The sequence below is a fragment of the Bradyrhizobium sp. R2.2-H genome, from assembly GCF_004346455.1.
In the GTDB taxonomy this organism is placed as follows: domain Bacteria; phylum Pseudomonadota; class Alphaproteobacteria; order Rhizobiales; family Xanthobacteraceae; genus Bradyrhizobium; species Bradyrhizobium diversitatis.
In genome coordinates this window covers 284644-342314 of the sequence record NZ_SMBR01000006.1, presented here as the reverse complement: position 1 = coordinate 342314, position 57671 = coordinate 284644, and the positions used below count along the sequence as shown (strand labels likewise).

Genomic DNA, 57671 nt, shown 5'->3' with positions numbered 1-57671 from the left:
ATCGCGCCCGGTACAGTCGGCAGGCTCATCGCCGTGCTGCCGGTTGTTGCGACCTGGGCTTCGCCCGCGGAGCAGTCGAGCAGCAGGGCGGCGAGCGCTGCGCAAACAATCCGGATCATGTCTGGCTCCCCGCGCTCGCCTCATTCTTGCGAATGGTGACCTGGCTACCCTCCGCCAGATTGACCGCCGGATTGAGCACGACTTGCTCGCCAGGCTTCACGCCCTCGCGCACTTCGACCGACGTGCCGAAATCTCGCGCGATCGAGACCTTCTGCAAATGAACGGTGCCATTGCGCACGACTGCGACATGAAGGCCGTTCTGGTCGAAAACCAAAGCATCGGCGGGAATCGACATCGACGGCGTCTTGCGCGGGATCGACAGTTCGACCGTGCAGTAGATGCCGGGACTCAACGCGCCGTCGGGATTGGGCACGTCGATCTCGGTCAGCAGGGTCCGGCTTCCCGGCTGCAACGCGGTCGCGATGCGCGTGACCTTCCCTGGAAATACCCGGTCCGGGATCTCGGGAACGTGAATCTCGGCTTCGACCCCAGGCGCGACGCCGAAGGCCTCGTCCTGCGGCACGAACACTTGCGTTCGGATCACGTTCGAATGCATCAGCGTGAACATGAAGGTCGATCCCGCCTGAACGAGGCTGCCATTGTCCACGTTGCGTTGCGTGATCACACCGTCGAACGGTGCCACCACGCGCTGATAGGCCTTCTCCTGTTGAAGCACGCGAATCTGCGCTTCTTGCGCCGTGATGTTCGATTGGGCGACGCTCACGGCTGCCTGCTGGGCCCGCAAGGTAAGACGGTCGTTGTCGCCCTGCTGGGCCGTCAACCAGCCCTGCTTGACCAGATTGCTGTCCCGCGTATTGGTGACGTCGGCAAGCTCCCGGCTCGCCTGTGCCTGCTGCAACGCCGCCTGATTCTGCGCCAGCGTCGCTTGCGCCTGCGCGATCTGCTGGTCGAGTTCCGGCGCGGTGATCTCCGCCAGGAGATCGCCCTTCTTCACATGATCGCCGATATCGACGTAGCGCTTCTCGATGTAGCCGCTGGCCCGTGCGAAAATGTTCGCCGCCTCGAATGCCGTCGTCGTCGCCGGCAGGGTGACCTTCGTGATCTCGGGGCTGGCGCGGACCGTCGCCACCCGAACCTCCGGAACGGCGGTCCTGATCTGCTCTGCCGATACAGCCAGATCGCGTGCGGCCTGATAATGCCGCCAGCCGCCCACGCCGAGACCGCCGGCAAGGAGCAGGAACATGGCGCCGCCGAGCCATACGCCGCCGTAGCGGCGGCGTGGTCGCGCCTCCTTGCCGGGCAGTTCCACGATGCGGCCGCTTTCCGCATCGGGTCGATCATTCACGTCATGGCTGTTGGTCCGCACGCGAACATCGCTCATTCCGGTATCTCCTCGAACACGCCGTGGTGAGGCTTGCCGTCGTTGCGCTTGCGCAGCCAGGCGAAGAGATAGGGCACGATCAGCAATGTCGTCGGCGTTGCGAACAGCAGCCCCCCGATGACGGCACGGGCGAGCGCCGCGTTCTGCTCCTCGCCCGGGCCTCCGATCGCCATCGGGATCATGCCCACGATCATCGCGGCAGCCGTCATCAGCACGGGGCGGATTCGCGTGCGGCCCGCACTCAGCGCAGCCTCGAACGCGGTGTGGCCATTCAGTTGCGCGTCACGCGCGAAGGTCACGAGCAGGATGGAATTGGCCGATGCAACGCCGACGGCCATGATCGCGCCCATCAGCGAAGGCACGTTCAGGGTCGTCCCCGTGATGAACAGCATCGTCACGATACCGCATAAAGTCGCGGGCAGCGCCATGATGACGACAAAGGGGTCGCCGAAGTTCTGGTAGTTCACGACCATCAGCAGATAGACCAGGATGGCGGCAAACAGCAGTCCGATTCCGAGATCGCGGAACGATTGACGCATGCTCTGGATCTGCCCCAGAACCTCAATCGAATTTCCCGGCTGGAGCTGCTTCTGAAGCGTCGACGTGACCTTGTCGATATCGGCCGAGACGCTGCCGAGATCACGCCCCTGCACGCTCGCATAAACGTCATACACCGGCTGAACGTTCGCCTGGTTCAAATTGGTGGGTACAGTCCCGCGCTTGAAGGTCGCAACATTGCTGAGCAGCCCTGGCACCGTCTGTCCGCTTGCAGCCGACGAGGCCGACACCGGCGTGTTCTCCAGTGCGTTGAGCGAGTTTGCCCTGTACTCCGGCGTCTGGACGGCAAGATAATAAGGGATGCCCGACGTCGGGTCGGTCCAGAAATTCGGCGAGACCTGGGCAGACGAGCTGAGGCTGACATTGATGTTGGTTGCCACCGTGCTGGCATTGAGCCCCAGCTGTGCGGCCCTTGTGCGGTCGATGTCGGCGTAGAACGCGGGAGCGTCGACCTCCTGTTGAAGATGGGCGTCGACGACTCCCGGAATGGCCGCCAGGCTCTTTTGCAGCTCTTTTGCCACGGACAGGTTGTTGGCGCCGTAGCCGACGGTACGGACGTCGATTTGCGCCGGCAGGCCGAAATTCAGGATTTGGGTGACGATATCCGCCGCCTGGAAATAGAAGACGTCCTCGGGGAATGCCGCCGGCAAAACCTGGCGCAGCTTGCTGACGTAATCCGCAGTCGGCCTGTGGCCATCCTTGAGCGATATCAGGATCGTTCCGTCGTTCACTCCTATCGTCGATCCGTCGGTGAAGGCCAGATTGTAGGAACGCGCCGGCAAGCCGATATTGTCGACGATCAGCCCACGATCCCGGTCCGGAATGACTTCGCGGATCTTGTCCTCGACCGCCTGGAAAATGGCCTCGGTGCGCTCGATCCGGGTCCCGGCGGGCGCACGAACATGGAGCTGGATCTGACCGCCGTCGATCAGGGGATAGAAATCCCTGCCCACATAGACGAACATGACGGCCCCGAGCGCCAGCACCAGCACGGCAGCGATCGGCACGATGCTGCGGCTCCGGAGCAGGGTCGTCAGGAGTTCGGAATAGCCGTCGCGCAGACCCTCGAAGCCGCGCTCGAACGCGGCGGATGCGCGCGAAAACATGCCGGACGAGTTCGCGCCCTCGCCATGGCGCCGCTCCCCCTTCAGCAGCAGACCGATCGTGATCGGCGTGAGAGTCCGCGACAGCGCGTACGACGCCAGCATGGCAAACACCACCGCAAGGCCGAGTGGCGTGAAGAGGTATTGCGCCGGTCCTTCGAGGAATATGACCGAGGTAAAGACGCAGCTGATGGCGAGCGTAGAGACGAGCGTCGGTACGGCGATCTCGGCCGCACCGTGCAGCGTCGCTTCCGACAGCGGCATCCCCTCCTCGGTCCAGAGCCGATGCGTGTTCTCGATCGTCACCGTCGAATCGTCGACCAGAATGCCCACTGCGAGCGCCAGCCCACCCAGCGTCATCGTGTTGAGGGTCTCGCCGAGAAAATGGAGCACGATGAGCGAGGACAGCATCGCGAGCGGGATGGAGATCAGGACCACGAGCGTCGACCGCCACGATCCCAGAAATACCAGGATCATCAGCGCCGTGAGACCGGCCGCGATCGCTCCTTCGCGCAGCACACCATCGACGGAGTGGGTGACGAAGACCGATTGGTCGAACAATTCGCTGATCTTCAGCCCGGCCGGCGCCGACGCCCGAATCGACTTCAAGGCCTGCTTGACCCCGTTGACGACGGCAAGCGTCGAGGCGTTGCCATTCTTGATCACGCTGAGCAGAACCGAGCGGTGACCGTCCTCGCGCACGATATTCTGCTGGACCTGCGATCCGTCCCGAACCTGGGCGACATCCTTCAGCAGGATCGTCGCGCCGTTCGCGAACTTGACCGGGATCATGTTGAGATCCTTGATCGAGGCCGGCGTCGCGTTGGTTCGCACGGTGTACTGGGTATCGCCGATCTTCGCCGTTCCGGTCGGCAGCGTCAGGTTCTGGGTGTTCACCGCATTGACGATGTCGAGCGGCGTCAATCCGCGCGACGCGAGTTTGTTCGGGTCGATGTCGACCATGATCTGGCGATATTTTCCACCCGCAGGCGTCGGCAGCGTCACCCCCGGAACAGGCGCCAGTTGTTGCCGGATCCGATAGATGCCGAAGTCGTACAATTGCTGTTCGTTCAATTTGTTCGACTCGAGGCTGAGCTGCAGTACCGGCACGCTCGACGCATTGAACTGCACGATCACGGGCGGCTGAATGCCCGGCGGCATCAGGGCGCGGATGGCGTTCGTTGCCGATACGATCTGCGAGATCGCGAGATCGAGATTGACGTCCGGCTGGAAGTAGATCTTTTGAACCGACAGGCCATTGAGCGTCTGCGCTTCGATGTTCTTGATGCCGGTGACATTGGCGCTGATCGAATACTGGCTGTACGTGGAGACGCGCTGCTCCATCTCCGGCGTCGAGAGGCCGGTATAGCTCCAGATGACGGTGACGACGGGGATGCGGATCTCGGGAAAGATATCCGTCGGCATCGACCAGACCGAGATGCCTCCCAGGAACAGGATCAGGGCCGCGAGCACATAGAACGTGTGCGGAAACCGGAGCGCAAAGCGGACAATGCCCATGGAGACGACTACTTCGAGCAGGTTGCGGGAAATTTTCAGATGGCGACGATGCTTGACCGTTCAAATGAAATCGAGTTCAGCATCGCGACCTCTCGACCGCTCACGTCGATGCGAAAGCCTCGCGCTCGAGATAGTGACGGGACAGGTGGGTGGCGACAGAGACGACGCCGCGCACTGCCCCTGTCCCCGGGCGGTGGCCACGGGCTCCAGGGTGGCACGGATGGCGGCGCGCTTGACCTTTGCAAAGGCGCGAATCTCGATCTGCCGAACGCGCTCACTGGAGATCGAAAGCTCGCGGGCGAGCTGATCGAGCGTCGGCGGATGCTCCGCCAGCCGCCTTGCCTCCAGCACGCGCCGCTCGCGCCCTGTGAGGCCATCCAGCGCAATGCGCAGGGCATCGGTCCGATGTTCCATCTGATCCTGATCGGCAAGGACGGTCTCGGCGTCGCTCGCCTCGTCCACAAGCAAGGCCTCCCACTCGGTACCCTGCTCGTCGCCGCCAACCCGCGCATTCAGCGACAGGTCGCCGTGCAGGCGGCAATCCATCTCCATCACATCGCGCGCCGAAACTTCGAGCTTGGTGGCAATCGCCTCGGCGACATCAGGGGTAAGCCGTGCCATCCCGCTCTGGCCGACCTTTCTCATCTCGCCACGAAGCCGGAAGAACAGCTTCTTTTGCGCGGCCGTTGTTCCGATCTTGACCAGCGACCAGGAGCGCAGGATGTATTCGTGGATGGCGGCCTTGATCCACCACGTCGCATAGGTTGAAAATCGCGAGTTTCGGTCGGGCTCGAACCGCGACGCGGCAATCACCAGCCCGAGATTGGCCTCGGCCATGAGATCTGCGAACGGAAGGCCGTATCCCCTGTAGCTCCGCGCGACCTTGGCGGCGAGCCGGAGGTGGCTCGTGACGAGCGCGTTCGCGGCGTCGCCGTCCCTCGTCTCCTGCCAGCGACGCGCAAGCTGCTGCTCCTGCTCCCGTTCGAGCAGGTCGTACCGGCCGATGACTGAGGAATAAGCATTGAACACAGCAGCCGCCGTACGCCTGCCCGGCTCAGCCGTATCGATCCTGCTCAAACCCGCATGTCGCATTGGCATCTTTTGCTCCCACATTCGAACCGGCAAGTCGAACGTAAGAAGCCTCCGACTGACGGCGCCAGTAAACTGCACTTAACAAGCCTGAATTCGCTTTCAGATATCTCGCCGCTCTTTCCGCTTCGCACGGATCGCACGTGGCATCGGCGGTCACGTCGGCGCGAGGCTCGCGTGAAGCGAACGATCCGGCGCCGATGCCGCGGGTTCGCGTGATATCGCGCCCGTCGTGGCGAGGATCTCCACCCGTCCGCCGGGTGCCGGGCAAATGGTCAGGCAGAAGCCGTGCAGCTTCAGAATCGCAGCGACGAGGCTCAGTCCCAACCCCACTCCCGGCGTGTTACGCATCTTGTCGGAGCGATAGAACCGACGCAGCACCGCCTCGCGTTCCGACTCGCCGATGCCGGGGCCGGTATCGCTCACGCGCACGAGCACGGCCCTGTCGTCCGACACCAGCTCGAGCGTCACTCTTCCGCCCGCGGGGGTGAACTTGACGGCATTGTCCACGAGATTGGCAACCGCCTCGAACAGCAGGTCCCGATCACCCCGCACCTGCACTTTGCGGTCGATCTCGACGTCGATGTCGATATCCTTGTCTTCGGCAATGGGTTCGTAGACGTCGCACACCTGTCGCAGGATCTCGTCGAGCGCGACGTCGCCGAAGCCGGCCGTACGGCTGCTGCTCTCGATTTCGGCGAGGCGCAGCAGCGCGGTGACGATTGCGAGCGATTGGTCGATTCCGGCCATTGCCTTGTCCACGATGTCCTGAAGGTCCTCCAGCGTGGCCGCGTGTGTGCGCCCGCGCTCCAGCGCCAGGCGGGCTCGCGTGAGCGGCGTTCTGAGATCGTGAGCGATATCGTTGCCGACACCGGCCAGCGCGTTGATCGTGGTCTCCATCTCGTCGAGCATGCCATTGACGATCCTGGCCAGCCGCGCGAACGGATCGTCCGCATCGGCCTGTGGGAGCCGCTCGTGGAGATCACCGGCAACGATGCGTTGAACGTGCCGGTTCACCTGCTCCACGCGCCTCTGGGCGCGGACGCTCAACCAGGCCCCGGCCAGCAGGCAGAGGCAGAATGCCGGCAGCAGGCCGAGCAGCAGCGCCTGTCCGACGACGATGGATATCTCGCGCGTCTCATCGACATTCCGCCCGATCACGAGGATGTGGCCGTCGCCGAGCCGCCTGCCCGCGGCCTTGACGACGGCATCGTGGACCGCCGACGGCCCGTCCCGTGCGAGCCGCACGCTCCGGACCGGTCCGCCGACATCGAGCTTTGATGGCAATCGCGCGATGTTGCCGGCAAGCCGGGTCCCTGCGGCATCGAACAGACCGGCATATTGCACGCCTCGCGAATCCTGCTTGAGATGATCGGAGATCGCGTCGATGAGACGGCCGGGCGGCAATTCGGCCATGAAGTTGAGCTGCGTTGCAATCATGCGGTCGGATCGCATGATCAGGTAGTCGTCGATCTTCCAGTAGATGAAGGCGAACAGGGCGGCGACGAACAACGCCAGCGTGGCTGCTATCGCCGCGGCCCACAGGAACGTGTTCGAACGAATGAACTGAATCTGGCGCATCGATCCGCCGAACCTGTTAACGAGTGCGCAGCACGAAGCCGGAGCCGCGAACATTGTGAATGAGCTGCGTCTCGCCGGGGCCCTCGACCTTGTGACGAAGGCGGCCCATGTGCACGTCGATGAGATTGGTGGTTGCAGGAACGAATTTATAGTTCCAGACCTCCTCGAGCAGCATCGCGCGGGTCAGCAGCTGATCGCTCCGGCGCATCATGTACTCGAGCAGACGGAATTCGCGCGGCAGCAGATCGATCTCGCGCTCGCCTCGCCGCACGGTCCGCTCGATCAGGTCGAGCTCCAGCGGCCCGGCGTGCAACGTGGTCTCGCGGCTGTCGATCGGACGCCGCAGCAACGCCTCCACTCGGGCGACGAGCTCGATCAGCGCGAACGGCTTGGTGAGATAGTCGTCTCCGCCGACGCGCAACCCGCGCACCCTGTCGTCGACCGCGCCGAGCGCACTCAGCACCAGGACGGGCGTCCTGACCTGGTCCTTGCGCAAGGCCTCGATGACGGTCAGCCCGTCCATTCCGGGCAGCATGCGATCGACGATCAGGGCATCGGGAGACGATTCGCGCGCCCGATCGAGACCGTCGATTCCGTCGGGCGCCCATCTCACCTCGAACCCCCGCTCGGTGAGTTCGGCCACGATCGCGTCGGCGGTCTCGGCATCATCCTCGATTAGGAGAATCCGCGTCATTGTGCTGGGTCCACGTCCCGCGAGGCCTCGAGACCGGCGGCGAAGCATGGGCTCGGTGATCTGCGACGACATGTTCAATGCCCGCCCGGGCCGAACACGCGAGGCAGGACCGGCATGCGACGCACCGCTGTCTCGCAACAGAAGTAATCCTGCGCGGAATGAAGCACCATTAAATTGCATTTCAGAGCGTCCGGGAGCACGGCCACTGCTGGCGTCGGCGCGAAGGCAATCGAATGTGCTGTCGCAGTGATCATCTCTCATCTCCATGCAGCGGGACGTTCCAGCAGATATGGTCTCAGCGAGGCTGCCGTTACGCGCCAGGATCGAAAACGTTGCGAGTTTGCACGATCGTGCTTGCCGGCAAGGACGGGATCACGGTCCATTGAACGCGGGTGAGCAATTCGTGCGTTTTGTCGACGCGCGCTCGTCCGCACCTCCTTCGCAGGCCGGCTTGGACTGCCAGCTTTCATCAAAGGAGAAGCCAAATGACCACTCTCAAACTCTTGTCGACCGGACTGATCGCAGTCGCCATGCTCGGTGGACCCGCCATGGCGCGGGAGCGCCATACGGACGTCCGCCCATCCGCAATGCAAGCCGATCCGGTTGCATCGTACGGGTCGGTCTATCAGACCGGCCGCGGCTGCGTTCCAGCGCCGCGTGTCGGCGCGTTTGCGACGGCGCCGTGGACCGGCAACAACGTTCCCTGTGAGCCGGGCACCGGCAGCTTCTGATCCCGACCACGTCGCGGCCGGCCGGGCGGGTGTCCCGCTCGGCCGCCGCCTTTCGCGATGGGGTCGAGCCTGACGTTGACCCCGTCCACGCTCGGTAGTCGCGTCGGCGGATCACCTCGCCGATGCGCAGCGCCCCGCTCCTGAAATCGAATTCAGTGGGATTGCCGCACGACCTTCCTATCTTCCCTTCCAGACAGGATTTGCTGGCGGCACGACGCTGAGGCGACGGCATTGGCCGCCGGGCATCCGGACACGAAAGGAGTCCCTCATGAAACGAGCATTGATGATCATGGCGACAGCGGCGCTTGCCTCAGCACTGGCGGTCGGAACGGCTGAGGCACATGGCGGCGGTGGCGGTGGCCACGGCGGCGGTGGCTTCGGAGGCGGACATATGGGCTTTGGCGGCGGCCACATGGGCTTCGGTGGCGGCGCGCATTTCGGCGGCATGGGACACGCCGGCGGATTCGGCGGTGGAGCCCGATTCGGCGGCGAGCACCTCGGCTTCGGCAATCATGTCGCAACCCGCGGCTTCCGGCAGCACGCGTTTCACCGTTTTGACCGCTTCCGGTCCGGATATGGATTCTACGGCTATCCGGATTGCTATGACTGGTACGAGCTGCATCCGGCCCAACCCTTGCCGCTGAGCTGCAGCTAGGTCCGCGTGCACCGCGCCGATCGGTCCGGACCACGCAAGCTCGCGGCCCGGATCGCTCGAACTGCGCGCGCGAAGTCCACACAGCAGCCTACGGGTGGAACCACTCCTCGGCGTGCCTGCGCAGTGGTCGCAGATGCCGTACCCATCGCGGTCAAGCCGCTCCTGCGCCCCTCTTCAGGTGCATCGCGGCGAAGTCGAGATACCAATCCAGACAGCCGGGATTGGCCATCGCCTCCCTGTTGATGACCTTCTCCACGGACTGGCCGAGCAGCAGCTTCTTGATCGGCAGCTCCTGCTTCTTGCCGGATAGCGTCCGCGGAATCTCGGCGACGGCGAAAATCTCGTTCGGCAGAAAGCGCCGTGACAGGCCGGTCTCGATCGCCTTGTTGATCTTCGCCTGCATCGCCGCATCGAGCGCAATGCCGTCGCGCAACACAACGAACAGCGGCATGTAACTGTCGCGGCCGAGATATTCGAGATCCACGACGAGGGAGTCGAGCACCTCGGGCAGCGACTCGATTGCGGAATAGAGCTCGCTCGTACCCATGCGCAGGCCGTGCCGGTTGATGGTGGCATCACTGCGGCCATAGATGATACAGGAGCCATCCGGATTGACCTTGAGCCAGTCGCCGTGCCGCCACGCCGGACCGCGCCCGCTGCCGTCGAAATCGTCCGGATAGGTTTCGAAATAGCTCGCGCGATAGCGCGCCCCACCCTCGTCGTTCCAGAAATAGAGCGGCATCGACGGCATCGGCTCGGTACAGACGAGCTCGCCGACCTCGTCGATGACGGCGTGCCCCTGTTCGTTGAAAGCCTCCACGGCCGCGCCCAGCAGCCGGCACTGCATGGCGCCCGGCGTCTGCGGCAGCTCGCGGTTGCCGCCGATGAAGGCGCCGGCGAAGTCGGTCCCGCCGGAAATGTTCGCCCACCAGATGTCGGCCTGAGCTTTGCTGCCGTTCGTCCTCGACAACGCAGCGAAGCGCGCGTTGAACCAGGCCTGCGTGTCGGCGCTAAGGGGCGAGCCGGTCGAGCCGAGGCAACGCAGCTGCGAAAGATCGCCGGCGGCAGCAAGGTCGATCTCGGCCTTGGCGCAGTTCGCGAAGAACGCCGCGCCCGCCCCGAAGAAGGTCGACTTCGATTGCGCGACGAAGCGCCACAGCGTGGTCCAGTCCGGCTTGTCCTTCGCGCCGGCCGGGCTGCCGTCGAAGATGCAGCAGGTGGTCCCGCTGAGCAGGCCGCCGACCTGGCTGTTCCACATGATCCAGCCGGTCGAGCTGTACCAGTGATAACGCTCGCCGAAGGAATTCTGGTGATGGGAACAGCCGATGTCGTTGTGCAGCCCCAGAAGCGCGAGCACCACGATGATGATGCCGCCATGGCCGTGCACGATCGGCTTCGGCAGGCCGGTCGTGCCACTGGAATAGACGATCCAGAGCGGATGATCGAACGGCAGCCAGATCGGCTCGAAGGCATCGATGGCCGCGCCCGTTCTGGCGAGAATGTCGGAGAGCAGCGCGTCCGGTGCCGCAGCTGCGCCGGCTTCGCTGTGCAGGATGACGTGCTCGACGGTCGGCAGGGACCGCCTGAGCTCGCCGACGACGTCGCGACGGTCATGCCGCCGGCCGGCATAAGTGACGGCGTCGCAGGCGATCAGCACCTTCGGTTCGATCTGCTTGAAGCGGTCGATCACCGCAGGCGCCGCCATGTCGGGCGCACAGACGCTCCAGATTGCGCCGATGCTGGCTGTCGCCAGGAACGCAACGATGGTCTCGGGGATGTTCGGCAGATAGGCTGCGACGCGGTCGCCGGGGCACACGCCCTTGTCCTTCAGATCGAGCGCGAGCACCGCTGCCTTGCGCCGCAGCTCCGGCCAGCTCGTCTCCGTGAGACTGCCGTCCTCACCGCCGCTGACGATGGCGGGCAGCCCGGCTGCGTCTGCCGCCGCGACATGCCGGAACACCTGCCTGGCGTAATTCACCTGCGCGCCGGGAAACCATACCGCATTCGGCATTTTGCGCTCGGCAATCACGGCGGCAAACGGCGTCGGCGACTGCAGATCGTAATAGTCCCAAATGCTGCGCCAGAACCCGTCGAGATCGCGCACCGACCATTGCCGCATCTCTTCGTAGCTCGAGAAGACAAGGCCGCGCGTTTCCCCGAGCCATTGACGATACAGGGCCATTTGAGGAACGTAGGGAGCTGCCATCATCAAATTCCGAAGGTTCATGGATTGCGAGAGCTGCAGCCGAACTCGGGACGTGAGCGCGGTTGCACCCGTTGAACGGTCCGCCTCACGATAAGTTCAAACCTCGAGCCACTCCTGGCGAACCGTCGCGTTCGCCCGGAGTTGGTCTGGCGTGCCTTCAAAAACCACGCGACCGTGTCCCATGATGTAGACGCGCTTCGAGATGCGCATCGCGATCGATAGCTTTTGCTCGACGAGCAGGATCGCGACCCCGGCTTGCGCGATCCGGACGATGAGGTCTCCCACCTGTTGCACGATCAGCGGCGCGAGACCCTCCGTCGGCTCGTCGATCATGATGAGATCAGGATCGCCCATCAACGTGCGGCATGTCGTCAACATCTGCTTCTCGCCACCCGAGAGGACCCCAGCAGGCGCGTCGGCGCGCGCGGCGAGGTTGGGAAACATGTCGAGCATGTCCTGCAGCCGCCATTTGCCCGGTCGGCGCGTGTCCTTGATGCCGAGCAGAAGATTCTGTCGCACCGTCAAGCTCGGAAAGATATCGCGATGCTCGGGAACGTAGCCGAGCCCGAGGCGCGCGATCTTGTAGCTCGGCAGGCCCGCAATGTCCTTGCCCTTGAAGCGGATCGTGCCCTGCGGAACGACCTCGCCCATGATCGCCTTGACCGTGGTCGAACGCCCGACACCGTTGCGGCCGAGCAGGCTCACCACTTCGCCGGCGGCGACATCGAGGTCAACGCCCTGGAGAATGTGGCTCTTGCCGTAATAGGCATGGAGGTTCCTGACTTCGAGCATCAGTCTGCCTCCTCGCCAAGATAGGCTTCCCTGACCTTCGGATCGCGCCGGATCTCCTCGGGAGTGCCCGAGGCGATGATATGACCGTAAACCAGCACCGAGATGCGGTCGGCAAGTCCAAACACGACGCTCATGTCGTGTTCGACGATGACCAGCGTTCGCCCTTCGGTCAGGCGCCGGATCAGCGACACCGCGCGCTCAGTCTCGGCGTGGCTCATTCCAGCGGTCGGCTCATCGAGCATGACGACGGTAGCGCCCCCTGCGATCGTGATGCCGATCTCCAGCTCGCGCTGCTCGGCATATGTCAACAGGCCGGCCGGGACGTCGCGGCGGTGCGTGAGGTGAATGTCTTCGAGAATCCGGGCGGTCCGTTCGCGCACCTCGGGCAGGCTGTCCACGTTCTTCCAGAATGCGTAGCGATGCCCGGTGGCCCACAGCACCGCGCAGCGGACGTTTTCCCAGACCGTCATGCGGGCAAACACGTTGGTGACCTGGAACGAGCGCGACAGCCCCCGCCGGTTGATCTCGAACGGCTGCAGGCCGGAGATCACGTCGCCATTGAGCCGGACCTCGCCCGAAGTCGGCTTGATATGCCCACTGATCAGATTGAACGTCGTCGACTTCCCCGCGCCGTTCGGACCGATGATGGCGTGCCGTTCGCCCTGCGCGATGCTGAGGTTCAGGTCGCGAATGATGCCAACGTTGCCGAAGCGCTTCTCGACGGCGCGGACTTCGATGGCTGCAGTCATGCCAGATACCCCCGATCGCGCGCGACCGTGGCCGCCCGATCCCATGCTTCGCCAACCCGCCGCCACGTCAATCGCGCGATGACGAAGCCACCGGCCACCAGAACCGCTGCAGCAATCCAGGTGGCTGGCGACTTGGGATTGAAGGCAATCCCGAACAGGTTGATCGCACTGGCCTCCCCGCCGGAATGACGCGCGATCGTCTCGATCACCAGAATGATGCCGCAAGCGAGCGCCACGGTCGGCACGATCGCGACGAGATAGGACGGAATCACCGTCCATAACGATCCGGCGCGAAGGAGCGGCCGGTGCATCATCACGAGCCCGGCGATGCCGCCGGGCGAGAACATCACGATGCCGATGAAGATGATGCCGAAATAGAGCTGCCAGACGCTGGTGACGCTGGTCAGCCCGAGCTGCAGATAGGTCACCAGGATCGCGCCGAGAATGGGTCCGAAGAAATAGGCGGTACCGCCGATGAAGGTTGCGAACAGCACCAGGCCGGATTGGATCGCGCCGAGATAGGCCGAGTTCGCGATCTCGAAGCTGATCGCGGCAAGACCCCCGGCGATGCCGGCGAAGAATCCTGCAAAGCAATAGGCGAGATAACGGACCACGTGAGGATCGTAGCCGATGAACTGGACTCGCTCGGGATTGTCACGGACGGCATTGCTGATCCGCCCCAGCGGGGTTCGGGTCAGCGCGTACATCGCGATCGCCGAGACCACCAGCCAGAACGCGATCAGATAATAGACCTGGATCTGCGGCCCGAAGGTCCAGCCGAACATGCGCGGCAGCGCCGTGCGGTCCGTCGTGATGCCGGCTTCGCCGCCGAAGACCGACCGGAGGATCAGAGACGAAGACGCCACCAGCTCGCCGATGCCCAGCGAGATCATGGCGAACACGGTGCCGGCGCGCTTGGTCATGAGCCAGCCGACGAGGATAGCGAACCCGAGGCCGCCGAGGCCGCCGAACAATGGGATGAACGGAAGCGGGATCGGCCAGCCGTGGGAGACGATCGCGTTCATCACATGGCAGGCCGTGAAGCCGCCGAGACCGTAGTGCACGGCATGGCCGAACGACAACAATCCGGTCTGTCCAAGCAGGATGTTGTAGGAGAGCGCGAACACGATCGCGATCCCGATCAGGCTGAAGGACGTGAGCGAGCCGCCGGACGAGAACACCAGCGGCAGCACGATGAGGACGACCACGCCGGCCAGCCAGACGCTGTAGAAGCGCAGGTTCTCGCCGGCCGCGTTCGCTGCGGGTCCCGATACCGATGTCGTTGCCGTAGTCATGATTCGCGCGTCCCCATCAGGCCCATGGGGCGAACGATCAGGATGATGACCAGCAGAAGATAAGGAATGATCGGCGCGACCTGTGCGATTGTGACGTTCCAGATGTCGGAAAGAGCGGAAGGCCCTCCCGCTGAATCGAGCGGACCGAAGACGCTGGCCAGCGAGCCATTCAACGCCACTGCAAAAGTCTGCACCAGGCCGATGACGAGCGAGGCGACGAAGGCGCCGGGCAAGGAGCCGAGGCCGCCGAACACGATCACCACGAACAAGATTGGCCCGAGCGCGGCCGCCATGTCGGACTGCGTCACCAGCGCCGGTCCCGCAATGACACCGGCAAGGCCTGCCAGCGCGCTGCCCACACCAAACACCACCATGAACACGCGCCCCACATTGTGGCCGAGGTGTCCGACCATGTGAGGATGCGTCAGCGCCGCCTGCACGATCAGGCCGACCCTGGTACGCCGCAGCACCAGCAAGAGCGCGACGAAGATGACTACCGATACTGCGAGCATGAAGATCTTGTAGGCGGGATAATTGGTGGAGAAGATCGTGAAGGCTGGGAAGTCGAGCAGCGCCGGCACGCGATAGTCGACCGGGCTCCTGCCCCAGATCATTGCGACGATCTCCTCGATCGCGAATGCGAGGCCAAAGGTCAGCAGCAATTCCGCGACATGGCCATGCTTGTGGGTGTTGCGCAGTCCGTAGCGCTCGACCGCCATGCCGATCGCGCCGACCAGGAGCGGGGCGAGCACGAAAGCCGGCCAGAACCCGATCCATTTCGTCAATTGAAAGCCGAAGAAGGCGCCGAGCATGTAGAAGCTGGCATGGGCGAAGTTGAGCACGCCCATCATGCTGAAGATGACCGTCAGCCCGCTCGACAGCAGAAACAGCAGCATGCCGAACAGCACACCGTTCAGGGTCGAAATGACAATGAGTTCTAGCACAGCGTACTCGTGAACTATCCGAAGCAGGGCCCCGGTCTTCATCCAGGAAGCATTTCGGCCGCCACCTGCCCGCGACGAGAGTGCCGCGGGCCGGCGGCGTGTATGGCCCTTACGGCCGCGTCATCTTGCAGGTCGTGGAGACCATGGCCTGCGGGGTATCGACCTTGGTGACCAGGTGCCAGCCCCAGCCGGTGTTCTCCTCGTCGAACGGCTCGTTCGCGGCAAGCTTGCCGAAGGAGGAGATGTAGATCGGCTGGAAGAACTGATGGTCATCCTTGCGCATGAAGCCGGTACCGCCATCCAGGACCTCGAACTTCAGGTCCTCGAGCGCCGCCGCCACCTTCACGGGCTCAACCGAGTTGGCCTTCTCGGCCGCGGCCTTGAACATGCGCATCTCGTTGACCGCACGCGGATACCAAAGCGACATGTTGACCTTGGCACGGAAGGCCTTCTCGTAATCCATCGCGGGCTGGTGGCCCGAATTGGCAAAACCTTCCGTCAGCTGGAATACCTGATGGTCGAGACCCGTCTGCTTGATCGCGGTCGGCCCACCGGCGCCACCGGCATAGTAAGTGTACCAATTGACCTTCAGACCGGCATCGGCGGCGGCCTTGAGCAGCAGCGCGATGTCCTGCCCCCAGTTGCCGGTAATGACGCTGTCGGCACCGGAAGCCTTGATCTTGGCGATGTAGGGCGAGAAATCCGTGACCTTCAGCAGCGGATGCAGTTCGTCGCCGACAATCTGGACATCAGGCCGCTTCGCCGTCAACATCTTGCGCGCATCGCTGCGCACCGACTGACCAAACGAATAGTCCTGGTTGATCAGGTACACTTTCTTGATCGAAGCGACGTTCTTGATGTAGTTCGTGAGCGCCTCCATCTTGATGTCGGAGCTGGCATCCCAGCGGAAATGCCAGTAGCTGCACTTCTCGTTGGTCATGGCCGGATCGACGGCAGCATAGTTGAAGTAGAGCACTTCCTTGCCGGGATTACGCGTATTGTATTTCGTGACGAAATCCTCGAGCGCCAGGCCTACGGATGAACCGTTGCCTTGTGTAATGTAACGAACCCCAGCGTCGATCGCCTTCTGGGCCTGCACCAGGGACTCCTGCGGATTGGTCTTGTTGTCGAAGGGCACGATCTCGACCTTACGGCCAAGGATGCCGCCCTTGGCGTTGAGCTCGTCGGCCAGGTACTGGAATGTCTTCAGACCCCCCTCACCCACGCTGGCGCCGCCACCGGAGAGTGGATCGATGTAGCCGATCTTGACGGTATCCTCCGCCCGTGCCGCATGGCCGAGCATCGGGGCGATCACGGCGGCGGCCAAAATCAGTCTACGCATAATGTTTCCTCACTGATTGTCGACTTTAGTCGATGCATGCATGCGTGGATCGTATGCACGATTTGGACGGACACTGAGCAGAATAAACTCGAGCTGACAAGCTCGCTCCGACATAGCTGCAGCCGCAGGTACGGCAAAATGTAAAAGCACCGGGGTCGCCCATGACCAAATGTTCCCGGTCGTCGCGCGCCCGACCTGCCCCGCAGCCGGCAGGCCGAGCCGTCTTGTCCAAGGCTGGACACGGTTGATCCAACAGCTCAATAGAGGGTGACTGGCCGGTCCAAATCGACAAGAGTGTCATCCAGGGCCGCAACGGAGAGTTTCATGGCTGAGAACGCGCGTTCGACGATTCGGTCGCTCGACCCCCGTGGCAAATGGTCCGAGCTGTCGCAGGCAGAACGCAATGCCGCCTATGACAACAACGCGGCGGTCAAGAACAGCGCCGCCCTGATCGCCGAGCGCAACGACGCCTCCAGCCGGCTGCGGGGCACGCTGAAGTCCCACCTCGACCTGCCCTATGGCGAGCGCGCCAACAACAAGATCGACCTCTACCCCGCCGCCAAGCCGGATGCGCCCTGCCTGGTGTTCCTGCACGGCGGCTATTGGCAGCGCAATTCGCGCGAATTATTCGCCATGATGGTCGAAGGCGTCGCTGCGCATGGCTGGTCGGTTGCCATCCCCGGCTATTCGCTGGCGCCCGAAGTGTCCCTCAGCGACATCGTCGCCGAGATCCCGCGCGCGCTCGACTGGCTCGCGGCGCATGGCGCATCCTATGGCGTTGCCGGGCCGGTCGTGCTGTCGGGCTGGTCCGCCGGAGCCCATCTCGTCGCGATGGCGCTGGATCATCCGCGTGTCCATGCGGGGCTCGCGCTCTCGGGCGTGTACGAGCTCGCGCCGATCCGCGATACCGGCCTCAACGACGCACTGAAGCTGACGGATGCGGAGATCGCCACGCTATCGCCGCTGCGCCTGCCCGTCATCCAGAAGCGGCTCGACATCGCCTATGGCAGCAACGAGCTGCCGGCGCTCGTCTGCGATTCTATCAATCTCCACGACAAGCGCGTGGCGGCGGGAGCGCCGGGCAAGCTCATTCCGGTCGAAGGCGCTGACCACTTCACCATTCTTGAGGCTTTGCGCCGGCCGGACGGAGTGCTGGTGGAGGCCGCGCGGCGGCTGCTGGACTAAAAGCGCGAAAAACAACCCCATGCACAGTAGCGATGTCGTTGTTTGCAAAGGCGAATTGTTTGAGGGTCGATCGACACCGCCATCGCTTTGACTTGTCGGGCAAAACAGGGGCATGATGCCATCATCGCCCCGGCTGCCGCTCCTGCATCTCAATCCAGACTTGCCCGCCCGTGATCCGTACCGGATAGAGCCGCAGCGGCGGGCTCGGCCATCCCGCGGTGATTGCCCCATCGCGCAAATCGAACGATGCCGCGTGACGCGGGCAATACAGCCGCCCCGTGCTCACCTGCCCCAAGGCCAGATCCGCCTGTTCGTGCGGGCACGCACGTTCGCAGGCGACGACGTTGCCCTCGTTCCAGATCACGAGCAGGTCGCGCCCGGGGACGCGGACGATCGTCTCCGCCTTCAGCCGGTCGAGATCGCAGACGGCAATCCACCCGGCCCCATCACCCACCGAGATAGGCCTTGCGCACATGCTCGTTCGCGATCAGCTCGGAGCCGGCTCCGGACAGCACGATACGGCCGTTCTCGAGCAGATAGGCATGGTCGCACATTTCCAGCGCGGCGAAGGCGTTCTGCTCGACCAGCAGCACCGTAGTGCCGGCATCGCGGATGCCGCGGATGATGGCAAAGGTGCGCTCGACGATGTTGGGCGCGAGCCCGAGCGATGGCTCGTCGAACATGATCAGCCGCGGTCGCGACATCAGCGCGCGCCCGATCGCAAGCATCTGCTGCTCGCCACCGGACAATGTCCCCGCCGCCTGCCGGCGCCGCTCGGCGAGCCGCGGGAATTCCGCGTAGATGCGGTCGCGGTCGGCCGCGATCTCACCCGAACCACGACGGAGGTAAGCCCCCATGTCGAGATTCTCCTCGACGCTCATGTGCGGAAACACGCGCCGCCCTTCCGGACAATGCGCGATTCCGCTCGCCAGCACGCGCGGGGGCCTCGCCCCGGTGATGTCGATGCCCTCGAACCGCATCTGGCCCGAGCGTGGCGGCACGAGGCCGGAGATCGCGCGCAGCGTCGTGCTCTTGCCAGCGCCGTTGGCACCGATCAGCGCGACCAGCTGGCCGGCCTTCACGTCCAGCGAGATGCCGCGCAGCGCGGTGACGCCGCCATAGCCACAAACCATCTCGCGGATCTCAAGCACGGCCCGCTCCATGTCCGAGATAGGCCTCGATCACCGCCGGATCGTTGCGGATCACGTCGGGAGTCCCCTCCGCGATGATACGGCCGTAATTGAGCACCACGATGCGATCCGAGACGGTCATCACCATCGGCATGTCGTGCTCGACCAGGAGGATCGTGATGCCGCGATCGCGGATGCTGCGGATCAGCTCGACGAAGCGGTGGGTTTCCGAGGCATTCATGCCGGACACCGGCTCGTCGAGCAGCAGCATCGATGGTTCTGCCGCGAGCGCCAGCGCGACACCGACGAGACGCTGCTCGCCGTAGGACAGTGAGCCCGCTGCATCGTGCGCGCGGCGTTCGAGCCCAACCCATTCCAGCAGCTCACCCGCCCGCTGCCGCAGTCGGCGCTCCGAGGCGCGCGCGCCGGGCAGGCTGAGAATGGCGTCGATCAGCCGGACGCGGCCCTGTCGATGCAAGCCGATCAGGAGATTGTCGTGGACGGTGTCGTTGGGGAATACGCTGGTGCGCTGGAAGGTGCGGATCAGGCCGAGATCGGCGATCTGGTGCGGCTTCAAACCGGCGAGCGCAGTGTTGCGATAGGTCACGCGGCCGGCGCTCGGCGTCAGGAAGCCGGTCATGACGTTGAAGGCGGTGGTCTTGCCGGCGCCGTTCGGCCCGATCAGGCTGACGATCTCGCCCTCCCCAACCGTGAAACTCATGTCGGAGATTGCGACCAGGCCGCCAAAGCGGACCGCCACCTGATCGATCGTCATGGCAATGCTGCGCGCCGTCATCACGCCGGCTCCTTGGCAGCGGTCTCGGCCAGAGCGACGGGCGACAGCGCGGTACGTCCGTTCCGTCGCCGCCTAAATCGCTGCGCGAGCGACGGCACGATGCCACGCGGGAGCATGAACAGGATGGCGATCAGCACGCCGCCATAGGCGATCCACTGCGCTTCCGGCGCCATCACCGGACGGAGCGCGACCGGCAGCAGCCCGAAGATGAGCCCGCCGACGACGGGCCCGGCCAGCGAGCCTTTGCCGCCGGTGATGACCATGATCACCATGGTGACGGTGTTGATGAAGGCGAACACTTCGGGATCGATGATCCGGATGTAGTGCGCATAGAGGCTGCCGGCCGCACCCGCGATCGCCGCCGAGATCACGGCTGCGATCGTCAGCGTCCTGGTCACGTCGATGCCGACGGAGACCGCCAGCGTCTCGTTCTCCATCAGGCCACGCATGGAGCGGCCGAAATGGGAATGAACGAGTCGCGCGATCAGGAGATAGGCGATCAGCGCGACGACCAGGACGAGATAGTAGTTCTGCATCTTGGTGCGCAGCGTCAGCTCGCCAAACCCGGGCAACGGCAGCGCGATGGACGGAATGTTGGTCAGCGCCAGCGGGCCCTGCGTCAGCTCGACCCAGTTCAGCGCGACCAGCCGGACCACCTCGGCAAAGGAGATCGTCACGATGACGAAATAGGCGCCGCGGACCCGGAACGACAACAGGCCGACGAAATAGCCGCACAATCCTGCAATCAGGATCGCCAGCACGAAGCCTATGATCGGCGGCCAGGGCGTGTGAACCAACCGAAAGCCTCCGAGCAGGCCGACATCGAAGCCGAGCGACGTCAGCGCGCTGACATAGGCACCGATGCCGAAGAAGGCGATGTGGCCAAGGCTGAGCTGGCCGGTGAAGCCGAGCAGCAGATTGAGGCTCATCGCGCCGATGACGAAGATTCCGGTCGTGATCAGGGCGTTGAGCAGATAGGGATCGCGCAGCCAAAGCGGCACCGAGGCGAGAGCTGCGACCGCGACAATGGTGATGGCTGCCTTCATCCGACCCGCTCCGCGCGCGCGAACAGGCCGGTCGGCCGGAAGATCAGCACGGCGATGATGATGACAAAGCCCATGGCGTCGCGGTAGCCGGACGAGACGTAGCCGGCGCCCAGCTCTTCGGCCAGGGCGAGGATAAAACCACCGATCACGGCGCCGGTGATGTTGCCGAGGCCGCCCAGGATGACGATGGCGAAGGCCTTGACGGCGGCGAGGTCTCCCATCTGCGGGAAGATGACGTAGACCGGCCCGAGCAGCGCGCCCGCCGCGGCTGCAAGGCTGGAGCCGATCGCGAAAGTCGAAGTGTAGATCATGTCGACGTTGACCCCCATCAGCGAGGCCGTGTCGTGATCCTGGAACGTCGCCCGCATCGCGCGGCCGAGGCTGGTCTTGTTGATGAGCAGATACGTCACCAGGATCAGCATCGCCGCGGCAGCGAGCACGAACAGGCGCAGCCAGGACACCGACACCGGTCCTAGCACCAGCGGTGCCTCGGGAAACGGCGTCGTCACCGATTTGGCGACTCCACCCCAGATCCACAGCGTGCCCGACTGCATCGCGATCCAGGCGCCGATCATCACCAGCATCGTGGTGTCGATGTCGGAGCCGCGCAGCGGTCGCAGCAATGTCAGCTCGATGGCCGCCCCGAGCAGCCATCCGGCCAGCACGGCCACCGGCAGCGCGAGAAAGAAGTTCAGCCCGAGCTGCTGCACCACGATGAACATGATGTAGGCGCCGAACGTGTACAGCACGCCATGCGTGAAGTTCACGACGTTCATGATGCCGAAGATCAAGGTCAGCCCGATGCCCAGCAGCGCATAGGTGCCGCCGAGCACGAGCATGTTGATCAGATGCTGGAGGAATTCGTTCAAGGCTATTCCTGGATCTTCTGGATGCGGGCGAGGGCCGCAACGTGCCGCCCTCGCCTGGGATTGACTGATGCTAAAGCGGAATGGCTTTTCGTTGGATCGATTGCCACAGGCTCGGTGCAACCTCTCCCGCTTGCGGGAGAGGTCGCGCCGAAGGCGCGGGTGAGGGCTTTCTCCTCTTGGGGATTGTCCCGTTGCGGAGACACCCTCTCCCCAACCCTCTCCCGCAAGCGGGCGAGGGAGCGCACCTCCTTCGTTGCTGCATCGAACCCAACCTCGTCGCGCTTTAAAGCGTCTTCATCCCGACTTTGCCGTCGTTGATCTCGATGAGATAGACGTTCGGCTGGCTCTGCCCGCTCTCCTTGCCCTCGGGGCCGGACTTGCGGAACACGATGTCGCCGTTGAGGCCCTTGATGTTGATCTGCCAGAGCGCGGCCTTGATCGCGGCGGGCTCGGCCTTGCCGGCCTTCTCGATCGCGGCCGCCGCGGTGCGGATGCCGTCATAGCCACGGAAGCTCTCGGTGCAGCCGGCGAAGTCGAAGCCGCGCTTCTTCCATTCCGTGATGAAATAGTTGGTCGCTTCCGGATTCGGCGTCTTGTCCGGGAACCAGGGCAGGAAGGTCGTCAGATGCATGGTGCCGTTGGCGGCGGCACCAGCCTGGGCGATGATCTGGTCCGGATTCTGCGAGCCGCCAGTGGTGATGATCCGCTTCTTCAGGCCCAGCGCCGCGGCCTGCTTGAAGATCAGGGTGAGCTGATCGACCGCGGTCGTGACGATGACCGTCTCGGAATCCGAGCTCTTGATCTTGGAGAGCTGCGCGCTCATGTCCTGCGCGCCCTGGTCCATGGTCTCGACCAGGCCGATGCTGATGCCCTTCTCCTTCATCATCTTGCTGAAATCCTCGGCGGTGCCGCGGCCCCAGTCATTGTTGATGACGAGGAAATCGACCTTCTTCAGCGCGAGCTTGTCGACGATGCCCTTGAAGGCCGCGGCCTCGACCGCCGAGGGCGGCGAGATGCGGAAGATGAAGGGATTGCCCGTCGTCGTGATCTTGCCCGAGGACGAGGTCTCCACCACCATCGGGGTCTCGTATTCCATCAGCTTCGGCATCACCGCGAGCGTCAGGCTCGAGCCCCAGGCGCCCATCAGCACCGGCACCTTGTCGCTGGTGATCAGCTTTTCTGCGACCGCGGCAGCTTCGGTCGGGTTGCTCTTGTTGTCCTCGATCACGAGCTCGATCTTCTTGCCGAGGATGCCGCCCTTGGCGTTGATCTCGTCGGCGGCGATCTTGGCGCCGTTGACGACGTAAGTGCCTGACGCCGCGAACGCGCCGGTGAGCGGCTCGTTGACGCCGATCTTAATGGTCTGCGCCCCGGCCGTGCCGCCGAACAAGGCCGTCGCCAACGCGATCGTCTGAACCAATCCGAGTGCTCGTGTCATGTTGTCTCTCCAAATTCAACGCTGTTGATGTCTATGCAGTCCAGGCTTCGTCACTTCCGGTGTGCGAGCACACCGTCACCCCGCCTCGCTCCGGCGGCCAAAGATGCGGGCGATCCGTGCGCGCAAAACGTCCGACGCAATCGACCAGAAGCTCAGCTCCGCCGGCGTCCCCGGCCCTGACGGCACGCCGGACATGCGGCGATCGAGATTGGCGGCGAAGTCCGCGACCAGGCGTTTGGCGAGATCGCGCACCAGGCCGGGACGGCCGATTTGGGCCAGCATTCCCGTGAGCGTGTAGCCGATCGACAGTTCAACGGCCGTCGCAGCGCCGCCATCCAGCGGAAGCAGGCGGTAACGGATCTCGCCTTGCGTCGCCGAATGGCTGCGGTGGTCGGTGCCGATGCCGACGATGCGCCCGGAGAGCGTCGCGGGATCGCGCGCGACGCGCGCGGCACCCTCAAAGTTTGCTGCGATCGGGCCTAGCTTGACGCGGATCGCCCCCTGCACGCGCTCCGGCGTCGGCGCCGATGTCAGCGATACGCCTGGGAGGCAAGACGCAATGGCGGCGATATCGTCGAACATCGCGAACACCTTTGCCGGCGGATGCGGCAGCGTGAAGCGCTGGTCGAGCACGGTTGCCGGGGTGAAGTCGGGAATGCTGCCGGCCGCGACTCTCTCTGACGACGGCGACAGCGCTGGTTGCGCAGGCCGCGACTCGCTGCGACCGGGCGCGGCGCGTCCCGATCCGACGGGGCCGAGACCAGTCCTGCCGGCACCGGCCAACGGCGCGATGCTGCGCGCGCGCCTTGCCTCGATCACGGACTGCACGGCGCGCACGATGCCGACATAGCCGGTGCAGCGGCAGAGATTGCCGCTCATGCCGACGCGAATGCTGCGCTCGTCGGCGTCGGGAAGACGGAGCACGAGGTCCCGCGCGGAGACCAGCATGCCCGGCGTGCAGTAGCCGCATTGCAGCGCATGCTCGCGGGTGAAGGCAGCGCGCAGCTCGGTCGTGACCTCGTCCTCGTCGAGACCTTCGATCGTGGTGACTTCGGCGCCCTCGCAGGCCGCCGCATAGGTAATGCAGGAGCGCGCCGGCACACCGTCGAGCAGCACGGTGCAGGCACCGCAGACGCCGTGCTCGCAGCCGAGATGGGTGCCGGTCAGGTCGAGCTTGTCGCGAACGAAATCGGCAAGGCTGGTGCGCGGCTCGGCCGACAGCTCCACCGCGCGACGATTGACGTTGAGCGCGATCGTGCTCATGCCGCGGCCTCCTGGACGGCGCGCCTCAGCACGCTGACATGGATATGGCGCTGCGCGGCATCGTCGATGCCGGCCCTGGCCAGAAGGGCGTCGGCGACGCGGAGATCAAAACGCTGCTTGTAGTCGGCTGTGATACGGCCGCCGAACAGCTCGGCGGCGTCGGTGATGACAATGGGGGTCGTGTCGATCGCGCCGATCACGATGCGCGCAGAAGCCGCGGCGGGATCGATCAGGACCGCGCCGATGGCATGGGCGAACTCGCCGGACTTGCGGCAGCTCTTGGCATAGCCCCAATGCGCCGAAGCCGATCGCGCCGGCACATGGACCGCCTCGACGATCTCGCCCGTGTGCAGCGCAGATTCCAGCGCACCTACCACAAACGTCTCGACAGGCATCGTGCGCGCACCGGCAAGACTGCGCAGCGTCACCCGCGCGCCCAGGGCGGCGAGCGCCGAAATCCAATCCGCGGCGGGATCGGCATGGCTGAGCGAGCCGCCGATCGTGCCGCGGTTGCGCACGGCGCGATAGGCGATGTTGGCGGCGACGCCGCGCATGGCGCCGCGGGTCACGTCGGCCGCGCGCCCGTCTTCGATATCGGCATGGGTGACCAAGGCCCCGAGCACGAGCTCGCCGCCGGAAATCTCGGCACGCTTCAGCTCGGCAAGGCCGGAAATATCCACGATCAGCTCCGGCTGCACCAGCCGCAGATTGAGCATGGGCCCGAGCGACTGGCCGCCGGCGATGATTTTCGCCGAGCCGCTGCCGGCTGCCAGCGTCGAGAGTGCTGCCGTGAGATCGCGTGGGCGTTCATAGGCGAAAGGAGCGGGCTTCATGCCGCACTCCTTTCGGCCGCGCGCGCGGCCAGCACGGCCGCGACGATCCGGTGCGGCGTGATCGGCGACTGCATCAGCTCGACGCCGAGCGGGCGCAGCGCGTCGTTGACGGCGTTGGCGATCGCGGCCGGAGGCGCGATCGCCCCACCCTCGCCGATGCCCTTGACGCCGAACTGGGTATAGGGCGACGGCGTCTCCATGTGGTCGAGACGCGCGGCCGGGACCTCGGTCGGGCCCGGCAGCAGGTAATCGGCGAGCGTCGTCGCCAACGGCTGGCCGGAGGCGTCGAACGGCATCTCCTCATAGAGCGCGGTGCCGATACCTTGCGCGAGGCCGCCATAGATCTGGCCGTCAACGACGAGCGGATTGACCAGCACGCCGCCGTCCTCGACGATGACGTAGTCGAGGATCTCGACCTCGCCGAGATCGGGATCGACCGCGACGACGGCTGCATGCGCGGCGTAGCTGAAGGTGCCGCTGTCGCGCACCGGCTTGTAGCCTTGCGTCACCTCAAGCCCGCCTGGATCGACGTCGGCCGGCAAATCCTGCGGGCGGCGGTACCAGGTATGGGCGATCACCTTCAGGCTGACGCTGCCATTGACGCCGCGCACCTCGCCGTTCTGCAACACCACGGAGGCCGGATCGTGCTGCAACAGTTTGGCGCCGATGCGCCGGGCGCGTTCGCCGAGCTCGCGGCAGGCGGTCGCGACCGCGCCGCCCGCCATCACCATCGAGCGCGAGCCCCAGGTGCCGGTCGAATAGGGCGTCATCGCGGTGTCGCCGAGGATGATGCGAATCTTCGCAACGTCGATGCCCAGGATCTCATGCGCGACCTGCGCGAGCGTGGTCTCCATGCCCTGCCCGTGCGAATGCACGCCGACGCGCAATTCGAGGCCGCCATCGGGCGTCAGCCGGGCCGAGGCCTGCTCATGGCCCGGCACCATCGGGATGCCCCAGCCGGAATAGACGGACGTGCCGTGCGCGGCCTGCTCGCAATAGATGGAGACGCCGACGCCGAGACGGCGGCCGTCGGCCTCGCCCTTGCGCTGGCGGCCGCGAATGGCATCGATATCGATCTGTGCCAGCGCGCGGCGCATCGCCTCCGGATAGTCGCCGCTGTCGAAATGCTTCCTGGTGATGTTGTCGAACGGCATCTGGTCGGGGCGCACCAGATTGCGCAGCCGGACCTCGCCGGGCTCGAGCCCGGCCTCCGCCGCCACGAGGTCGAGCATCAATTCCAGCGCGAAGCAGACGCCGGTGCGCGCCACGCCGCGATAGGGCAGGATCGGGCATTTGTTGGTGGCGACCGAGAAGGTGCGGCAGCGATAGGCCGGCATCTTGTAAGGACCCGGCAGGATGCTCGCGACCTGCGCGGCTTCGAGGCAGGCCGAGAACGGATAGGACGAATAGGCGCCGGAATCCACGGTCGCCTCGCAATCGATGCCGCGCAGCGTGCCGTCGCGATCGGCATAGACCGTGATCCTGTAATGGTGCTCGCGGCAATTGGAGCTGGCGACGAGATGCTCGCGGCGATCCTCGATCCAGCGCACCGGGTGGCCACGCTGCATCGTCAGCCAGGACAGGCAGACCTCTTCGGGCAGCAAAATTCCCTTGTGACCGAACCCGCCGCCGACGTCGGGCGAGATGACGCGGATCTGGCCCTCCTCCATGCCGAGGCATTCGGCAAGGCCGCTGCGCGTGATGTGCGGCATCTGCGCTGCGGAATGCAGCGTGAGCTGGTCGAGCCGCGGATCGAACGTCGCGACCACGCCGCGGCCTTCGAGCGGCGACATGCACTGCCGCGCAGTCGAGATCTCGCGCGTCACCTTGATCGGCGCATCCAGCGCAGCCGAGATGTCGACCTCATAGTTGGTTTCGAGGAAGACATTGTCGCCCCAATGCTCGTGCACCAGCGCCGAACCGGGCTCGCGCGCCTTCAGCATGTCGTAGACCGCCGGCAGCTCTTCGAGATCCAACGTCACGGACGCCGCGATGTCCTCCGCTTCGGCGCGTGTCGGCGCGAGGCACATCGCGACGAGTTCGCCGACCTGCCGCACCTTGCCGGTTGCGAGCACCGGCTGCTCGGAAATCTTGAAGCCGGGAAGCCCTGAGACCGCGCGGATGGGCTTGATGCCGTCGAGATCGGCCGCCGTGAACACGTTGCCGCGATGGCGTTCAGGCACATGAATCCCGCGAATCCGTGCATGCGCCAGCGGGCTGCGCACGAAGGCGACGTCCTGAAGGCCGGCGAGCCTGATGTCGGCGACATACTGGCCGCGGCCGCGCATCAGGCGGTCGTCCTCCTTCCGAGGCAGCCGCGCGCCGACGCCCTGCCCGGACTTGCCCGAAGGAAATTCCCGCTCGCTGCGCACGCCGACGTTCTCCTCCACCACCCGCCCTTATGCCGCGACAGCTTGCGGCAGGATCGGCGCGACCGCGTCGAAGCGCGTGCCGGCACGCAGGCAGAACGCCGGCTGCAGCAGGCGCTCGGCGATCACCTCGTTCTTCTCGTTGTCCGTGAGGACAAAGCGGCCGTTCTGCTCAGAGAGCACGGAGACGTCGGCATCCATGCCGACCCTGAGCGCGCCGATTTCCCCGCTGCGGCCGAGCATCTTGGCGGGATTGGAGGTGACCATCGGCACCACCTGCTCGAGCGACAGGCCGAGCGCCATCATCGAGCTCATCGCCTGGACCAGGCTGAACTTGGCCTGCCCTGCGAACGGATGGTTCTCCTCGTCCTCATGCTGGTCCGGCGTTCCCGCCGGCGCAGGCACATGGGTGTTGTAGCCGTGAATGTCGGCGCCGAGCGTGGTCGGAACGATGCCGGCGGCGATTGCCTTCTTTGCCAGCCGATAGGAGAAATGGCTGCCGTGACCGACGTCGACCTTCAGGCCGCGGTCGAGCGCTGCCTGGATCACCGGGTGCACCTCGCCCTCGCGATTGACGAAACCGCCGGGATGGCGCGTGAAGGGATGAGCGAGAATGTCGCCCTCGCGCAAGAGCGGGATCACGCGCGTCAGAATCGTGTCGGCATCCTCGCCATTGGCGCCGCTCTCGGGCAGGCCCCAGAGCTGGCCGAAATGCACGTAGACCGGCAGATCGGCGCGCTTCCCGATCTCCGCCGCCATCTCGATGACGCGGATGCCCCAGCGCGCGAAGCCGCCGATCTCGGCGTGAGCCTTGATGCCGCGCACGAGATCAAGATTGGCGGTCGCCGCCTTGACGGTCGCGTCGATGTCGACGCCGTCGGGGCTGTAGAGCTGCGGATAGAAATGGCCCTCGAGGCCGCCGACGAGATAGGCGGAGAGGAACGCGTAGACACGCGAGGCGGCGGGCTCCGCGATGAAGTGACGGAAACCTGGCAGCGTCATGCAGGACGGACCGCCCTGATCGACCAGCGTCGTCACGCCCGACTGCACACCGACCATGTCGGGATTCATGCCGAAGCGGCCGGAGACATATTGATAGACGTGCGCGTGGGTGTCGATCAGCCCGGGCAGCACCAGCTTGCCGCTGACATCGACGACTTCCTTCGCGCTGGTCGGCAGAATGTCGGAGGCCACCGCGGCAATCTTGCCGTTGCGGATGGCGACGTCCTTGATGCCATCGACGCCGGAAGCCGGACAGATCACGCGACCGCCTCGCAGCAGAAGGTCGAAGCTGGCAGTGACGGACATGACGCTCTCCTCTTCTTGCGAGGGCGACGGCTCTCGTCCCCTCGAATTACGAAGCATGCTTCGCATTTTGACATTACGAAGCATGCTTCGCATTTTGACAAAAGCAAGCATCGTGCCATGATCCCGATGTGGCAGGCGCACTCGAATCGAGCTAAGCGCGGCAGGGTTTCGGCTTGGGAGAGTGTGCATTGCGGCAGGCGAAGACACGTCGCGGCGGAACGAGGCACCGGCCCTGGCCCTTGTCCGAACGGCCCGGCTATCTGATCCGCCGGCTGCACCAGATCCACGTCGCGCTGTTTCAGGAGGCCTGCGGCGAATTCGAGGTCACGCCGCTGCAATACAGTCTGCTTTCGGCGCTGGCGGTGCGTGAAACCGCCGATCAGACCACTTTGGCGGCCGATATCGCCCTCGATCGCACCACGACGACCGGCGCCTTGAAGCGGCTCGCCGCCCGAAACCTGGTCGAGCGCGCGGTGAACAAGGACGATCGCCGGGCCCGGCTGTGCCGACTGACACCGGCCGGAGCCGCGCTGCTGGTCAAGATCGAGGGCGCAGCGCGACAGGCGCATCGTGCGACGCTCGGCGATTTGAGCCAGCGGGAGCAGGCGCTTTTCATCGACATGATGCAGCGCATCGTCGCCGGCCATCCCAGTCGCGACAGCGCTGCTGCCGTATTCGATTAGGAGCCAGTGCTGCGCTTTTGAGTTGGGCTGCTCAATTTATCATCGTACCGCTGCCCGGCCGAGCAACATCGCCCGCCTCTCGCCGGCGCGGCAGACATGCCGAAGCGTACTCACGCGCAACATCGGCCAGCGCTTGAAAACGCAATCGCATCCGGCGCGAGGCGCATGACCTCCGGCATCGACGCCCGCCCGCTCGGCCGCCCCGCAATTCCATGGCACGATTTATGCTGCGATGATGCGAAGCGAGCTTCGTATTGGGGGATGTCATGACTGATTCCGAACTTCGCGCTGATATTCACAGCATCGAGCCGATTCCCGACGCGGACCGGGACTCCACCGGGCCGCAGCAGATGTGGATCTGGGCCGGCGCCAACATCGCGCCGGTGAACTGGGCGCTCGGCGCGCTCGGCATCATCCTCAAGCTCGGCCTGATGGAGACGATCGCGGTCATCGTGCTCGGCAACATCGTGGGCTGCGCGATCTTCGCGACTTTCACCGTGATGGGACACAAGACCGGCGTCAACCAGATGGTGCTGAGCCGGTCCGCCTTCGGCGTCCGCGGCGCCTACCTGCCGAGCATCCTGATGTTCCTGATGACGCTGGGCTGGATCGGCGTCAACACCTACTTCCCGGTGAAGGTCTCGATGGGCATCCTCGGCCAGTTCGGCGTGCCCGACACCTGGCTGGTGGAGATGATCGTCATCACGCTGGTGATGGCGGTGCAGGTGCTGATCGGCGTCTACGGCTTCTACGCGATCCGCACCTTCGAGAAATACACGGTGCCGCCGACTATCGCCATCATGGTGCTGATGAGCGTGCTGGCCTGGACGCGGCCCGGCGTCGTCAATTGGAGCCTGACCACCTCGCTGCCAGCAGGTGCGCATCTTGCGACGCTGACGATGCTCATGACCGCAATCGGCGTCGGCTGGGGCATCTCCTGGGTCACCTGGGCCTCCGACTATTCACGCTTCGTGCCGCGCTCGACGCCGTCGAAAGCCGTGTTCTGGTACAGCTATGTCGGCATGTTCGTGCCGACGGTGTGGCTCGGCATTCTCGGCGCGACCATCGCCTCGACCACGCTGGACACCGACCCCGCCAAGATGGTCAGCGCGGTGTTCGGCGGTCCGGTCAGCATTCTGGTCCTGCTGATGGTGCTGCACGGCCCGATCGCCACCAACATCCTCAACGTCTATTCGGCGGCGCTGGCGGCGCTGAGCGCGGGGCTGAAACTCTCGCGCTTCTGGCTTACCGTCATCGTCGGCGTCGCCGGCTATCTGGTTACGCTCTACTTCATCTTCGCGCCGTCGTTCGCGAAGGCGTTCGACCATTGGATGATCAGCCTGCTGTTGTGGATGAGCCCGTGGGCCGGCGTGGTGCTCGCCGACTTCTTCATCAAGCGCAAGGGCAGGATCGAGGTGGCCGAGCTCTACCGCTCGCCGGAGACCAGCGCCTATGGCGACATCAACTGGGCCGGCATGATCGCATTCTTCGCCGGCCTCGTTTCCGGATGGCTGGTGCAGGACGGCCTCGTCAGCGCGCTGCAGGGACCGATCTCGATCTATCTGCTGGGCGGCGCCGATCTGAGCTGGTTGTTCGGGATCGGCGTGGCGGGCCTGGTCTATCTTGGACTCGGCAAGTTCGCGACCTCACCCTCGTCGGTCGTCGCGAGCAGTGCTGGCAGGTAGCGGCAGGGCACGGATCGCGTTCCGCGATCAGCCCTTCTGGCCAAGCCTCACGATCATGTCGCCGGACCCAAGTCCTCCGGCGACATGAGGGCGCAAGCGCCACAGGCTTTCGCCCTCGACCAGCGGCGGCATGGGGAGCTCGTGGTCGGCGAAATTGGCGGCGATCTGCAAAACGTCGCCCTGCTCCGTGTGCCAGCGCACATCCACGCCGCCCATACGGGGATCCGTGCCGAGCAAGTGTCGCTGCGCCGAAACGAAGCCACGTTTGATCAGCGGCACGATCTTCTCGCGCCGGATCGTCAGTAACTGCGCCGTCAGCGCTCGAAACCTCGCGCCAGCGGCTGATTGGTCGATGCTTGTCCAGTCCAGCTTGGAGGCCAGGAAGGTTCCTTCGTCGCACGGGTCCGGGATGCTGGCGCGCGTTTCGGGAGTTGCGAAAGCCTTGAAATGCGAAAACTCCCTGCGGCGGCCGTCCCGCGTCAATTCGGCGGCTTCGCCCGTCCAGTCCGCAAAGAACAGGAAGGGCGTGTCGGCTGCAGCTTCCTCACCCATGAACAGCATCGGAATATGCGGGCTCAGCAGGACCAGCGCCAGAGCGAGCTCCAGCTTGTCCGGGCCGACCAATCGAGACAACCGCTCCCCGAAGGCGCGGTTGCCGACCTGGTCGTGGTTCTGGGCGAAGAAGATGGTCGCTTCGGGCGGCAGATGCGCGCTCGGCTCGCCGCGCGGCGCCTCGTGCAGGGGAAAAACCTCGCCCTGATAGGCAAAGCCCTCGGTCAGGGATCGCGCCAGATGTTCGAGCGGCTTGTCCGCGAAGGCCCGGTAATAGCCTTCGTCCTCGCCCGTGAGCAGGACGTGGAGCGCGTTGTGAAAATCGTCGCCCCACTGCGCGTCGTAATACCTTGCCCGTCCCTGCGAACGCGCGAGCAGGTGCGCCTGATTGGCCTCGTTCTCCAGCATCAGATGGACGTGCCGGCCCACCAGCTGACTGCGCACGGTCTCGGCGAGCTCGATCAGGAAATGCCGCTCGGAATCGTCCTTCAGCGCGTGGACGGCATCGAACCGCAGCCCGTCGAAGCCATAATCGCGCAGCCACATCAGGGCATTCTCGATCAGGAACCCGCGCACGAATGCGCCGTCGTGACCTTCGAGGTTGACCGGGGGCCCCCAGCCCGTGGTGTGGCGCGGGTTGAAGAAGTTTTCGGCATAGAGGTGCAGATAGTTCAGCTGCGGCCCGAAATGGTTATAGACGACGTCGAGATAGACCATGATGTCCAGGGCATGTGCGGCCTGCAGCAGCCGCTTGAGATCCTCCGGCCGGCCATAGCGGGCATTCGGCGCGTTCAGGAGCACGCCGTCATAGCCCCAATTGTGCCGGCCGGGGATGTCGTTGAGCGGCATCAGCTCGATGGCGGTGATGCCGAGATCGCGCAGATAAGGCAGCCTCTTCTCGACGCCGGCATAGGTGCCCTCCTCGCTGAAGGTGCCGACATGCAGCTCGTAGATCACGGCCTCCGCCCAGGGACGGCCCGGATAGAGAACCGGGTCCCTCAGCGCGGCCGTATCGATCACCTCGCTGGGCGCACCGACGTCGTCCGGCTGGAAGAACGAGGCGGGATCGGGAACGAGGAGGTCTTCGTTGATCCTGAAATGATAGCGCGTGCCGGCGCGCGCGGTTGGGCTCAGCAGCTGATACCAGCCGTCGTCATCGCGCGGCATCCTGCGGGACGGCTGGCCGACTTGGAGCAGTTCGACCGATCGGGCCGTGGGCGCCCAAAGGTTGAACGAGACCCCATGATCGACGATCTGAGGGCCGTGGCGCCGGCTCTGCTCGGCCGTTCCCAGTGTTTGCCTCAAGCCCGTCCCCTTTCGCCTGCATGCCCTGCGCCTCGGCATGCTTCATCATCGCTTGCACGCGTCGGGTCGACAAAGCGGAGCCGTGAGCGTTCGTTCCTCGGTGACTGCGACGCCGGACATTTGCAGCATGCAGGGAACGGAATCGCTGGCGCAACGGTTACCGTTCCAGACAGGAGCCGCCGCCATGCGCCGCCCGAGACCGCAGACCATCCGTAACAAGCTCGACGTGACCGACCGCGCCCAGGTGCGCCTGCTCAAGAAGCGCCTCGGACTATCGGACGCAGAGCTCACGGCGATCGTCGGGCGGATCGGCAATTCGATCCCGGCCATCAGCAAGGAGGCAGCTCTGCAAAGGGCCAAGGTGCTGACCAAGCCGGTCGCTGTGCCTGCCGCCGCGTTGATCACTTCGGCCAGCGCCGGCGAGCCGGTCACGACCGAGGTCGCGGCAACCGTGACGACGTCCTGACGGGCTATTGGGGGGGAGATGGATCAAGCAGCACAGTCGGACGATGCCCTGACGCGGGCGGCCTCGAGCCTGCGCCGCACCCGGATCACCGAGGGCAGACCATTCCCACTCGGCGCCACCTGGGATGGGCTCGGCGTCAATTTTGCGCTGTTTTCGGCCCACGCCACCAAGGTTGAGCTCTGCCTGTTCGACGACGCCGGTCAAACCGAACTCGAGCGCATCGAGCTTCCCGAATATACCGACGAAGTCTGGCACGGCTATCTGCCCTCCGCCCGCCCCGGTACCGTCTACGGCTACCGCGTCCATGGCCCTTACGAACCCGACGCCGGCCACCGCTTCAATCCCAACAAGCTCGTGCTCGATCCCTACGCCAGGCAGCTGGTCGGCCAGCTCCGCTGGGGACCGGAGCTGTTCGGCTATCGGCTCGATCATGCCGACAAGGATCTCTCCTACGACGAACGCGACAGCGCGCCGTTGATGCAGAAGTGCCGCGTGATCGATCCCGCCTTCACCTGGGGCGCATCGCGCAAGCCCGAAGTGCCTTGGGAGCGGACGATCGTCTACGAGATGCACGTCAAGGGGTTTACCCAGTTGCATCCGCTGGTGCCGGAAGCGGACCGCGGCACGTTCTCGGGCCTGGCACATTCGGAAGTGCCGGCCTATTTGCGCTCGCTCGGCATCACCAGCGCCGAGTTGCTGCCGATCCATGCCTTCGTCGACGACAGCTATCTGGTCGAGAAGGGCCTGCGCAACTACTGGGGCTACAATTCCATCGCCTTCTTCGCGCCTGATCCGCGTTACCTCAAGACGCTGTCCGCGAACGAATTCAAGGCCATGGTCAACCAGTTTCACGCCCATGGCATCGAGATCATTCTCGACGTCGTCTACAATCACACCGCGGAAGGCAACGAGCTCGGCCCGACGCTGTCGTTCAAGGGCATCGACAACGCCAGCTACTACCGCCTGCTGCCGGACAAGAAGCGTTACTACATCAACGACACCGGCACCGGGAACACCGTCAATCTTTCGCATCAGCGCGTGCTTCAGCTAGTCGCCGATTCCCTGCGCTACTGGGCGACCGAGATGCGGGTCGACGGCTTCCGCTTCGACCTCGCCACCATCCTTGCGCGCGAACCCTATGGCTTCGACGAGGGCGGCGGCTTCCTCGACGCCTGCCGCCAGGACCCCGTGCTCTCCAGCGTCAAGCTGATCGCAGAGCCCTGGGACATCGGCCCTGGTGGCTACCAGGTCGGTCAGTTTCCGCCTGGTTGGGCCGAGTGGAACGACAAGTTCAGGGACACGGTGCGCGCCTTCTGGAAGGGCGACCCGGGCACGCTGGCCGACTTTGCCAAGCGCGTATCGGGATCCGGCGACCTCTTCAACAAGCGCGGACGCAGGCCGTGGGCCAGCGTCAACTTCGTCACAGCCCACGACGGCTTCAATCTCAACGATCTCGTCTCGTACAACGACAAGCACAACGAGGCGAATGGCGAGGACAATCGCGACGGTCACGGCAACAACCATTCCTGGAACTGCGGCGCCGAGGGGCCGACCGACGACCCGGAGATCACCGCCTTGCGCGAGCGCCAGAAGCGGAATCTGCTGGCGACGATGCTGGTGTCCCACGGCACGCCGATGCTGCTCGCGGGCGACGAGTTCGGACACACCCAGAACGGCAACAACAACGCCTACGCCCAGGACAACGAGACCACTTGGCTCGACTGGATGGGCATCACCGCGAACGGCCGCAGCCTTCGCGAATTCGCCCGCAAGCTGATTGCGACCCGCAAGGCTTTTCCGATCCTCTACCGCAGCCGCTTCCTGGTCGGCTCGCACAACGAGGAGCTCGACGTCAAGGACGTGACCTGGCTGTCGCCGGCCGGCGAGGAGATGACGACGGAGCAGTGGCATGATGGCAATGCCAAATGCTTCGGGATGCTGCTCGACGGCCGCGCACAGGAGACCGGGATCAAGCGGCGTGGCTCGGATGCGACCATGCTGCTGGTCTACAACGCGCATCATGACGTCGTGAACTTTACCCTGCCGGAGGTCACCGATGGGCGCAGCTGGCTGGGCCTGGTCGACACCAATCGACCCGACGCGCCCATGGCCGAGTTCGAGTTCGGGCACGCGTATGCGGTGACCGGGCGATCCCTGCTGATGTTGGGCCTTGCCAACGATAACATCGCGACGCGCCGCCTGCGGCAGGGTCTCGGCGCCCTGCTGGACATCGCCGACACACCTCTGCCGGGCTAGACTATCCACGGTGCAGACGACATACATCACTTGCGGATAGGCAAATCCGGGAACGTCGCCGGTCGTCGCCCTGGCCGCGATCCGGACCGAGCGGCGTCGCAGAGGTTAGTGGCTCGCCTCAATGGCGAGCATGCGCGCTGTGGGCGCGCCATTGGAACACCGCATCACGAGCCGCGTTCAATGTCGAAATTGGAGATTCAAGATGAAGTATCGATTGCTCACGGCAACCGCCGCTCTCGCGATCATGGGCAGCTTCGCCTCCTCGACCGCCGTAGTGGCACAAGATCGCTACTGCCTCCAGGGCCGGATCTGGGGCTATCCGGGCAACTGCCAGTTCGCCAGTTACGCTCAGTGCATGGCAACCGCATCGGGAACGAACGCCTATTGCGGCATCAATCCCCGCTACGCCTATGCGCGCCGTTACCGAGGATATCGGTGATCAGCCTGACTTCCAGGCTAGCAAGCGGAGGTAATTTTGCCTGATCGTGGCGCCGGGCCGGGCGGCGAAATGGCAGCAGTGCTTCCGCTGACCGCTGTCGTCTTCTCCGGCGGTCTCATCCGCTAGCATCCCTTGCAGATGCTCTTGATCCTTCGATCGGCCTCGGAATTCTTCGAGCTCTCTGATCGGATCTGGTCGTCGCCCGGCAAGGAGGGACCAGGGGTGACCGTGCCGTCGATACGTCCTATGTTGGTGCCTCCCGCCGGATTGCCCGGCCGTCCCACGGTGATCGATCCCCGCGGGAAGGGTTCATCGCCGGATTGCCCGGTTCCAGCGGCATTGGTTCCGGGAGGCGACGAGGTGCTGCTGCCTCCAGCCGCCGTACCGCCTGCGCTTCCTCCCGCACCGGCGCCACTTCCCTGTCCGGATGCGGGTCCGACGGACGCGGTCGCCAGCGCAGCGACCAGCACGAGACCCGGCATGCGCATCGAACGTCTCTCATCGCATCTGTTCTGTCGAAGCATCATCGATCCTGCTGATAGCCCTGGTTGGTCGTGTTCTGCCTGATGTTGCCGTGACGTCCCTGGGTGTCGAAATTCTCGCGGTCCGGTACTCGTTCCTCCGCCTCGGTCGCCGGATCCGAACCAGGTCCCTTATTGCTCCGCTGCTCTTCGGGGACGGGAGGCATTCTTGACATTTCTCGCTCCTCTGTCGGTTTTCGTAGCCTTGACATGGAAAAATGAGTAGACGCTGCGGTCGTTCCCGCGCCGATTGCCGCAGCGCGAGCGCATACAAGGGCCACGGGGAACGAGCTGCGGTTCCCGGGTTGGTCAGCAGACCGAGGCGCCTCCATACATCATCGTGATACATCATCGTGCGAGCTCGTTAGGGGCACACATGCCGAAGGCCACTGAAGACGATCCACGAGAGACACCGCTTGACGATCCGCGCCAGCAGACGGACATGTCTACTCACCGGCAAACGAACGAACCCTGGCGAGGCAATCCAGAGAAGCACCAGACTGAACCGAAACGGCCACGCGTGGATCTGGAGCGCTGGCACAAATCCGACGCGCACCAAAGCCTGATGCGATTAAGACAAAGCTTCATCGCGCTCTAGGTTATTGTTTGAGCATGATCCTTTCGGAAAAGCGCTGCACACTTTTCCGGATCATCTGTAGGCAACAGCCGGAATTATGGCAGCGCCTCTGTTTCTCGCCGTCAACCCCTGTCGGAATCATGAATGACAGGCGGGAACGGGCCGCTCCCATCGAACTTGAGCGTTGCCAGTGCAATCGGCAGCTTGAAGCGTGGCCTCCCGCAATTCCGGGTTCAGGTCGAGCACGTCTTCGGCGGTCTCGATCCGCACGCGGCGCGAATGGCCTGAAACCACGACGTCGATGCCGAGCCCAACTGGAACCGATCGCTGTGAAGTGGCTCACATGCGGCCGGACAATCCGGATGTATTTGTCGAAGCCGGGTGGAGATGGCAGACGGAGATGCGCATGAAACCCCTCATGCTCTCGCTCATTGCAGCCATGCTTCTCGCCGGTGCGGCCAGCAACGTGTTCAGGTCGCATGCAGTGATCCATTTCGGTCAGCACGGCATGGCATCCATTCAAGACATGCAGACAGGCCAGGCGAACAAGCTGCCCGAGCAGGAGCTGCAGGACCGCTCCGTCTTGTTTGCGAAAGAGCCGGCTCGGTAGGCCGGAGCGTCCGCGCCGGCGCTTCGCCCTATTCGGCCGCGGCCGTTGCGGGTCGCGGTCGTCCGTCGTTCGGTCCGGTTCGCGCCTTCTGCTCGTCGAGCCAGAGGCTATGGTGCTCGCGAGCCCAGTTGACGTCGACTTCGCCCGAGCCCATGGCCTCGAACGCGCCTTCCATTCCGATGGTGCCAATATAGATGTGCCCGATCATCGCCGCGACGAACAGGACCGCGACGATGGCGTGGACGATCTGGGCCATCTGCATGCCTTCGATCCCCGTACCGTAGAACGGGAACATCAGCGCATAGCCTGACGCTGCAACGAGACCGCCCCCGATCACGACGATCCAGTAGATCATCTTCTGGCCGCCGTTGAACCGATAGGCCGGCGGATGGTCATGCCCGATCAGGCCGCCACCCCGCTTGGCCCATTCGATATCCACCTTGCTGGGAATGTTGCCGCCGATCCACATCAGGAAGATCAGCACGACTCCCAGCGTGAACGGGAAACTCAGATAATTGTGGGCGTATTTGGCCCATTGCGACCATTCGGAAAAGGCCTCGAAACCGATCAGCGGCAAAAGCAGCTGCCGGCCAAAGCTGACGTTGAGGCCGGAGATCGCCAGGATGATGAAGCAGGTTGCCGTCATCCAGTGCACGAAACGTTCGAAACCGTTGAAGCGCACGATGGTGCGGCCCGAGCGGCCGCTCTCCAGCCGAACCATGCCGCGGGTGAGATAGAAGATCATGATCAGGGCGATCATGCCGATGATGGCAACGCCGCCGATCCAGGGCAGCGTCACCATGCGGAATTCCCGCCACTCGCGTCCCTGCGGCTGCTCGAGAACGCCGGAGCGCTGATCGGGAATGCTGACGCGGCCCTGGATCCGGTTGAGCTCCTGCAAAAGCTGCTGCTCCTTGACCGCGCTCGCGGTCGGGTTGACCTGCTGAGCACTCGCGGGCACCGCCGTCACCAAAAGAAGCAGCGTCCAGGCGCCGAACGCCAGACGAATGAACCTTGCAAACGACGCCATCACGTCCTCCCCGGTCTTGCGCGCCCGTCGGCTGCCCACGTCAGGACTCGATCGTCTCGCGATATGCGGTCTTCCAGCCCCATGCGCCCGAGCCATAGCCGCGCTTCGTGACGCGCTCCTTGTAGATCTGGGCGATGATCTCGCCGTCGCCCGCAAGCAACGACTTGGTCGAGCACATTTCGGCACACAGCGGCAGCTTGCCTTCGGCCAGCCGGTTCGCACCGTATTTCTCGTATTCCTCCTTGCTGCCGTCGGCCTCCGGGCCGCCGGCGCAATAGGTGCATTTGTCCATCTTGCCGCGTGAGCCGAAGTTCCCGACTTTCGGGTATTGCGGCGCGCCGAACGGGCAGGCGTAGAAGCAATAGCCGCAACCGATGCAGAGGTCCTTGGAGTGCAGCACCACGGCATCGGCCGTGGTGTAGAAGCAGTTCACCGGGCAAACGGCCGCACAGGGCGCGTCCGTGCAATGCATGCAGGCCATCGAGATCGAGCGCTCGCCCGGCTTGCCGTCGTTGATGGTGACGACGCGGCGCCGGTTGATGCCCCAGGGCACCTCGTGCTCGTTCTTGCAGGCGGTGACGCAAGCGTTGCACTCGATGCAGCGATCGGCGTCGCAGAGAAATTTCATCCGAGCCATGTGCGTGCTCCTCTCAGGCTGCGACGATCTGACAAAGCGTGACCTTCGGCTCCTGCATGCCCGTCGCAGGATCGTAGCCGTAGCTCGTGATCGTGTTGGCGCTCTCGCCCAGCACGATCGGATCGGTGCCGGCGGGATAATTCTTGCGCAGGTCGGCACCCCCGAGCCAGCCGCCGAAATGGAACGGCATCCAGGCGACGCCCTTGCCGACGCGTTCGGTCACCAGCGCCTTCATCCTGGCACGTGAATTGTTCTCGGCACCGCTCACCCAGACCCAGCCGCCGTCCTTGATGCCGCGATCGGCGGCATCAGCCGGGCTGATCTCGATGAACATGTCCTGCTGCAATTCGGCGAGCCATGGATTGGTGCGGGTTTCCTCGCCGCCGCCTTCGTATTCGACGAGACGTCCCGAGGAAAGGATCAGCGGAAACTGCTTCGCGATCCCCTTTTCCACCGCCGCCTTCTGCACCGAGAAGCCGATATTGGGCAGGCGGAACTGCTTGGCGTCGGGCAGGGTCGGATATTTCTCGACGAGATCGACGCGCGGCGTGTAGATCGGTTCGCGGTGCACCGGGATCGGATCCGGCAGGCCGAACGCATTCATGCGTGCCTTGCCGTTGCCGAAGGGCACGCAACCGTGCTTCAGCGCGACGCGCTGGATGCCGCCGGAAAGGTCGACAGCCCAGGACACCGCATCCGGATTGGCCGGGTTGACCCTCTGGATCGTCGCCATCTCGGCCTCGGTGAGATCCTGGTCCCAGCCCAGTTTCTTCAGGCTTGCCAGCGTGAATTCGGGATAGCCGTCCTCGATCTCCGATCCCCTGGAGAAGGATTTGTCGGCGAGCAGGCTCACCTTCCGCGTCGTGCCGTCCGGCAGCTTTTCCTCGCGTTCGATGCCGAAGCGCGGGCGGAACGCGCCGCCGCCGTCCATCACGTGCAGATTGTTGTTGTAGAGCAGCGGCGAGCCGGGATGCTTCACCTCGGGCGAGCCCCAGCACGGCCAGGGCAGGCCGTAATAGTCGCCGCCGACCTCCGGATCGTCCTTGGGCGCACGCAGCGTCACCAGGTCGAACTTGTGCTGGTTCTTCATGTGCGCCTTGATGCGCTCCGGCGACTGCCCGCAATAACCGGTCGACCAGCTTCCGCGGTTGATCTCGCGCAGCACGTCCTCGGCGACCGGAAGATTGTTCTCGACCTTGATGTTCTTGAACATCTTGTCGGCGAAGCCGAACTTTTTCGCCAGCAAATAGATGATCTCGAGGTCGTCCTTGGATTCGAAGATCGGCTTGACGATCTGCTCGCCCCACTGCATCGAGCGATTGGAGGCGACGCGCGATCCCGTGCATTCGAACTGCGTGGCCACGGGCAGGATATAGACGCCATCCTTGCGTCCCGCCTCGACCGCCAGGGACGCCCAGGTGGTCGGGTGCGGATCGGCGATCACCAACAGCTCCAGCGCCTTCAGGCCCTTCAGCGACTCCGGTATGCGCGTGATGCTGTTGCTGGCGTGGCCCTGCACGAATACGGCCTTGACGTTGTCCTTCTGCGCGACGTCGGCCTTCGGCAACAGCGCGGCATCGAACCACCGCGTCAGCGGGATGCCTGGCGTCTCCATCAGCTTCTTCTCGTCGAAGCGGGAGACGAGATAGTCGTAGTCGACCTCCCAGACCCGGGACCAATGCTTCCAGGCGCCTTCCGCAAGGCCGTAATAGAACGGCAACGTCACGATATCGAGACCGACGTCGGTCGCGCCCTGCACGTTGTCATGGCCGCGCAGGATGTTGGCGCCGGCGCCGGCCTTGCCGACGTTGCCCGTCATCAGCAGCGCGATGCAGCTCGCCCGCACGTTGGCGGTGCCGACCGTGTGCTGGGTCTGGCCCATGCACCAGATGATGGTCGCGGGCTTGACGGTCGCGAACATCTTGGCGACGCGCTCGAGCTGCGCGGCGGGCACACCGGTGACGCGCTCGACCTCCTGCGGATTCCACTTCTCGACCTCCTTGCGCAAATCGTCGAAGCCGTAGACGCGCTGGGCGATGAATTCCTTGTCCTCCCAGCCGTTCTTCAGGATGTGCCACATCATGCCGTAGAGCACGGGAATGTCGGTGCCGGGACGGATCCGGACATATTCGGTGGCATGCGCCGCGGTACGGGTCAGGCGCGGATCGAAGACGATGAAGTTCGCCTTGTTGAGCTCCTTGGATTCCAGCAGATGCTGCATGCTGACGGGATGCGCTTCCGCGGCGTTGCTGCCGATGAACAGCATCGTCTTGGAGTTGCGCATGTCGTTGATGCTGTTCGTCATCGCGCCATAGCCCCAGGTGTTGGCGACGCCGGTGACGGTGGTGGAGTGGCAGATCCGCGCCTGGTGATCGGTGTTGTTGGTGCCCCAGAACGCACCGAGCTTGCGGAACAGGTAGGCTCCTTCGTTGGTCATCTTGGCCGAGCCGAGCCAGTAGACGGAATCGCTGCCCGACTTCTCGCGAACCTGGAGCAGCTTGTCGCCAATCTCGCTCACGGCCGTGTCCCACGACACACGCGTCCACTGCCCGTTCACCAGCTTCATCGGATAGCGCAGGCGGCGATCGCTGTGCACGAGCTCGCGCACCGAAGCGCCCTTGGCGCAATGCGAGCCGCGGTTGATCGGCGAATCCCAGCTCGGCTCCTGTCCGATCCAGACTCCGTTGAGCACTTCCGCCGTCACGGTGCAGCCGACTGCACAATGCGTGCAAATGCTCTTCTTGGCGATGGCGCCGGCCGCAAGCGGGCCGGCAGCGGCCGCTTCCGCCTTGCGCACGCTGACGACCGGCATGGCCCCGAGCGCTGCGAGAGCGCCGCCGGCCAGTCCCGACTTGCGCAGGAAGGTGCGGCGATCAAGGCCCCCGGCCTGGCCCGCAAGGGATTCGGCCACGGAGCCTCGGCGATCGGAACGCTGATGTGTTCGCTTGATAAGCACGGCAGCCTCCCTCTCAGGCCGGATAACGATTGACGCGGTAGAACGTCTTCACGTGTTCGGATTCCTTGTAGCGCGCCTTGCGCTTCTCATCGTTGCTCTCGCTGTCCGCCTGCGCGGACCCGACCAGCGGTGTCGCCAGCGTCGCGCCGACACCGGCCGTGCCCAAGCCGACCCTGCGAAGGAAATCGCGGCGTCCGACCTTTGCTTTCGTCTCGTCACTCATCGCAGCTCTCCCGGACCAAGGCGCCTCGGTCAGTTGGCGAATGTGAATGCTTCCGTTTCGATTTCGATGAAGGTGCGGCCGAGCGCGCCGACCGCGCGATAGAAACGGGCGTCCCCGGCGCTCTCGATGTCGGCGAACAGCCGCCCCATCCAGGGCGACACATGTTTTTCGAAGAAGGCGCGCTGCGCCTCGGGCGAGGCAGCGAAACGGCCGTCGGCAAGGCCAGACATGATCTCGCACAGGATGGCGGCGTGATCCTCGGGTTCGGAATTGTCGGCTACCCGCGCGATACCGAGCGTCGCAAGGTCGCCGCGCAGGCGCGACAAGGGCCGTTCGTTGAGGAAGCCGGTGAGATAATAGGAGGCATAGGGCAGCAGTTCGCCGCGGCCGAGCCCGACGAACAGATCGAAATACTCGCGCTCGACTTTCGCTGCGACGGCGCTCGAGGCCGCATCGGCCAGCGCCGTATGCGCGTGCCCGAGGGGCGTCGCGTCACCGGTCAATGCCGCAAGCTGCTCGAGCAATCGTTTCGATGGCGGCGCGGACAGCAACGTTGCGAGCAGCGCATATTCCTGCGCGCGCGCCGCATCGACGGGATCGACAAGTTCGGCGGAACTGGCCTGTTCGCCGTAGAGATCTGGCCGCAGATCATTCCGGGAAACGCCGGTGGCGGTTTCGACTGCAACCACCCGTTGTGCGGGCACGCGGATCCAATTCGATACGGAGGGCTGGCTGATGCCTATTTTGCGCGCAAGCTGAGCGATGCCGCCCGCGGCATCGATCGCGCGATCAAGCCCGTCATCACGCACGTGGACCTCCCATCCGAGTCCCGTCTGCTGATTATCGCTTTTGTTACAAAGCAGTAGGTAGCGTAATCCGGGCCCCAGCAACGGTCAACGCCTGCCATAGCCTGTGCCTATAGCCTTTGGTCGTGCTTCTCAGCGAGGCAGTGCACCACCATGGGTACGGGGCTTGATGGGCTCAGCAGAATTGGCAGAGCTGTCAGCCACTGTCGGTTGCGCTGCAACAGGAATTGCCGGACGCTCCGCCTCGTCCGGCGCCTCGACGACATTGGAAACCACTGTCACATCGGCTCGATGCAAGTCCGGCGAAGGATCCGCTGACTCGATCGCCGTCTCGGCGAGCGACTGGGCCGCCTCGCGCACTCCGCCGACAATGCGGTCGACCAGTGCGGCCAGCTCCTCCGACGAGCAATCCAGCGGGCCAAAACCCGGCATCGCGGTCGGGTCGTTGAAGTCCCATGCATTCTCCGCAAGCCCGACGAAGTCGCGAATGGCGGGATCGGTCGTCCAGGCGCGGCGAAGAGCCGCACGGCTCAGCTCCCGAGGAATCCCTTTGCCGAGAAACGCCGTGATGTCGGTGGCCGCAGTGATCTCGTCGATCGACGGCAGGCTCGACAAATCGAACTCAGTCTCTTCCGCCGTCGTCTCGGCCGGCGGCGCGGGCTGCGCCGCAGCAGGCTTCGCCGGCTCCGTCTGCGATTCGCGTTTGCGGCGCGACCAACGCGCAAGGAACTCCTCCTCGCTCATTCCTGTCCGCCTTCATGCTCACGCCGTGCCAGCGCCTCCGGGTCGGCGCGGCGCCGCTTGCGCTTGACGAATTCCCGCTCGACATGGTGTTCGGCCACGAAGCTTTCAATCGCTTCGCGTAGCGCCTCCGGCATCGGCACAGCCTCGACGAGATTGTCGGCGGCTTCAGTAAAGCCTTCGCCCTCGGCGGGATCGGCGGTCACCGCGGTGACGGCATAGGGCCAGGCGCCGTCCGAGGGCGACAGCACAGTCCAGATGCTCGGACTGCCGGAGGCGAGATTGTCGCGATAGCGCGCCGTCTCGGACGGATAGAGATCGACGGTCGCGCTTCCGGCATAAAACAAGGTCGTGCCGTCCTGCACGCGAAGCACCGTCCACGGCTGTGTCATCACCGGCTTGTCCGGCAGGACGGCAATTCCGCGCCAGATGAAATCGACCCACGGCGAGTCGGCCTTGCGCCGTTCGACCACGACGCCGACTGCAATCGAGAGGGTGGGCAACGCAGCAGGGCTCATGTCGCCATCTCCGGGTGCTTCACCGGCAGCCCGGTCAGCAGATTCTGTGGCTTCATCCGAAGCTTCTGGTCCGCCGTCGTCGACAGGATCAGGTAGACCGGTTCACCCCCGACATCGTCAAGAGCGCTGCCTGAATCCGCAAACGTCAGGCGGAACAGCGCGAGCACACGGTCGGCCTCGCGTTCGCCGAGGTCTTCGCCGTGCCACAGCCGGTCGCCGAGCCTCGTGGCGTCGGCATCGAGCCCGACATACCAGGTGAGCCTTGCCTCGTGCAGCGCGCGCAGCGGCTCGATCACGACGTCGATGCCGAGCAGATGGGAGACCCAGCGCGTCATCGCCTGCGCCAGCGCAATTGGCCCGCGGCCGCCGGCCGTCAGGTCGAGCGCCATGTCGAACTGGTCGCTGCGCTGCCAATAGGCATCGACATTCTCCTCGCTCAGCATCTCGACCACGGCATCGGTGGTGGCGCCCAGCATCGACATCAGAGAGAGCACCGGCGTCGGGCTCCGGCCGCCGACGACCTCCTCGTCTCCGAGCAACAGGGCCTGCTCATGCGGCAGGATGCGCTGGGTCCGGAAGAACAATTCGGCCGCGCGCAGCACGAACGGGTCGTCGCAGCCATCGAGCGCGTTCCGCAGGATGACGTGAACGAGCTGGTTGACGAACAGCGGCGGCAGATCGTTCCGGCCTGAACGCACCGAGGCGAGATAGGCGGCCTCGAGCGTCGGATGCCGCAGCAAGAGATCGCGAAACGCCAGCACGAACTGCCAATTCTCCCGCGCATCCGTATCGACCATCCCGGCGATTTCGCCGGCGCTGACCGCCTGGCGCGGGTCGGCGAGCAATTCGCGGTGCAGCCGGCGTTCGACCGGGCACGCATCGTCCGGCGGCATCAGTTCGGGACGGGCAAAATAGGCCTTGAGGAACTCGTCCGTGACACGGAGCCCACCGCCCTCGTCGCGATCGAGCAGGTGATGACCACAGGCGATCCAGAAATCGTTCATCGGACGGTCGGCTCCCGCCCCAGATCCGCAATCCTGAGATCGCCGTCAGGCTGGACCTCGTCCTCGATTTCCATGAACGAGAATGCCTTGCTATGCCCCTGCCCTTCCCGGAGTTGCAGCCGGCGGAAGGACTCGCGGACCTCGCCATCGCTCGACGTGCGGTGCACTGCAATGAGAGAGCTGATCGGATGGCTGCAGAGCGACTGCGCGAAAGCGACCTCCTCTTCCGCAGCCGTCTTCGCCGCCGCCATGTCCGGCGCACCGAAGCGATCGACGAGTTGCCTGGCAAGGAGATCGACCAGGCTGCGACGATCGTCTTCGGTTGCCGGAACGATCTGTGCCAGCGTCGACCAGCCCCAGGACTGCACCCCGAGGAAACCGCCGCGAAACGCCGCGCGCGCCTTGCCCTCGAGCCTGGCAGCGTCGTGATCCCAGAAGCGGAAAGCGCCTGAGACGGCCCATTCGCCCGGTTCCGCCGCCACCTCGAACACGAAGGTGTCGGAGGGATCGAGCGCGATGGTGCGCAGGAGTTTCACAGGCGCGGTCCTCCGAGGGCCGGATCGAGCCAGGACGGCGTCGCGAGCGCCTGTACGAGATCGCTCCGCTGGACCCGATCCGTCCCGATGCGACGCGTCAGAACATCGCCGCGATCGTCAATGCGTTGAACCATCTGTCTTTCACGCGGCATCCGAGCGAGATAGTCGCGCGCGACGCTGTCAAAGCCGTCGACCCGCCAGCCATCCAGCGCCAGCATCAGGTGCCGGGCAAAGCTCTCCATGATCTGCGCCGCGCCGGCCTCGCCAAAGCCTTCCTGGTCGAGCGCCGAGGCCAGCGGGTGGACGCCCGGATCGTCATCGTTCATGGCAACCGTCCTTATCATGGCGCCGAAGACCAGCCACGGCGGCGGCGCGTCCTCGTCAGCTCCGGTAAGCCAACCCAACCGTCCGCCGCCGACCAGGCCCCCGTCGATCCTGACCGCGTCCGGCCAATTGATCGTGATTGGCTTGCTCGGCGGCGCATAGGCGCTAAGGGCATCGGTGAGAGCGACCATGCCGGCGTAAAAGGCGCGCCGCGCGCTGCGCAACGGCTCGGCCGGCTCCAGCACCACGGCGAACTCTGCGAGGTCGAAGCGCCCGACATAGACCAGCGTGCCGGCACCGGCCTCCAGTGCGATGCGGCATGCATGGGCAAAGGCATCTCCGCTCTCGCGCAATCGCACCAACGTGAACGGCGGCGGCAAGTGAATAGGTTCCGCCAGGGAAACATGGTTGACTGGGGTCGACGACAGGCCGTCCTCCGCTTTCCTTTTCTTCCCGATGGATAATGTCTATACGAGGCGAAGGGCCGGCGCGAGTCCGTCGTCGGCGTCCGAATGGCGGAGGGGTTAACCTGGAGCAGCCGTCGAAGACCGTCCTGATCTGCTCGTGCGAAGACACGATGTCCCTCGACGTGGCTGCGATCCGGCGCGGATGCCCGAACAGCGAGGTCAAGAGCTTTCGCCACCTCTGCGGTGCGGAGCTCGACCACTTCCGCAAGCTTGCCGCGGCAGACGGCGTGTTGACGGTCGCCTGCACGCAGCAGGCGGCGCAATTTTCGGACGAGGCTGGCGAACGGGCTGATGCGATCAGTTTCGTCAACATCCGCGAAACGGCCGGCTGGTCCCGCGACGGCGCGCGCGCCGGTGCGAAAATGGCCGCCCTGCTCGCATCCGCCGCCATCCCGGCCCCGGACTATCCGCTCGTCACCCTGTCGAGCGAGGGCGTGATCCTGATCTACGGGCGCGTTGAGGCCGCGATCGAGGCCGGCCGCCTGCTTGCCGATCACCTCGACGTCACGGTGATGCTGAAGCGGCTCGACGACACGGTGTTGCCAACTGCAACGGTCTTTCCGGTCGTGAAGGGCACGATCCGCTCCGCGACGGGACATTTCGGCGCGTTCGAGCTTGCGATCGACGACTATGCGCATCCCCGTCCCTCCTCGCGCGATCGTTTCGTGCTGGACCCGCCGCGAAGCGGAGTCACCTCGCGCTGCGATGTCATCCTCGATCTTTCCGGCGATCTGCCGCTGTTTCCCGCTCACGACCTGCGCGACGGCTATCTGCGCGCCGACACGAAAGATCCCGCCGCAGTGCTCCGCGCCGTGCTGACCGCGCGCGATCTCGTCGGCAGCTTCGACAAGCCGAAATATGTCGACGTCGCGCCCGCGCTTTGCGCCCATTCGCGCTCGAAGCGCACCGGCTGCCATCGCTGCCTCGATCTCTGCCCGACCGGGGCGATCACCCCCGTCGGCGATCATGTCGCAATCGATCCGAACATCTGCGCGGGCTGCGGCCAATGCGCGGCTGCCTGCCCCACCAGTGCGGTATCCTACACGCTGCCTCCAGCCGATGCGCAGCTCCAGAAAATCCGCGCCATGCTGCTCGCCTATCGCGAGGCCGGTGGCGCGAATGCGGTGCTGCTCTTTCACGACAGCCCGCACGGCACGCCTCTGATCGACGCCCTCGCGCGGCATGGCGACGGCCTGCCGGCGAACGTGCTTCCCTTTGCCGTCAACGAGCTCACGCAGCTGGGGCTGGAAGCGATTGTCGGCGCCTTTGCCTATGGCGTATCGGCTGTGCGCTTCCTGCTCCGTGCCAAGCCGCGCCACGATGTAACCGGACTGTCGCAGACGATCGCGATGGCCGAAGCGATCCTCGGCGGCCTTGGATTTGCGGGCCGTCGCCTCGCCACCATCGAGACGGACGACCCCGACGCGCTGGGCGAGCATTTGACTGACATCGGCACGCTCACCGCGGTCGCGACGCCCGCGAACTTCAGGACCGTCGGCAAGCGGCGCGACCTCTTGCGGTTCGCCCTGAGCGAGCTGCATCGGCTGGCGCCGCAGCCGGTCGACGTGATCGCGCTGCCACAGGGTGCGCCGGTGGGCGCGATCACCGTCGACACCGATGGCTGCACGCTGTGCCTCTCCTGCGTCTCGGCCTGCCCGACCGGCGCGCTGCGGGACGATCCCGAGCGGCCCGTGCTGAAATTCATCGAGGATGCCTGCGTGCAGTGCGGCCTGTGCGAGAGCACCTGTCCGGAAAAGGTCATCAGCCTCAAGCCGCAGATCGATTTCCGCGCGGCGCGCGCTCCCGCAACGATCATCAAGGAAGAGGAGCCCGCACTCTGCGTCCGCTGCGGCACGGCCTTCGGCGTCAAGAGCACGATCGACCGCATCGCAGCCAAGCTCGAGGGCCGGCACTGGATGTATCCGGCCGGCGACCGTCGGATCGAGGCACTCAGGATGTGCGCGGACTGCCGCGTCATCGTCATGAGCGAGCAGCAATTCGATCCGTTCAAAGGCGTCCCGGAACGAACGCCGCCGCGGACGACGGATGACTATCTGCGCCAGCGTGAGCGCAAGGATTAGCGCATGTACTCATAGATGTCGGCTCACCAACGTAAAGCGGAAGTCACCCACCTTGAGCGTGATCTGCGGCTTGTGACCCGAAGCCGACATTCGTCCCATGCAGGTTGGCGAAGTGTTAGGTAAAGACACTGTAGCGTTCGCCTCGTGACCTTAAGCCTTGGTCGTCCTGTGCCAAAATCGATTAGCAGTTTTGCTATTGTCTTGTCGGTGGTTGCGGCAGTTCCGGCCGGACTGATCGCGGTGCTTTGGATCTGGTTTTCTTACGAGACGGCTAAAGTTGATCGGTTCTACCTCGACAATCGCTTGTTTGGTGCAATGCGCGAGAGCGAGAAGCAAAGCACGAACGACTCCGCTTCCGCACGTGACGCATTGCTGAAGATGACACCTCTAGGCACGGGTAGAGACACAGTCATCGCATTTCTTCGCAACGAAGGGCTGGGTTGTCGAGCTAAGCCCGAGCCAATCATCACGAACACCGAACTACAAAGGCGCTTACTTGGAGGTCAGGCAGCCATCGACAGCCTGACAAAGAAGGAATGGTTCGATTGTCAGGCAATGACCCCTAACGTCATGGGCTATAAGCAATGGATCGTAAGCTTGGAATTTGACGCCGAGAGGCTTCTGAGTGATGCACGCGTCGCTATCTGGAACATATTTTTGTAGTAGCCAATCGATCCTGCTCCGATCTTTTCCCACTTCCGCTTGTGGCCCGATGGCGAAGTTCGGCTTGGCCCAGATATGGTCACCGATCGGGGGCACACCGGAAGTGATAGGGCGCCGTTCAAACCGGTGCTCTTGACCCAAAGCAGACACCAAGGTCATTCGATTCATCGTTGAACAACCATCTATTAAAACTCTGTGGGCTCGTAGTGGATGGCGCTAAACGCTCAGCACTTATCCTGCCTTTCAATGGCGGATGAGAGCAATGTATAGGCGGCTTTGGATTATCTTGTTGCTGATGATCGGGATGACCTTGTCCGCGGGGTATGTCGGCCTCATCTTTCTGCCGTCCCTGTTGTATGTGTGGCTGGTCGCCGCATTGGCGTTCGCCTCGCCTGTAGTTGTTGTCGCGCCTGTATTGGTTGGGGCGCAAATCGCATGGCCAGCGACTTGCGTTGCGCTTCCGGTAGCTGCGATGGTCATTCGGCCCGCAAGAGCGTGGGCGCCCGCCCTCCTTTCGGTCATTGGTGCAGGATCAGGGTTGATCTCTGCAAAATTATCAGGGCGCACAGTGGGCTACGGGACGACGGAAGATTTGCTTTGGGCCTGCGTCTTTTCAGGCGCCTTGCTGGGAGCTCTATTTGGGTACGTAATGTGGAGGCTCGATCGGCTAAGCCCGATCGAAGTTGAGGCGGGGGGAAGCTTGCAGACGACAATAAGAGCAAACTGGCTAAATATAGCTCTGCCCGTTGTCTTTATAGTGGTCGCCATAAGTTACTTGGCGCTCAGCGAGCCGACCGTCCAACCATTTTTGGACAGCAACGGTATAAAACGCTGCACCGAAGAAGGAGGAAAATTATCGCCGCGCGAAGCTGGCCTGGGCTTTAGATGCGTTCATCCTCAAAGAAACAACTAGGGTCACCGCCTCAGTCCTTCAACTGCACAAACATTCATGGCCAACTTACTTCCCGGCGATGACGGGGCACTGGTGAGTTTTGGACGCCCGCTTATGGCCCTTTTGCGAAATGCCTGCCGAGCCAAGTAAGTCCGATTGGCGGTGCAGACCGGAAGTGTTCGGGCCGCAGCCAAAACGGCGCATGTGACCCGGAGCGGACATGCCGTGATGACCAACAGAATCGTCTCAGCGCCATGACCACATAAAACACCGATCAGGAAGGAGAAAGTCTGCGCACTCAACGCTTCGAGGTGCGCCCGCGGATATGGTCAAAGCCTTGCTTGATTCCGGCGAAGCGCGCTTCGACTATCGGCTCAAATTCGAGGTCGGTGAAGATATAGGGCCAGTCGTTTTCGACGCCTTCGCGGACGAGTTCGCCGACATAGAGGGGGTCGATACCTTGAGTGACGCGTTCCCGGATCTGATTGATCCGTTCGGCAATTGGGCCCGAAGTCGGCGGGGCTCGGACTGCCCCCTCGAAGCGCTTGGGGAGGTTGCGGCTCGAGTTCATGATTTGAGTGCGGATGTACCCGGGACACAGTACCGATACGCCAATTCCGCGGGGCGCGAGCTCTTGCCGCAATCCCTCAGACAGCGCGACAACGCCATACTTTGAAACGTTGTATGCAGTGCTCGCTCCTGAAATGACGCCTGCGATCGAGGCTGTGGAGACGATATGTCCACCCTCGCCATGCTGCTCGATCAACGGCCCGAAGATCTCGATCCCCCAAATGGTCGCCATCAGGTTGACGCCCAAGGTCCAATTCCACGACGCATCGGTCCAGGTGCCGTAGGGCCCACCGCCGCCGACGCCCGCGTTGTTGACGAGAATATGGACCTTGCCGTAGCGGGCGGTCGTGGCTTCTGCGGCGGCCGCGAGTTCGGCTTTGAGCGAGACGTCTGCCTTCACGCCGTCGACATCGACGTTGGTGAGCCGCAGTTGCTCGATCGCTGCGGACAGCGCCGCCTCTTCAATATCGCAAAGCATCACTTTCGCCCCAGCCTGGGCGAAAGCGGTGGCGATTCCCAATCCAATGCCCGACGCCGCACCGGTCACGAATGCTGTCTTCCCTGCCAGTTCCTTCACGCGCATTCTCCCCGTGCGAGCGGACACGCTCGCTCCACAACGCCAAGTTTTACCTGACGTTCACCGCACTTTCAAACGATTCGGAGGTATGCGGGATGTCCGTTTTTGGCCCGTCGCGGCCCTTCACGACGACGCCTTGCCCGGGCCGCTTCTGACCGAGCCCGTGCAGAAACTCCGCCTGTGCTCGCATCGGTGAAGGCCTATTCTGTCATCTGCCCAACGTTGTCCGAAGGAAGTCAACTACAGCCGCATTAAACAGCTTATGGAATGCACGGCGATCGAATCGAACGGCGCTTCGGCGAACTACTCGGCTACGAGGATTGGCAAATCGACTATTGGCTGACGCAGCGTCGCCTGCGAACGGATGCTTAGTCCGCTTGTGGCCCATCTGCGACCTCGGAGGCCATCCGCTCTTCGGCCGATGCTGGCCGTAAACCGGACGTCAGGCCGACAGCCGACTAATGAGTACATGCCCTAGACGAAGCGAATATCTTCCAAGGGCAGAAGGGGCAACTATCGCGATGTTGCGCGGCCCAAGAAGTCGGTCAACGCGCGTCGGTCCTCGGGCGAGCCGATGCGCTGCTCCGGCATCTTGGTGCCGGGGGTGTAGGCATTCGGCCCGATTTCGAACAATCTTGCAACCGTTTCCGGCGTCCAGACGATGTCCATCGTCTTCAACGCATCGGAGAAGCGGTATCCCGGCAGCGAAGCGATCCTGCGGCCGTAGAGTCCCGCAAGTGTCGGACCAGCACGCTGCACCTCCTTGTCCGACAGCGTGTGACAGGCAACACACGCCCGAAATACATCGGCGCCATGATCGCCGGCATAGGCGGCGAGCGGATCGGCGGGTGTGCCGATCAGAACTGACCCGATGGGATCGCCGGTGCGCGCGTTCCAGCGCCTGATCCTGCCGTCCGCACCACCCGTCATCAGGGTCTCGCCATCTGGAAGGAAGGCGGCCGACCACACCGGTAGCCCGGGCCCGACCAGCGTGCGCAGCAGGTTGCGCGACTTGCGATCGATGATCGCCACTGTGCCGCCGATGCCGGCCGCAGCGATCAACGCTCCGTCGGCCGACATCGTCAAGGCCACCACCGGTGTCGGACTGGCCGCGACCTCGCCGCTGACCTTGCCGTCCGTGGTCAGCATGCGCAGCCTGCCATCGACCGCGCCTGTGACGATTTCACCATCCGGCGCCACCGCCACGGCGTTCAGCGGCGCCGGCAAGGTCACGATTTCAGGCTGGCCATCCGGCAAACGCCAGATGCGCAGCGCGAGATCGTAGCCGACGCTGACAAGCCCGCCGTCCGGGGCGAAAGCGACGCCGTTGACATTCTGCGTATGCCCTTCGAGCACGCGCGACGTGCCGTCCGACAGCGACCAGAGCCGCACCGTCCGGTCCCATGACGCCGATGCGAGCAGCGCCCCATCGGGCGACACAGCAAGCGCTGCGATCGGAGCTGTATGTCCCTCCAGCACCCGGTCCGGCTCCACCCGGCCCGCCGTCCATACCGCAATGCGTGCGTCGGCGCCGGCCGTGATCAGGCGGCGGTCCTTCAGAAAGGCAACGGCATTGACGCCGCCGGCATGATACCGCAGCACTTGCTCTGCGGTATCCGTCTTGAGCGACCAGCGAATGACCGCCGTGTCGAAGCTGCCGGAGAGAAGGTCCTCCCCATCCGGGGAAACGGCAAGAGCCCGAATCGGGCCACCGTGTCCGACCATGTCGGCATGCACGGATGATCCGGCAACGATGGCCCACAGCGCTACGGCCACCTTCGTGCACAAAGGTGATCTGTTCATTTCCGGCCGGCCCTGCTTGACGTTCGCTTTCTCAAGACTGCCAGAACAGGCGGCCGAAATGAACATCCCGGACCGGTCTACTTGGCCGGTTCCGTGGTGGTCTTGGAGGATCCCTCCGGCGCGGCCTGCATTCCAGGCGGACTCTGGCCTTGGGGACTTTCCGCCGGCGCACCACCCGAACCTGTATTGATTGGGCCCGTCCAACCCTGCGGCTGTGCCTGGCCCTTGTCTTCGGGTGGAGTTTGCCTCGCCGGTGAGTTGGTTTGCGCAGGCTGGGCCATGGCGCTTTCAACAAGGCAAAGTGCTGCGAAGCACAAAATCGCTCTCGATAATGTCACGCAGGGTCCTCCGATACGCTCACCAGGCTTGCAAGAAACTTGCAAGGCCTGCTTCCGTTCCGAAGCGTGCAGCGCAACAGCCCACCTCGCGCATCCGCCGCTTGAATGCCGATACCCCGGACACTAGATTCTGCCTGCTCACGTCAAGGAAGACCGCATGCAGGGGCGAACGGGGCCAATTCTGCGGATGATTGCGCGGCTGCGCGTTCTTGGCGCCGTTGATGGCCTGCAAGATCCCGCCGCGCGAGAAGCCTCCCCTTTCCTCTTCCTCATTGCCGTCGTGCTCGCGCTGCTGCTCGCAATCCTGGAAGTCGATTCGAACAGCGCCGGGCTTCAGTCCCTTGGCTTGATGGGCAATGCGTTTTCCGTCGATCCCGTGTTCAAGACCCCATAGGATCGCGGATGCCTTGCCACGGATGCCTTGCCACGGATGCCTTGGCGCGATCGACGCGCTTGCTCGCGATACGTCGCGTCGTATAGATGGCTCGATGTTCCAAATCGAGGGAGGCTGAGGATGAAGGCTTTTTTACTTGGCTGCGTCGCGGCCCTGGTCATCGCGATTGCGGGAATGGAGATCCTGAATCGAGTCCAGGAGCCCGTCGCTCAGGCGTTTGCTACGTCCGCGGTACGACTCTGAGATGCGCTCAGTCGCGCTTGAGCCCGATCGACTTGACGATCGGAGCCAGGCGGACGAGCTCGTCCTCGACGAGGCGCTGGAATTTGTCGGGGCCTGAATCGATGTCCGGCTCCAGACCTTGCGAACGATAGCTTTCCTGCAACTGAGGATCAGCCATCGCCGTGCGGGTCGCCGCAGCGATCCGCCCCACGATCACATCCGGGGTTGCTCTTGGGGCAAACAGGCCAAACCAGCCGGCATATCTGAGGCCGGGCATGCCGGATTCGATGACCGTCGGAACTTCCGGCGCGCCGCTCAGCCGCCGGTCGCTCGTCACGGCGATCAGCCGCAGCTTGCCTGCAAAGTGCAATTGCAGGTTCTGGCTCGAGACCACCGCAATGACCGAGTTGATCTCGCCGCTGACGAGGTCGTTGGTAGCGGCCGCCATGCCCCGGTAAGGGACGTGGATCAAATCCGCCGCAAGACCCGATTGCTGCCTGAACATCTCTCCGACGAGATGATTCCCGGTGCCGACCCCCGGAGTGCCATAGGAAAGCCCGCCCGGATTCGCCTTGGCGAACGCTGCCAGCTCCCGCAGGTCCTTCACCGGCAGGGACGGATGAACCGCGAATGCGAGCGTGCTGGTAATCAGCCGATAGATGGCACGGAAATCGCGAATCGTGTCGTAGGCAGGCTGCGCCGAGGACAACGGAATCGTCACCTTCGTGCTGCCGTTGCCGAGCAGAAGCGAATAGCCGTCGGGAGCGCTCTGCGCCACCGCTGCGGAGCCGATCGCACCGCCGGCGCCCCCGATATTCTCGACATGGACCGGGCCGAGCAGCGGCGCGACCTTGTCGGCCCAGGGACGGCCGATCAGATCACCCGCGGCACCAGCCGTATAGGGAATGACCAGCTTGATGGAGCGGGAGGGATAATCGTCGGCGGTCGCACCGCCGGGCCAGGCAGCCAGCGCCGTGAGACGCGCCGCCGCATCGAGCAGTTCTCGCCGTGAGAGAATGGACATCGTCTGCGTATTCGGGACCGGGCTGATTATCTGGCACGAATGAGGGCGCCCGAAAATCCGCGCGGGGAGATCGCTGCCCTGCACAATGCGGGCAGCACTGGCCGCACCGGCCCTGCGATCACACGGTCAATCATGACGCGGGTGACCGATCTGCGTTTCAGCGCTCCCGTCTCAGAATTGCACACCGCGCGTCAGGGCACCGTCGACGACGAGGTTCGTTCCTGTGATGAAGCTGGCAGCGCCACTTGCGAGAAATACGACTGCGTTCGCCATCTCCTGCGGCGTTCCCATCCGGCCGGTGGGATTGAGCGCAAGCGCCGCCTTGTAGAGCTCGGGGTTGTTGTCCTTGATGGTGTTCCAGACACCGCCTTCGAAATAGGTGTTGCCCGGCGAGACCGTGTTGGCACGGATGCCCTTGTGTGCGAGCTGATTGGCTAGACCCTGCGTGTAGTGGATGATGGCGGCCTTGAACGTGCCGTAGGGACCGGCCGCGAAATCGACCTCTCGCCCGGAGACACTGGAGATGGCGACGATCGCACCGGCACGGCTCTTCTCCAGATAGGGCATGGCCGCATTCACCAGCCGGACCGTGCCCATCATGTCGGTCGAGAATTCCTTGGCCCAGCTTTCATCGTCCTGCCCGATGGCGAGCGCGCTCACATTGGCCACGACGACGTCGATTCCGTCCAGTTTGGTCGCCATGTCGACCACCCAGGCCTTGAGTGCCACACCATCTGATACGTCGACCGCAGCGCCAAAGGCCGCGACACCTTTGCTCTTGAGCGCTGCAACGGTGCTGTCGACGTCCGCCTGATTGCGCGCACAGATGCCGACATTTGCGCCCTCGGCGGCAAAGGTCTCCGCGATCGCACGGCCTATCCCCTTGGTGCTGCCGGTGACGAGAACCTTGGCACCCGCAAGTCCTAGATCCATGATCGGCTCCTTATTCTTCCCCTGTAGAGTTACACGTTCAGTGGTTATTTGCCATTGCCCTGACCAACCCGCGATAGCTGTGTGGCATACGCATCGAAACGAGGTCCTTTCGTCGCACGACATTGGTCGGATACATGCTGTCGAGATTGGTGGTGTCGACCAGAGCAGTAGCAAGGTTCGTGCCGTCCGCTGCAATCGCTTCGCGGCGCGGGAATTCGAACGTATCGGGGCCGAACACGCCGCTCAGGCCCGGATAGCCGTGTTCGGGATCGAATACATTGGCAAACGCCAGGAACACGTTGTTCTCACCGGCGCGGACGCGGAAGTGATGCCAATGATGCGGATCTGCGCCGGTCGGGATCGGTGCCGGCTGCAGAACGGACGTCCCCGGATGTGATGAACCGAAGGGTCCCTTGACCGCCGCGCAGCATGCGATGATGTCGCAGCCGCGAAGTGCGAGGACCCTCCCCGCTTCCGGAAACGCCGCATCGTGGCCGATCAGGAGGCCTACTCGTCCGATCGGCGTGTCGATCACGGTCCAGTCGTCGCCCGCCGTGGCCCAGCTGCGCTCCTCTTCGGTCAAATGCGTCTTGCGATAGAGTGTGATCTTTCCATCCGGCGCGATCAGGCAGGCGCTGTTGTAGACGACATCGCCCGCGCGTTCGGCCATCCCACAGACGATGTGGATCTGGAGCTGCGCAGCGAGCGCGTGCAGCCTCGCAGTGGCCGGGCCCGGTATCGGCTGCGCCGATCTCACGGGATCTGCGAGGCCGGTGACCGCAAGCTCCGGGAATACGACGAGCTCCGCGCCGTCGGCCTTGGCCTGCCGCGCAAGGTTCGCGATCGCCTCGAGATTTCGCGCAACATCGGCACTGGGTGCGAATTGGGCCGCGGCAATGCGCGAGCGCACGCCTTCAGGCCAGGGCTCGTGGCCGTAAAGGC

The 57671-nt window shown here is 64.2% G+C and carries 52 protein-coding genes (2 of these 52 only partly in view); 14 read left to right on the top strand and 38 right to left on the bottom strand.

What is annotated here, in order from left to right:
• Nucleotides 1-159 carry the 3' portion of a hypothetical protein gene (locus tag EDE08_RS18320; protein ID WP_245524817.1) on the top strand. Its footprint begins 672 nt before the window's first position, so only the last 159 of its 831 coding nucleotides appear in the window; its start codon lies off the left edge, out of view; its stop codon occupies nt 157-159.
• On the opposite strand, the gene EDE08_RS18315 is transcribed toward EDE08_RS18320, so the two are convergent.
• From EDE08_RS18315 to EDE08_RS18295, 5 genes are all read right to left on the bottom strand, one after another.
• Nucleotides 116-1402, bottom strand: a complete 1287-nt coding sequence (locus tag EDE08_RS18315) for an efflux RND transporter periplasmic adaptor subunit (RefSeq protein ID WP_131869974.1) — start codon at nt 1400-1402, stop codon at nt 116-118. The two genes, EDE08_RS18320 and EDE08_RS18315, sit on opposite strands and share 44 nt — an antisense overlap.
• Entirely contained in the window at nt 1399-4581 is a 3183-nt protein-coding gene (locus EDE08_RS18310; RefSeq protein WP_131869975.1) for an efflux RND transporter permease subunit, read from the bottom strand. Before EDE08_RS18310 ends, EDE08_RS18315 begins: the two co-directional genes overlap by 4 nt.
• Nucleotides 4582-4641: 60 nt before the next feature.
• Nucleotides 4642-5658 (bottom strand): RNA polymerase sigma factor RpoH, encoded by a 1017-nt coding sequence (rpoH, locus tag EDE08_RS18305; RefSeq protein WP_245524816.1) that lies wholly within the window; start codon nt 5656-5658, stop codon nt 4642-4644.
• Nucleotides 5659-5826: 168 nt separating this feature from the next.
• On the bottom strand, nt 5827-7251 hold the full coding sequence (locus EDE08_RS18300) for a sensor histidine kinase (protein ID WP_131869976.1): 1425 nt from the start codon (nt 7249-7251) through the stop codon (nt 5827-5829).
• Between the two features lie 16 nt (nt 7252-7267).
• The gene (locus EDE08_RS18295; RefSeq protein ID WP_131869977.1) at nt 7268-7945 is read right to left on the bottom strand and encodes a response regulator transcription factor; all 678 of its coding nucleotides are present in this window, start codon (nt 7943-7945) and stop codon (nt 7268-7270) included.
• A gap of 485 nt (nt 7946-8430) precedes the next feature.
• On the opposite strand from EDE08_RS18295, the gene EDE08_RS18290 reads away from it, so the two are divergent.
• Together EDE08_RS18290 and EDE08_RS18285 are read left to right on the top strand one after the other, a co-directional pair.
• On the top strand, nt 8431-8676 hold the full coding sequence (locus EDE08_RS18290; protein WP_131869978.1) for a hypothetical protein: 246 nt from the start codon (nt 8431-8433) through the stop codon (nt 8674-8676).
• Between the two features lie 268 nt (nt 8677-8944).
• The gene (locus tag EDE08_RS18285; protein WP_131869979.1) at nt 8945-9331 is read left to right on the top strand and encodes a hypothetical protein; all 387 of its coding nucleotides are present in this window, start codon (nt 8945-8947) and stop codon (nt 9329-9331) included.
• A 151-nt stretch (nt 9332-9482) separates the two neighbouring features.
• On the opposite strand, the gene EDE08_RS18280 is transcribed toward EDE08_RS18285, so the two are convergent.
• The 6 genes from EDE08_RS18280 to EDE08_RS18255 all read right to left on the bottom strand — a co-directional run bounded on the left by EDE08_RS18280 (nt 9483) and on the right by EDE08_RS18255 (nt 16659).
• Entirely contained in the window at nt 9483-11537 is a 2055-nt protein-coding gene (locus EDE08_RS18280) for an acetoacetate--CoA ligase (RefSeq protein WP_131870244.1), read from the bottom strand.
• A 96-nt stretch (nt 11538-11633) separates the two neighbouring features.
• Nucleotides 11634-12329: an ABC transporter ATP-binding protein gene (locus tag EDE08_RS18275; RefSeq protein ID WP_131869980.1), complete on the bottom strand. Its 696-nt coding sequence runs from the start codon at nt 12327-12329 to the stop codon at nt 11634-11636.
• Complete coding sequence (locus EDE08_RS18270) at nt 12329-13078, bottom strand: ABC transporter ATP-binding protein (protein ID WP_131869981.1); 750 nt, start codon at nt 13076-13078, stop codon at nt 12329-12331. Before EDE08_RS18270 ends, EDE08_RS18275 begins: the two co-directional genes overlap by 1 nt.
• Nucleotides 13075-14373: a branched-chain amino acid ABC transporter permease gene (locus tag EDE08_RS18265; RefSeq protein WP_131869982.1), complete on the bottom strand. Its 1299-nt coding sequence runs from the start codon at nt 14371-14373 to the stop codon at nt 13075-13077. Before EDE08_RS18265 ends, EDE08_RS18270 begins: the two co-directional genes overlap by 4 nt.
• Complete coding sequence (locus tag EDE08_RS18260; RefSeq protein ID WP_131869983.1) at nt 14370-15317, bottom strand: branched-chain amino acid ABC transporter permease; 948 nt, start codon at nt 15315-15317, stop codon at nt 14370-14372. The genes EDE08_RS18265 and EDE08_RS18260 overlap by 4 nt, the downstream gene beginning before the upstream one ends.
• A 109-nt stretch (nt 15318-15426) precedes the next feature.
• A complete protein-coding gene (locus EDE08_RS18255; RefSeq protein ID WP_131869984.1) occupies nt 15427-16659 on the bottom strand; it encodes a branched-chain amino acid ABC transporter substrate-binding protein in 1233 nt (410 codons plus the stop codon).
• A 324-nt stretch (nt 16660-16983) separates the two neighbouring features.
• Here EDE08_RS18255 and EDE08_RS18250 point away from each other — a divergent pair, with 324 nt between their 5' ends.
• On the top strand, nt 16984-17844 hold the full coding sequence (locus tag EDE08_RS18250) for an alpha/beta hydrolase (RefSeq protein WP_131869985.1): 861 nt from the start codon (nt 16984-16986) through the stop codon (nt 17842-17844).
• A gap of 121 nt (nt 17845-17965) precedes the next feature.
• Here EDE08_RS18250 and EDE08_RS18245 read toward each other — a convergent pair whose 3' ends face one another.
• The 10 genes from EDE08_RS18245 to EDE08_RS18195 all read right to left on the bottom strand — a co-directional run bounded on the left by EDE08_RS18245 (nt 17966) and on the right by EDE08_RS18195 (nt 28896).
• Nucleotides 17966-18298, bottom strand: coding sequence for a Rieske (2Fe-2S) protein (locus EDE08_RS18245; RefSeq protein ID WP_502700617.1), 333 nt, complete (start codon nt 18296-18298; stop codon nt 17966-17968).
• Entirely contained in the window at nt 18291-18995 is a 705-nt protein-coding gene (locus EDE08_RS18240; RefSeq protein WP_165936011.1) for an ABC transporter ATP-binding protein, read from the bottom strand. The genes EDE08_RS18245 and EDE08_RS18240 overlap by 8 nt, the downstream gene beginning before the upstream one ends.
• On the bottom strand, nt 18988-19770 hold the full coding sequence (locus EDE08_RS18235) for an ABC transporter ATP-binding protein (protein ID WP_165936010.1): 783 nt from the start codon (nt 19768-19770) through the stop codon (nt 18988-18990). The genes EDE08_RS18240 and EDE08_RS18235 overlap by 8 nt, the downstream gene beginning before the upstream one ends.
• Nucleotides 19770-20816 carry a branched-chain amino acid ABC transporter permease gene (locus tag EDE08_RS18230; RefSeq protein ID WP_131869989.1) on the bottom strand — a complete coding sequence of 349 codons (1047 nt, stop codon included), beginning with the start codon at nt 20814-20816 and terminating at the stop codon, nt 19770-19772. Before EDE08_RS18230 ends, EDE08_RS18235 begins: the two co-directional genes overlap by 1 nt.
• Nucleotides 20813-21685: a branched-chain amino acid ABC transporter permease gene (locus tag EDE08_RS18225; protein WP_165936009.1), complete on the bottom strand. Its 873-nt coding sequence runs from the start codon at nt 21683-21685 to the stop codon at nt 20813-20815. The genes EDE08_RS18230 and EDE08_RS18225 overlap by 4 nt, the downstream gene beginning before the upstream one ends.
• A 283-nt stretch (nt 21686-21968) precedes the next feature.
• Nucleotides 21969-23123, bottom strand: a complete 1155-nt coding sequence (locus EDE08_RS18215) for an ABC transporter substrate-binding protein (RefSeq protein WP_131869990.1) — start codon at nt 23121-23123, stop codon at nt 21969-21971.
• Between the two features lie 75 nt (nt 23124-23198).
• A complete protein-coding gene (locus EDE08_RS18210) occupies nt 23199-24386 on the bottom strand; it encodes a xanthine dehydrogenase family Fe-S subunit (RefSeq protein ID WP_131869991.1) in 1188 nt (395 codons plus the stop codon).
• Nucleotides 24383-25219 carry an FAD binding domain-containing protein gene (locus EDE08_RS18205; RefSeq protein WP_131869992.1) on the bottom strand — a complete coding sequence of 279 codons (837 nt, stop codon included), beginning with the start codon at nt 25217-25219 and terminating at the stop codon, nt 24383-24385. Before EDE08_RS18205 ends, EDE08_RS18210 begins: the two co-directional genes overlap by 4 nt.
• Nucleotides 25216-27507 carry a xanthine dehydrogenase family protein molybdopterin-binding subunit gene (locus tag EDE08_RS18200; protein WP_502700623.1) on the bottom strand — a complete coding sequence of 764 codons (2292 nt, stop codon included), beginning with the start codon at nt 27505-27507 and terminating at the stop codon, nt 25216-25218. The genes EDE08_RS18205 and EDE08_RS18200 overlap by 4 nt, the downstream gene beginning before the upstream one ends.
• Before the next feature lie 111 nt (nt 27508-27618).
• A complete protein-coding gene (locus EDE08_RS18195; protein ID WP_131869994.1) occupies nt 27619-28896 on the bottom strand; it encodes an amidohydrolase/deacetylase family metallohydrolase in 1278 nt (425 codons plus the stop codon).
• A gap of 239 nt (nt 28897-29135) precedes the next feature.
• Here EDE08_RS18195 and EDE08_RS18190 point away from each other — a divergent pair, with 239 nt between their 5' ends.
• Nucleotides 29136-29579 carry a MarR family winged helix-turn-helix transcriptional regulator gene (locus EDE08_RS18190; RefSeq protein ID WP_165936008.1) on the top strand — a complete coding sequence of 148 codons (444 nt, stop codon included), beginning with the start codon at nt 29136-29138 and terminating at the stop codon, nt 29577-29579.
• 266 nt (nt 29580-29845) lie between these two features.
• Entirely contained in the window at nt 29846-31264 is a 1419-nt protein-coding gene (locus EDE08_RS18185) for a cytosine permease (protein ID WP_165936007.1), read from the top strand.
• A 27-nt stretch (nt 31265-31291) separates the two neighbouring features.
• Here EDE08_RS18185 and treZ read toward each other — a convergent pair whose 3' ends face one another.
• Nucleotides 31292-33121 (bottom strand): malto-oligosyltrehalose trehalohydrolase, encoded by a 1830-nt coding sequence (gene treZ / locus EDE08_RS18180; RefSeq protein WP_245524815.1) that lies wholly within the window; start codon nt 33119-33121, stop codon nt 31292-31294.
• Between the two features lie 184 nt (nt 33122-33305).
• Between treZ and EDE08_RS18175 the strand changes: the two genes are divergently transcribed.
• The 3 genes from EDE08_RS18175 to EDE08_RS18165 all read left to right on the top strand — a co-directional run bounded on the left by EDE08_RS18175 (nt 33306) and on the right by EDE08_RS18165 (nt 36282).
• Entirely contained in the window at nt 33306-33587 is a 282-nt protein-coding gene (locus EDE08_RS18175; RefSeq protein WP_061882051.1) for a DUF3606 domain-containing protein, read from the top strand.
• 18 nt (nt 33588-33605) lie between these two features.
• Complete coding sequence (gene glgX / locus EDE08_RS18170) at nt 33606-35843, top strand: glycogen debranching protein GlgX (protein WP_131869996.1); 2238 nt, start codon at nt 33606-33608, stop codon at nt 35841-35843.
• A gap of 202 nt (nt 35844-36045) precedes the next feature.
• Entirely contained in the window at nt 36046-36282 is a 237-nt protein-coding gene (locus EDE08_RS18165; RefSeq protein WP_131869997.1) for a DUF3551 domain-containing protein, read from the top strand.
• A gap of 523 nt (nt 36283-36805) precedes the next feature.
• Here EDE08_RS18165 and EDE08_RS38485 read toward each other — a convergent pair.
• The gene (locus EDE08_RS38485) at nt 36806-36979 is read right to left on the bottom strand and encodes a hypothetical protein (protein WP_165936006.1); all 174 of its coding nucleotides are present in this window, start codon (nt 36977-36979) and stop codon (nt 36806-36808) included.
• 200 nt (nt 36980-37179) lie between these two features.
• Here EDE08_RS38485 and EDE08_RS18160 point away from each other — a divergent pair, with 200 nt between their 5' ends.
• Entirely contained in the window at nt 37180-37401 is a 222-nt protein-coding gene (locus EDE08_RS18160) for a hypothetical protein (protein ID WP_131869998.1), read from the top strand.
• Nucleotides 37402-37723: 322 nt separating this feature from the next.
• The gene (locus EDE08_RS18155; RefSeq protein WP_245524814.1) at nt 37724-37990 is read left to right on the top strand and encodes a hypothetical protein; all 267 of its coding nucleotides are present in this window, start codon (nt 37724-37726) and stop codon (nt 37988-37990) included.
• Nucleotides 37991-38018: 28 nt separating this feature from the next.
• Here EDE08_RS18155 and EDE08_RS18150 read toward each other — a convergent pair whose 3' ends face one another.
• The 10 genes from EDE08_RS18150 to EDE08_RS18100 form a co-directional block, all read right to left on the bottom strand.
• Nucleotides 38019-39020, bottom strand: a complete 1002-nt coding sequence (locus tag EDE08_RS18150) for a formate dehydrogenase subunit gamma (RefSeq protein WP_131869999.1) — start codon at nt 39018-39020, stop codon at nt 38019-38021.
• A gap of 40 nt (nt 39021-39060) precedes the next feature.
• Nucleotides 39061-39657: a formate dehydrogenase FDH3 subunit beta gene (gene fdh3B, locus EDE08_RS18145; protein WP_131870000.1), complete on the bottom strand. Its 597-nt coding sequence runs from the start codon at nt 39655-39657 to the stop codon at nt 39061-39063.
• 13 nt (nt 39658-39670) lie between these two features.
• On the bottom strand, nt 39671-42613 hold the full coding sequence (locus tag EDE08_RS38480) for a formate dehydrogenase subunit alpha (RefSeq protein WP_165936005.1): 2943 nt from the start codon (nt 42611-42613) through the stop codon (nt 39671-39673).
• A gap of 13 nt (nt 42614-42626) precedes the next feature.
• Entirely contained in the window at nt 42627-42836 is a 210-nt protein-coding gene (locus tag EDE08_RS18130; RefSeq protein ID WP_061882044.1) for a twin-arginine translocation signal domain-containing protein, read from the bottom strand.
• Between the two features lie 29 nt (nt 42837-42865).
• A complete protein-coding gene (locus EDE08_RS18125; protein WP_131870248.1) occupies nt 42866-43645 on the bottom strand; it encodes a molecular chaperone TorD family protein in 780 nt (259 codons plus the stop codon).
• 129 nt (nt 43646-43774) lie between these two features.
• Nucleotides 43775-44386 carry a DUF3306 domain-containing protein gene (locus EDE08_RS18120; protein WP_131870002.1) on the bottom strand — a complete coding sequence of 204 codons (612 nt, stop codon included), beginning with the start codon at nt 44384-44386 and terminating at the stop codon, nt 43775-43777.
• Entirely contained in the window at nt 44383-44901 is a 519-nt protein-coding gene (locus EDE08_RS18115; RefSeq protein ID WP_131870003.1) for a DUF3305 domain-containing protein, read from the bottom strand. Before EDE08_RS18115 ends, EDE08_RS18120 begins: the two co-directional genes overlap by 4 nt.
• Complete coding sequence (locus tag EDE08_RS18110; RefSeq protein WP_131870004.1) at nt 44898-45905, bottom strand: DUF6352 family protein; 1008 nt, start codon at nt 45903-45905, stop codon at nt 44898-44900. Before EDE08_RS18110 ends, EDE08_RS18115 begins: the two co-directional genes overlap by 4 nt.
• Nucleotides 45902-46441 (bottom strand): DUF6505 family protein, encoded by a 540-nt coding sequence (locus EDE08_RS18105; RefSeq protein ID WP_131870005.1) that lies wholly within the window; start codon nt 46439-46441, stop codon nt 45902-45904. The genes EDE08_RS18110 and EDE08_RS18105 overlap by 4 nt, the downstream gene beginning before the upstream one ends.
• Nucleotides 46438-47145: a biotin/lipoate--protein ligase family protein gene (locus EDE08_RS18100; protein WP_131870006.1), complete on the bottom strand. Its 708-nt coding sequence runs from the start codon at nt 47143-47145 to the stop codon at nt 46438-46440. Before EDE08_RS18100 ends, EDE08_RS18105 begins: the two co-directional genes overlap by 4 nt.
• Before the next feature lie 197 nt (nt 47146-47342).
• Here EDE08_RS18100 and EDE08_RS18095 point away from each other — a divergent pair, with 197 nt between their 5' ends.
• Together EDE08_RS18095 and EDE08_RS18090 are read left to right on the top strand one after the other, a co-directional pair.
• Nucleotides 47343-49313 (top strand): 4Fe-4S binding protein, encoded by a 1971-nt coding sequence (locus EDE08_RS18095; RefSeq protein ID WP_131870007.1) that lies wholly within the window; start codon nt 47343-47345, stop codon nt 49311-49313.
• A 144-nt stretch (nt 49314-49457) separates the two neighbouring features.
• Nucleotides 49458-49976: a hypothetical protein gene (locus EDE08_RS18090; RefSeq protein WP_131870008.1), complete on the top strand. Its 519-nt coding sequence runs from the start codon at nt 49458-49460 to the stop codon at nt 49974-49976.
• 1190 nt (nt 49977-51166) lie between these two features.
• On the opposite strand, the gene EDE08_RS18085 is transcribed toward EDE08_RS18090, so the two are convergent.
• Nucleotides 51167-52021 carry an SDR family NAD(P)-dependent oxidoreductase gene (locus tag EDE08_RS18085; RefSeq protein WP_245524813.1) on the bottom strand — a complete coding sequence of 285 codons (855 nt, stop codon included), beginning with the start codon at nt 52019-52021 and terminating at the stop codon, nt 51167-51169.
• Nucleotides 52022-52528: 507 nt separating this feature from the next.
• A complete protein-coding gene (locus tag EDE08_RS18080) occupies nt 52529-53818 on the bottom strand; it encodes a c-type cytochrome (protein WP_245524824.1) in 1290 nt (429 codons plus the stop codon).
• 495 nt (nt 53819-54313) lie between these two features.
• On the opposite strand from EDE08_RS18080, the gene EDE08_RS18075 reads away from it, so the two are divergent.
• Nucleotides 54314-54550 (top strand): hypothetical protein, encoded by a 237-nt coding sequence (locus tag EDE08_RS18075; RefSeq protein WP_245524812.1) that lies wholly within the window; start codon nt 54314-54316, stop codon nt 54548-54550.
• 250 nt (nt 54551-54800) lie between these two features.
• On the opposite strand, the gene EDE08_RS18070 is transcribed toward EDE08_RS18075, so the two are convergent.
• From EDE08_RS18070 to EDE08_RS18060, 3 genes are all read right to left on the bottom strand, one after another.
• Nucleotides 54801-55796: a Bug family tripartite tricarboxylate transporter substrate binding protein gene (locus EDE08_RS18070; protein WP_131870010.1), complete on the bottom strand. Its 996-nt coding sequence runs from the start codon at nt 55794-55796 to the stop codon at nt 54801-54803.
• 171 nt (nt 55797-55967) lie between these two features.
• Nucleotides 55968-56729 (bottom strand): SDR family NAD(P)-dependent oxidoreductase, encoded by a 762-nt coding sequence (locus tag EDE08_RS18065; RefSeq protein ID WP_131870011.1) that lies wholly within the window; start codon nt 56727-56729, stop codon nt 55968-55970.
• A gap of 37 nt (nt 56730-56766) precedes the next feature.
• A protein-coding gene (locus EDE08_RS18060; protein ID WP_131870012.1) for a nitrilase-related carbon-nitrogen hydrolase crosses the window boundary here: on the bottom strand, nt 56767-57671 show its 3' portion. Its footprint extends 835 nt past the window's final position; 905 of the gene's 1740 nt are visible here — the last part of the coding sequence; the start codon falls outside the window, past its right edge — the gene reads right to left on this strand; its stop codon occupies nt 56767-56769.

Bases quoted from the DNA above. Each gene is read 5' to 3' on its own strand.
- EDE08_RS18315 (WP_131869974.1), bottom strand. From the start codon at position 1,402: ATGAGCGATGTTCGCGTGCGGACCAACAGCCATGACGTGAATGATCGA.
- EDE08_RS18310 (WP_131869975.1), bottom strand. From the start codon at position 4,581: ATGGGCATTGTCCGCTTTGCGCTCCGGTTTCCGCACACGTTCTATGTG.
- EDE08_RS18300 (WP_131869976.1), bottom strand. From the start codon at position 7,251: ATGCGCCAGATTCAGTTCATTCGTTCGAACACGTTCCTGTGGGCCGCG.
- EDE08_RS18295 (WP_131869977.1), bottom strand. From the start codon at position 7,945: ATGACGCGGATTCTCCTAATCGAGGATGATGCCGAGACCGCCGACGCG.
- EDE08_RS18290 (WP_131869978.1), top strand. From the start codon at position 8,431: ATGACCACTCTCAAACTCTTGTCGACCGGACTGATCGCAGTCGCCATG.
- EDE08_RS18285 (WP_131869979.1), top strand. From the start codon at position 8,945: ATGAAACGAGCATTGATGATCATGGCGACAGCGGCGCTTGCCTCAGCA.
- EDE08_RS18280 (WP_131870244.1), bottom strand. From the start codon at position 11,537: ATGGCAGCTCCCTACGTTCCTCAAATGGCCCTGTATCGTCAATGGCTC.
- EDE08_RS18275 (WP_131869980.1), bottom strand. From the start codon at position 12,329: ATGCTCGAAGTCAGGAACCTCCATGCCTATTACGGCAAGAGCCACATT.
- EDE08_RS18270 (WP_131869981.1), bottom strand. From the start codon at position 13,078: ATGACTGCAGCCATCGAAGTCCGCGCCGTCGAGAAGCGCTTCGGCAAC.
- EDE08_RS18265 (WP_131869982.1), bottom strand. From the start codon at position 14,373: ATGACTACGGCAACGACATCGGTATCGGGACCCGCAGCGAACGCGGCC.
- EDE08_RS18255 (WP_131869984.1), bottom strand. From the start codon at position 16,659: ATGCGTAGACTGATTTTGGCCGCCGCCGTGATCGCCCCGATGCTCGGC.
- EDE08_RS18250 (WP_131869985.1), top strand. From the start codon at position 16,984: ATGGCTGAGAACGCGCGTTCGACGATTCGGTCGCTCGACCCCCGTGGC.
- EDE08_RS18235 (WP_165936010.1), bottom strand. From the start codon at position 19,770: ATGACGGCGCGCAGCATTGCCATGACGATCGATCAGGTGGCGGTCCGC.
- EDE08_RS18230 (WP_131869989.1), bottom strand. From the start codon at position 20,816: ATGAAGGCAGCCATCACCATTGTCGCGGTCGCAGCTCTCGCCTCGGTG.
- EDE08_RS18215 (WP_131869990.1), bottom strand. From the start codon at position 23,123: ATGACACGAGCACTCGGATTGGTTCAGACGATCGCGTTGGCGACGGCC.
- EDE08_RS18210 (WP_131869991.1), bottom strand. From the start codon at position 24,386: ATGAGCACGATCGCGCTCAACGTCAATCGTCGCGCGGTGGAGCTGTCG.
- EDE08_RS18205 (WP_131869992.1), bottom strand. From the start codon at position 25,219: ATGAAGCCCGCTCCTTTCGCCTATGAACGCCCACGCGATCTCACGGCA.
- EDE08_RS18200 (WP_502700623.1), bottom strand. From the start codon at position 27,507: ATGCGCGGCCGCGGCCAGTATGTCGCCGACATCAGGCTCGCCGGCCTT.
- EDE08_RS18195 (WP_131869994.1), bottom strand. From the start codon at position 28,896: ATGTCCGTCACTGCCAGCTTCGACCTTCTGCTGCGAGGCGGTCGCGTG.
- EDE08_RS18185 (WP_165936007.1), top strand. From the start codon at position 29,846: ATGACTGATTCCGAACTTCGCGCTGATATTCACAGCATCGAGCCGATT.
- EDE08_RS18175 (WP_061882051.1), top strand. From the start codon at position 33,306: ATGCGCCGCCCGAGACCGCAGACCATCCGTAACAAGCTCGACGTGACC.
- glgX (WP_131869996.1), top strand. From the start codon at position 33,606: ATGGATCAAGCAGCACAGTCGGACGATGCCCTGACGCGGGCGGCCTCG.
- EDE08_RS18165 (WP_131869997.1), top strand. From the start codon at position 36,046: ATGAAGTATCGATTGCTCACGGCAACCGCCGCTCTCGCGATCATGGGC.
- EDE08_RS38485 (WP_165936006.1), bottom strand. From the start codon at position 36,979: ATGTCAAGAATGCCTCCCGTCCCCGAAGAGCAGCGGAGCAATAAGGGA.
- EDE08_RS18160 (WP_131869998.1), top strand. From the start codon at position 37,180: ATGCCGAAGGCCACTGAAGACGATCCACGAGAGACACCGCTTGACGAT.
- EDE08_RS18155 (WP_245524814.1), top strand. From the start codon at position 37,724: ATGCGGCCGGACAATCCGGATGTATTTGTCGAAGCCGGGTGGAGATGG.
- EDE08_RS18150 (WP_131869999.1), bottom strand. From the start codon at position 39,020: ATGGCGTCGTTTGCAAGGTTCATTCGTCTGGCGTTCGGCGCCTGGACG.
- fdh3B (WP_131870000.1), bottom strand. From the start codon at position 39,657: ATGGCTCGGATGAAATTTCTCTGCGACGCCGATCGCTGCATCGAGTGC.
- EDE08_RS18130 (WP_061882044.1), bottom strand. From the start codon at position 42,836: ATGAGTGACGAGACGAAAGCAAAGGTCGGACGCCGCGATTTCCTTCGC.
- EDE08_RS18120 (WP_131870002.1), bottom strand. From the start codon at position 44,386: ATGAGCGAGGAGGAGTTCCTTGCGCGTTGGTCGCGCCGCAAACGCGAA.
- EDE08_RS18115 (WP_131870003.1), bottom strand. From the start codon at position 44,901: ATGAGCCCTGCTGCGTTGCCCACCCTCTCGATTGCAGTCGGCGTCGTG.
- EDE08_RS18110 (WP_131870004.1), bottom strand. From the start codon at position 45,905: ATGAACGATTTCTGGATCGCCTGTGGTCATCACCTGCTCGATCGCGAC.
- EDE08_RS18095 (WP_131870007.1), top strand. From the start codon at position 47,343: ATGTCCCTCGACGTGGCTGCGATCCGGCGCGGATGCCCGAACAGCGAG.
- EDE08_RS18085 (WP_245524813.1), bottom strand. From the start codon at position 52,021: ATGCGCGTGAAGGAACTGGCAGGGAAGACAGCATTCGTGACCGGTGCG.
- EDE08_RS18080 (WP_245524824.1), bottom strand. From the start codon at position 53,818: ATGAACAGATCACCTTTGTGCACGAAGGTGGCCGTAGCGCTGTGGGCC.
- EDE08_RS18075 (WP_245524812.1), top strand. From the start codon at position 54,314: ATGCAGGGGCGAACGGGGCCAATTCTGCGGATGATTGCGCGGCTGCGC.
- EDE08_RS18070 (WP_131870010.1), bottom strand. From the start codon at position 55,796: ATGTCCATTCTCTCACGGCGAGAACTGCTCGATGCGGCGGCGCGTCTC.
- EDE08_RS18065 (WP_131870011.1), bottom strand. From the start codon at position 56,729: ATGGATCTAGGACTTGCGGGTGCCAAGGTTCTCGTCACCGGCAGCACC.